The organism is Ruegeria sp. YKSD179, assembly GCF_059612885.1.
This window is the reverse complement of sequence record NZ_JBXWRL010000033.1, coordinates 1-55606: the sequence shown is the minus strand read 5'-3', so window position 1 is coordinate 55606 and position 55606 is coordinate 1. Positions and strand designations below refer to the sequence as shown.

General features: G+C 54.5%; 58 protein-coding genes and 2 pseudogenes (1 of these 60 cut by a window edge). 25 read left to right on the top strand and 35 right to left on the bottom strand.

Going from position 1 to position 55606, the window contains the following annotated elements:
• The 4 genes from AC2FNE_RS15630 to AC2FNE_RS15615 all read right to left on the bottom strand — a co-directional run.
• Positions 1 to 34, bottom strand: the beginning of a protein-coding gene (locus tag AC2FNE_RS15630) for a GMC family oxidoreductase (protein ID WP_496773592.1). It extends 1538 nt beyond the left edge of the window; the window shows 34 of its 1572 coding nt (coding positions 1-34); the start codon lies at positions 32 to 34; its stop codon lies beyond the left edge, outside the window.
• Between the two features lie 27 nt (positions 35 to 61).
• Positions 62 to 586, bottom strand: a complete 525-nt coding sequence (locus AC2FNE_RS15625) for a Twin-arginine translocation pathway signal (RefSeq protein ID WP_496773593.1) — start codon at positions 584 to 586, stop codon at positions 62 to 64.
• Positions 587 to 603: 17 nt separating this feature from the next.
• Entirely contained in the window at positions 604 to 999 is a 396-nt protein-coding gene (locus AC2FNE_RS15620; RefSeq protein WP_496773594.1) for a VOC family protein, read from the bottom strand.
• Positions 1000 to 1110: 111 nt separating this feature from the next.
• The gene (locus AC2FNE_RS15615; RefSeq protein ID WP_496773596.1) at positions 1111 to 1404 is read right to left on the bottom strand and encodes a ribbon-helix-helix domain-containing protein; all 294 of its coding nucleotides are present in this window, start codon (positions 1402 to 1404) and stop codon (positions 1111 to 1113) included.
• 133 nt (positions 1405 to 1537) lie between these two features.
• Between AC2FNE_RS15615 and AC2FNE_RS15610 the strand changes: the two genes are divergently transcribed.
• Positions 1538 to 2188: a GntR family transcriptional regulator gene (locus tag AC2FNE_RS15610; protein ID WP_496805762.1), complete on the top strand. Its 651-nt coding sequence runs from the start codon at positions 1538 to 1540 to the stop codon at positions 2186 to 2188.
• 484 nt (positions 2189 to 2672) lie between these two features.
• On the opposite strand, the gene AC2FNE_RS15605 is transcribed toward AC2FNE_RS15610, so the two are convergent.
• From AC2FNE_RS15605 to AC2FNE_RS15595, 3 genes are read right to left on the bottom strand one after another with little or no spacing between them, the layout of a single operon-like run.
• Entirely contained in the window at positions 2673 to 2876 is a 204-nt protein-coding gene (locus AC2FNE_RS15605; protein ID WP_496805764.1) for a GDCCVxC domain-containing (seleno)protein, read from the bottom strand.
• Between the two features lie 19 nt (positions 2877 to 2895).
• The gene (locus AC2FNE_RS15600) at positions 2896 to 3219 is read right to left on the bottom strand and encodes a hypothetical protein (protein ID WP_496773602.1); all 324 of its coding nucleotides are present in this window, start codon (positions 3217 to 3219) and stop codon (positions 2896 to 2898) included.
• A complete protein-coding gene (locus AC2FNE_RS15595; protein ID WP_496773604.1) occupies positions 3216 to 3605 on the bottom strand; it encodes a hypothetical protein in 390 nt (129 codons plus the stop codon). The genes AC2FNE_RS15600 and AC2FNE_RS15595 overlap by 4 nt, the downstream gene beginning before the upstream one ends.
• A gap of 54 nt (positions 3606 to 3659) precedes the next feature.
• Here AC2FNE_RS15595 and AC2FNE_RS15590 point away from each other — a divergent pair, with 54 nt between their 5' ends.
• From AC2FNE_RS15590 to AC2FNE_RS15580, 3 genes are read left to right on the top strand one after another with little or no spacing between them, the layout of a single operon-like run.
• Complete coding sequence (locus AC2FNE_RS15590) at positions 3660 to 4046, top strand: MerR family transcriptional regulator (protein WP_496773606.1); 387 nt, start codon at positions 3660 to 3662, stop codon at positions 4044 to 4046.
• A complete protein-coding gene (locus AC2FNE_RS15585) occupies positions 4043 to 4219 on the top strand; it encodes a hypothetical protein (protein WP_496773608.1) in 177 nt (58 codons plus the stop codon). Before AC2FNE_RS15590 ends, AC2FNE_RS15585 begins: the two co-directional genes overlap by 4 nt.
• Positions 4216 to 5058 carry a cation efflux transmembrane domain-containing protein gene (locus tag AC2FNE_RS15580; RefSeq protein WP_496773609.1) on the top strand — a complete coding sequence of 281 codons (843 nt, stop codon included), beginning with the start codon at positions 4216 to 4218 and terminating at the stop codon, positions 5056 to 5058. Before AC2FNE_RS15585 ends, AC2FNE_RS15580 begins: the two co-directional genes overlap by 4 nt.
• A gap of 377 nt (positions 5059 to 5435) precedes the next feature.
• On the opposite strand, the gene AC2FNE_RS15575 is transcribed toward AC2FNE_RS15580, so the two are convergent.
• From AC2FNE_RS15575 to AC2FNE_RS15565, 3 genes are read right to left on the bottom strand one after another with little or no spacing between them, the layout of a single operon-like run.
• A complete protein-coding gene (locus tag AC2FNE_RS15575; protein WP_496805761.1) occupies positions 5436 to 7076 on the bottom strand; it encodes a recombinase family protein in 1641 nt (546 codons plus the stop codon).
• Positions 7073 to 7483 carry a DUF2924 domain-containing protein gene (locus AC2FNE_RS15570; RefSeq protein ID WP_496805760.1) on the bottom strand — a complete coding sequence of 137 codons (411 nt, stop codon included), beginning with the start codon at positions 7481 to 7483 and terminating at the stop codon, positions 7073 to 7075. Before AC2FNE_RS15570 ends, AC2FNE_RS15575 begins: the two co-directional genes overlap by 4 nt.
• Positions 7473 to 7739, bottom strand: a complete 267-nt coding sequence (locus AC2FNE_RS15565) for a DUF3489 domain-containing protein (RefSeq protein ID WP_480656001.1) — start codon at positions 7737 to 7739, stop codon at positions 7473 to 7475. The genes AC2FNE_RS15570 and AC2FNE_RS15565 overlap by 11 nt, the downstream gene beginning before the upstream one ends.
• A 306-nt stretch (positions 7740 to 8045) precedes the next feature.
• On the opposite strand from AC2FNE_RS15565, the gene AC2FNE_RS15560 reads away from it, so the two are divergent.
• Complete coding sequence (locus AC2FNE_RS15560; protein ID WP_496805759.1) at positions 8046 to 9638, top strand: GMC family oxidoreductase; 1593 nt, start codon at positions 8046 to 8048, stop codon at positions 9636 to 9638.
• A 356-nt stretch (positions 9639 to 9994) separates the two neighbouring features.
• Here the strand turns inward: AC2FNE_RS15560 and AC2FNE_RS15555 are convergent, their stop codons facing one another.
• From AC2FNE_RS15555 to AC2FNE_RS15500, 12 genes and pseudogenes are all read right to left on the bottom strand, one after another.
• Positions 9995 to 11611 carry a GMC family oxidoreductase gene (locus AC2FNE_RS15555; RefSeq protein ID WP_496805758.1) on the bottom strand — a complete coding sequence of 539 codons (1617 nt, stop codon included), beginning with the start codon at positions 11609 to 11611 and terminating at the stop codon, positions 9995 to 9997.
• A gap of 11 nt (positions 11612 to 11622) precedes the next feature.
• Positions 11623 to 12633: a zinc-binding alcohol dehydrogenase family protein gene (locus tag AC2FNE_RS15550; protein ID WP_496805757.1), complete on the bottom strand. Its 1011-nt coding sequence runs from the start codon at positions 12631 to 12633 to the stop codon at positions 11623 to 11625.
• A 3-nt stretch (positions 12634 to 12636) separates the two neighbouring features.
• Entirely contained in the window at positions 12637 to 14139 is a 1503-nt protein-coding gene (locus tag AC2FNE_RS15545) for an FGGY-family carbohydrate kinase (protein WP_496805756.1), read from the bottom strand.
• Positions 14132 to 14941 carry a class I fructose-bisphosphate aldolase gene (locus AC2FNE_RS15540; RefSeq protein WP_496805755.1) on the bottom strand — a complete coding sequence of 270 codons (810 nt, stop codon included), beginning with the start codon at positions 14939 to 14941 and terminating at the stop codon, positions 14132 to 14134. The genes AC2FNE_RS15545 and AC2FNE_RS15540 overlap by 8 nt, the downstream gene beginning before the upstream one ends.
• Before the next feature lie 23 nt (positions 14942 to 14964).
• Positions 14965 to 16647 (bottom strand): glycerol-3-phosphate dehydrogenase/oxidase, encoded by a 1683-nt coding sequence (locus AC2FNE_RS15535; protein ID WP_496805754.1) that lies wholly within the window; start codon positions 16645 to 16647, stop codon positions 14965 to 14967.
• Positions 16648 to 16708: 61 nt separating this feature from the next.
• A complete protein-coding gene (locus AC2FNE_RS15530; RefSeq protein ID WP_496805753.1) occupies positions 16709 to 17716 on the bottom strand; it encodes an aldo/keto reductase in 1008 nt (335 codons plus the stop codon).
• Complete coding sequence (locus AC2FNE_RS15525; RefSeq protein WP_170608976.1) at positions 17709 to 18680, bottom strand: sugar-binding transcriptional regulator; 972 nt, start codon at positions 18678 to 18680, stop codon at positions 17709 to 17711. The genes AC2FNE_RS15530 and AC2FNE_RS15525 overlap by 8 nt, the downstream gene beginning before the upstream one ends.
• On the bottom strand, positions 18677 to 19678 hold the full coding sequence (locus AC2FNE_RS15520; protein WP_496805752.1) for an ABC transporter permease: 1002 nt from the start codon (positions 19676 to 19678) through the stop codon (positions 18677 to 18679). Before AC2FNE_RS15520 ends, AC2FNE_RS15525 begins: the two co-directional genes overlap by 4 nt.
• A gap of 5 nt (positions 19679 to 19683) precedes the next feature.
• Positions 19684 to 20706: an ABC transporter permease gene (locus AC2FNE_RS15515; RefSeq protein WP_170474616.1), complete on the bottom strand. Its 1023-nt coding sequence runs from the start codon at positions 20704 to 20706 to the stop codon at positions 19684 to 19686.
• On the bottom strand, positions 20703 to 22217 hold the full coding sequence (locus AC2FNE_RS15510) for a sugar ABC transporter ATP-binding protein (protein ID WP_496805751.1): 1515 nt from the start codon (positions 22215 to 22217) through the stop codon (positions 20703 to 20705). Before AC2FNE_RS15510 ends, AC2FNE_RS15515 begins: the two co-directional genes overlap by 4 nt.
• Positions 22218 to 22279: 62 nt before the next feature.
• Positions 22280 to 23296, bottom strand: coding sequence for a sugar ABC transporter substrate-binding protein (locus AC2FNE_RS15505; RefSeq protein WP_170474612.1), 1017 nt, complete (start codon positions 23294 to 23296; stop codon positions 22280 to 22282).
• A gap of 444 nt (positions 23297 to 23740) precedes the next feature.
• A pseudogene (locus AC2FNE_RS15500) lies at positions 23741 to 24385 on the bottom strand (IS6 family transposase).
• Positions 24386 to 24739: 354 nt separating this feature from the next.
• Between AC2FNE_RS15500 and AC2FNE_RS15495 the strand changes: the two are divergent.
• The 3 genes and pseudogenes from AC2FNE_RS15495 (at position 24740) to AC2FNE_RS15485 (ending at position 26619) form a co-directional block, all read left to right on the top strand.
• On the top strand, positions 24740 to 24943 hold the full coding sequence (locus AC2FNE_RS15495) for a DUF2924 domain-containing protein (protein WP_496805750.1): 204 nt from the start codon (positions 24740 to 24742) through the stop codon (positions 24941 to 24943).
• Between the two features lie 2 nt (positions 24944 to 24945).
• Positions 24946 to 25312: pseudogene (locus tag AC2FNE_RS15490) on the top strand (recombinase family protein); the annotation flags it as partial.
• A 221-nt stretch (positions 25313 to 25533) separates the two neighbouring features.
• Entirely contained in the window at positions 25534 to 26619 is a 1086-nt protein-coding gene (locus tag AC2FNE_RS15485; RefSeq protein ID WP_496805749.1) for a DUF2652 domain-containing protein, read from the top strand.
• 251 nt (positions 26620 to 26870) lie between these two features.
• On the opposite strand, the gene AC2FNE_RS15480 is transcribed toward AC2FNE_RS15485, so the two are convergent.
• Together AC2FNE_RS15480 and AC2FNE_RS15475 are read right to left on the bottom strand one after the other, a co-directional pair.
• A complete protein-coding gene (locus AC2FNE_RS15480) occupies positions 26871 to 27839 on the bottom strand; it encodes a D-2-hydroxyacid dehydrogenase (protein WP_496805748.1) in 969 nt (322 codons plus the stop codon).
• Positions 27840 to 28027: 188 nt separating this feature from the next.
• Complete coding sequence (locus tag AC2FNE_RS15475; protein WP_496805747.1) at positions 28028 to 28273, bottom strand: hypothetical protein; 246 nt, start codon at positions 28271 to 28273, stop codon at positions 28028 to 28030.
• Between the two features lie 121 nt (positions 28274 to 28394).
• Here AC2FNE_RS15475 and AC2FNE_RS15470 point away from each other — a divergent pair, with 121 nt between their 5' ends.
• The gene (locus AC2FNE_RS15470) at positions 28395 to 30335 is read left to right on the top strand and encodes a tetratricopeptide repeat protein (protein WP_496805746.1); all 1941 of its coding nucleotides are present in this window, start codon (positions 28395 to 28397) and stop codon (positions 30333 to 30335) included.
• 509 nt (positions 30336 to 30844) lie between these two features.
• On the opposite strand, the gene AC2FNE_RS15465 is transcribed toward AC2FNE_RS15470, so the two are convergent.
• The 4 genes from AC2FNE_RS15465 to AC2FNE_RS15450 are packed head-to-tail and all read right to left on the bottom strand — an operon-like array spanning position 30845 to position 34759.
• Complete coding sequence (locus AC2FNE_RS15465) at positions 30845 to 32368, bottom strand: malonate--CoA ligase (protein ID WP_496773994.1); 1524 nt, start codon at positions 32366 to 32368, stop codon at positions 30845 to 30847.
• Entirely contained in the window at positions 32365 to 33663 is a 1299-nt protein-coding gene (locus AC2FNE_RS15460; protein WP_496805745.1) for a malonyl-CoA decarboxylase domain-containing protein, read from the bottom strand. The genes AC2FNE_RS15465 and AC2FNE_RS15460 overlap by 4 nt, the downstream gene beginning before the upstream one ends.
• A 1-nt stretch (position 33664) precedes the next feature.
• Positions 33665 to 34330, bottom strand: coding sequence for a GntR family transcriptional regulator (locus tag AC2FNE_RS15455; RefSeq protein WP_170477453.1), 666 nt, complete (start codon positions 34328 to 34330; stop codon positions 33665 to 33667).
• Positions 34331 to 34372: 42 nt separating this feature from the next.
• Positions 34373 to 34759: a YciI family protein gene (locus tag AC2FNE_RS15450; protein WP_170477450.1), complete on the bottom strand. Its 387-nt coding sequence runs from the start codon at positions 34757 to 34759 to the stop codon at positions 34373 to 34375.
• Between the two features lie 84 nt (positions 34760 to 34843).
• On the opposite strand from AC2FNE_RS15450, the gene AC2FNE_RS15445 reads away from it, so the two are divergent.
• The 11 genes from AC2FNE_RS15445 (at position 34844) to AC2FNE_RS15395 (ending at position 43610) form a co-directional block, all read left to right on the top strand.
• A complete protein-coding gene (locus AC2FNE_RS15445; protein ID WP_496805744.1) occupies positions 34844 to 35728 on the top strand; it encodes a fumarylacetoacetate hydrolase family protein in 885 nt (294 codons plus the stop codon).
• Positions 35725 to 36390 (top strand): malonic semialdehyde reductase, encoded by a 666-nt coding sequence (locus AC2FNE_RS15440; protein ID WP_170477444.1) that lies wholly within the window; start codon positions 35725 to 35727, stop codon positions 36388 to 36390. Before AC2FNE_RS15445 ends, AC2FNE_RS15440 begins: the two co-directional genes overlap by 4 nt.
• A gap of 18 nt (positions 36391 to 36408) precedes the next feature.
• Positions 36409 to 36861, top strand: a complete 453-nt coding sequence (locus AC2FNE_RS15435) for an OsmC family protein (RefSeq protein ID WP_170477441.1) — start codon at positions 36409 to 36411, stop codon at positions 36859 to 36861.
• A gap of 38 nt (positions 36862 to 36899) precedes the next feature.
• Complete coding sequence (locus AC2FNE_RS15430) at positions 36900 to 37973, top strand: C4-dicarboxylate TRAP transporter substrate-binding protein (protein WP_170477439.1); 1074 nt, start codon at positions 36900 to 36902, stop codon at positions 37971 to 37973.
• A 30-nt stretch (positions 37974 to 38003) separates the two neighbouring features.
• Positions 38004 to 38555 (top strand): TRAP transporter small permease subunit, encoded by a 552-nt coding sequence (locus AC2FNE_RS15425; protein ID WP_170477436.1) that lies wholly within the window; start codon positions 38004 to 38006, stop codon positions 38553 to 38555.
• Positions 38552 to 39856, top strand: a complete 1305-nt coding sequence (locus AC2FNE_RS15420) for a TRAP transporter large permease (protein WP_496805743.1) — start codon at positions 38552 to 38554, stop codon at positions 39854 to 39856. Before AC2FNE_RS15425 ends, AC2FNE_RS15420 begins: the two co-directional genes overlap by 4 nt.
• Positions 39857 to 39866: 10 nt before the next feature.
• Positions 39867 to 40733: a dioxygenase family protein gene (locus AC2FNE_RS15415; protein ID WP_170477431.1), complete on the top strand. Its 867-nt coding sequence runs from the start codon at positions 39867 to 39869 to the stop codon at positions 40731 to 40733.
• Between the two features lie 104 nt (positions 40734 to 40837).
• A complete protein-coding gene (locus AC2FNE_RS15410) occupies positions 40838 to 41515 on the top strand; it encodes an ankyrin repeat domain-containing protein (RefSeq protein WP_170477428.1) in 678 nt (225 codons plus the stop codon).
• Positions 41516 to 41652: 137 nt separating this feature from the next.
• Positions 41653 to 42165 carry a nucleoside deaminase gene (locus tag AC2FNE_RS15405; RefSeq protein ID WP_170477425.1) on the top strand — a complete coding sequence of 171 codons (513 nt, stop codon included), beginning with the start codon at positions 41653 to 41655 and terminating at the stop codon, positions 42163 to 42165.
• Between the two features lie 154 nt (positions 42166 to 42319).
• On the top strand, positions 42320 to 43090 hold the full coding sequence (locus tag AC2FNE_RS15400; protein ID WP_496805742.1) for a hypothetical protein: 771 nt from the start codon (positions 42320 to 42322) through the stop codon (positions 43088 to 43090).
• The gene (locus AC2FNE_RS15395) at positions 43074 to 43610 is read left to right on the top strand and encodes a hypothetical protein (protein ID WP_170477420.1); all 537 of its coding nucleotides are present in this window, start codon (positions 43074 to 43076) and stop codon (positions 43608 to 43610) included. Before AC2FNE_RS15400 ends, AC2FNE_RS15395 begins: the two co-directional genes overlap by 17 nt.
• A 270-nt stretch (positions 43611 to 43880) precedes the next feature.
• Here AC2FNE_RS15395 and AC2FNE_RS15390 read toward each other — a convergent pair whose 3' ends face one another.
• From AC2FNE_RS15390 to AC2FNE_RS15365, 6 genes are all read right to left on the bottom strand, one after another.
• Complete coding sequence (locus AC2FNE_RS15390) at positions 43881 to 44534, bottom strand: hypothetical protein (protein ID WP_170477417.1); 654 nt, start codon at positions 44532 to 44534, stop codon at positions 43881 to 43883.
• Positions 44535 to 44827: 293 nt separating this feature from the next.
• Positions 44828 to 45550 (bottom strand): ABC transporter permease, encoded by a 723-nt coding sequence (locus AC2FNE_RS15385; RefSeq protein ID WP_254447980.1) that lies wholly within the window; start codon positions 45548 to 45550, stop codon positions 44828 to 44830.
• 37 nt (positions 45551 to 45587) lie between these two features.
• Positions 45588 to 46388, bottom strand: a complete 801-nt coding sequence (locus AC2FNE_RS15380) for an ABC transporter ATP-binding protein (protein ID WP_170477411.1) — start codon at positions 46386 to 46388, stop codon at positions 45588 to 45590.
• Positions 46375 to 47136 carry an ABC transporter permease gene (locus tag AC2FNE_RS15375; protein WP_170477408.1) on the bottom strand — a complete coding sequence of 254 codons (762 nt, stop codon included), beginning with the start codon at positions 47134 to 47136 and terminating at the stop codon, positions 46375 to 46377. The genes AC2FNE_RS15380 and AC2FNE_RS15375 overlap by 14 nt, the downstream gene beginning before the upstream one ends.
• 76 nt (positions 47137 to 47212) lie before the next feature.
• A complete protein-coding gene (locus tag AC2FNE_RS15370) occupies positions 47213 to 48190 on the bottom strand; it encodes an ABC transporter substrate-binding protein (RefSeq protein WP_170477406.1) in 978 nt (325 codons plus the stop codon).
• An 80-nt stretch (positions 48191 to 48270) separates the two neighbouring features.
• A complete protein-coding gene (locus AC2FNE_RS15365) occupies positions 48271 to 48954 on the bottom strand; it encodes a FadR/GntR family transcriptional regulator (protein WP_254447979.1) in 684 nt (227 codons plus the stop codon).
• Positions 48955 to 49126: 172 nt separating this feature from the next.
• Here AC2FNE_RS15365 and AC2FNE_RS15360 point away from each other — a divergent pair, with 172 nt between their 5' ends.
• From AC2FNE_RS15360 to AC2FNE_RS15340, 5 genes are all read left to right on the top strand, one after another.
• Positions 49127 to 49813, top strand: a complete 687-nt coding sequence (locus tag AC2FNE_RS15360; protein WP_496805741.1) for a fumarylacetoacetate hydrolase family protein — start codon at positions 49127 to 49129, stop codon at positions 49811 to 49813.
• 60 nt (positions 49814 to 49873) lie between these two features.
• Positions 49874 to 51415: an acyl--CoA ligase gene (locus AC2FNE_RS15355; protein ID WP_496805740.1), complete on the top strand. Its 1542-nt coding sequence runs from the start codon at positions 49874 to 49876 to the stop codon at positions 51413 to 51415.
• Entirely contained in the window at positions 51412 to 52389 is a 978-nt protein-coding gene (locus AC2FNE_RS15350; RefSeq protein ID WP_170477397.1) for a 2-dehydropantoate 2-reductase, read from the top strand. Before AC2FNE_RS15355 ends, AC2FNE_RS15350 begins: the two co-directional genes overlap by 4 nt.
• Before the next feature lie 468 nt (positions 52390 to 52857).
• A complete protein-coding gene (locus AC2FNE_RS15345; protein WP_496805739.1) occupies positions 52858 to 53916 on the top strand; it encodes a DUF1214 domain-containing protein in 1059 nt (352 codons plus the stop codon).
• Between the two features lie 11 nt (positions 53917 to 53927).
• Positions 53928 to 54929, top strand: coding sequence for a DUF1214 domain-containing protein (locus tag AC2FNE_RS15340; protein WP_496805738.1), 1002 nt, complete (start codon positions 53928 to 53930; stop codon positions 54927 to 54929).
• Positions 54930 to 55080: 151 nt separating this feature from the next.
• Here the strand turns inward: AC2FNE_RS15340 and AC2FNE_RS15335 are convergent.
• Positions 55081 to 55606, bottom strand: a 526-nt coding sequence (locus AC2FNE_RS15335; protein ID WP_496805737.1) for a DUF2182 domain-containing protein, incomplete at its 5' end; no start/stop codon positions are given.

Here is a 55606-nt window from a genome sequence, read left to right as displayed (position 1 = left end):
CGCTGTCGTCGTTCTGATCAAAAGGTGCAGCCATAAGTCTGTCTCCTCCCTAACTTACGGCTCAAAGCCAGTTGATGTCGTTGAAACCACGGTCGATGTATCCGCCTTGGCTAAAGCTCTCGCCCTCGTAGCCAAAGATCGGCCAGACCGCCTTCTGGTTGTAAAGGCCGGTCACAAGACCGCCGCGGATTTGCTGGAAGAACGCGCTGTCTTCCATCCCGCGCAGGATATCAACGCGGTCGCGCTCCCAGCCAACGTCCAGATAACTTGCGTGGCCCTTGCCCTGCGCGGCAGCATTCAGCGCCGCGATGCCCGCCTCGATGTTTTCGGCGGCTTCGGCGGCATCATACCCTTTGACGGCGACCACGTAGAATTCGTCCCCCACCTTGTCATGCGGGTAGATATCGCGTGCCATCTGCACGAGCGTTGCGAAGGTTTCAGGCTTGAGTGCTGTCGTCTCCATCGCCCAGGCAGCGTCCTTCGCGGCCATAAACCCAGTGCCCACCACGAACGATGCGCCTGCGGCCGTCGCGCGCGACAGAAGCTGTCGCCTCGTCAGCCCCTTGGGGCCTTCGGTGTTTGTCATTTTTGATCCTCCCTTGATCATTTGAAGCGCCCCCCACGTTCCAGAACTTCGATCTGGTATCCGTCGGGGTCTGCGACGAAGAAAAACCTCGCGACAAGCTCGCCCGCGGGCGCAAATTCGACGAGTTTACGGGGTGAAAGCCCTTCGGCTTCGAAGCGGGCATGTTCCGCGTCAAGATCCTCGACCGAAACGGCAAGGTGGCCATATCCGTCGCCCAGATCGTAAGGCTCGGTACGGTCCTTGTTGATCGTCAGTTCAACCTCGAACTCTTGTCCGGGATTGCTCATGTAGACCAGCGTGAAATCCGGAAAATCCAGACGATCAGCGACAGTCAATCCGAAGGCTTTCGTGTAGAATTCTACCGACCGTGCTTCATCTAGGACACGGATCATCGAATGGATGGTTTTGGCCAAAACGCCGCCTCCCTCTGTGATTCCAGTAGAAATCAGGGTAGCTGCCGATTTGGTGGACCTTGGTAGTATGACTATACTACCTCGACAATTTTAGACCCGACAGAATTGCTCTTATTCCGCCGCGATCGTCGTGGTGGGCTCGGGCCGGGAGATTTCCATGAATTTCAAGCAAGCGCTTCGCAGAAGTGATGTAAAGTTCTCGGGCTCACCGCGCAACTCGAGAACTTCGGAATGAAGCTTGGAGATAAATATCGGCGTGCTCACTCCGTCGCGCTCGGCAATCTGGTCGAGAATGTCCCAGAATGCTTTTTCGAGGCGGATGCTGGTGCTTTGCCCATTCAAGCGCAAACGACGCGTGTGACTGGTGTACCGTTCCGGATCTTGTCCGGCAAAGACATGACACATGACGATTCCTCCCAAGTATCGGCCATTTTGCCTGAAAAGAAGGCAATGCGACTCAATCCATAAAATTTCGTATACGAAATACCTTATGCTGTCTATATACACGCAAAAATAGCACGTGCCTGAAGGAGCTGACATGGACTCGATCGAGCCCAAGAAAACATTGGTAAAGCAGGTGTATGATATCCTTCTGGACGCCATCTGTACCGGCGAGCTCGCTCCTGGGGAACGGCTCAATCAGGACGAGATTGCTACGCGGCTGAACGTGTCACGGCAGCCGGTAAACAGCGCCATTTCCATACTAAAGGCGAACGATTTCGTGTGCGACACCGGACGGCGCGGCGTCGTGGTTGCGGGCGTGGATAATGATCAGTTCCAGTCGATCTACGAGTTTCGCGCCGTTGTTGAACCCTTTGCGACCCGACTTGCCGCGGAACGTATCGGAGACGACGCAGACTATGAGGCGCAAAACATCCTGCGCGAGGGCCGTGCAGCTATCGAAGCGCGAGACATCAAGAGACTCCTGAATGCCGACGTCCACTTTCACGAAATCATCTATCGCTGGAGCGGCAACCACGTCATCGAAGCATCGATGCGCGCGAACTGGCCGCACATGCTGCGCTCGATGGTCGAGGTGCTGCGCGAACCGGACGCCGCACGGCAGTCGTGGAACGATCACGAGCGCATCTTAAAGGCCCTGCTCGCGCGCGACGGCGAGGCCGCAGCGAATGCAATGGGCGAGCATATCGGCCTTGCATTCGAAAAGACGAGAAAGGTGTTTCAATAAATCCAAGTGGCGGCGAAACCGAAGCCGCGGCTGCCGATTGGTGTCTAGGCTGATGGTTGCATTGCCCCATGCTGGCAAGGTGTTTGCCAATCAAGCGCGTCTTCAGCCAGACTGCGTTGGAGCACGCGACCTTGAAAAAGTTTGACGTCCGTGCCTGGAAAGACCGAGCCAGCCGTTTGGTCAATGCTTTGATAGGGCTGTCCGCTGACCGAAGCATTAGTTATCTCAGGGCTTCTTGCGCCGCCAGACCTGGTGCATTGAAAACAATAGTGCGTTCCTGGCTACAGCACTTGAATGGCGGCTTTGTCCCGCATCTCGGACTTAGACGCCCTTGAGGCCATTGTCCGGTTCTGCCGTAAGCCGACATAGAGACGTCAAAGCGGACGTTGCAGCGATGCCGGTTAGTATCGGTTGTCTGGTATCAGGCGCTTTTCAGTCATCTGACAGAAAGGCTCAGGTGACCGCGTTGAGCCCGACACGGACATCACCCGCAACAACTATTACCCTCTTGGATTGGCGGGCAAGCGACGGTGCCATAGGAACAGTAAACGCAGCAATCCCCGGGCAACGGCTTCAAAACGGTATTGCAGGCAGTGCATTCATAGAACCACTGACACGCATCGGTCGGCATCGTTTCCACTGTCGCGTGGCCGCACTCAGGACAAGTAATTTTGCTTTCCAAGGTCATATTCAGATCATTCATTTCGTCACATCAGGGTTATGAGGTAGTCGTTTATTCGGGCTTCGTTGAAAACGATAACCCAAGCGAGGATGGTCAATATGGTGCTTCCAACCAGCCATCCTTTCAGGTGCGCCAGCGTCCCTTTACGGGCTGCGATAACCCAAGCGAATAGCTGCATGATAGATGCCGCCGCGAGCACGTAGTAGCTCGCAGCGGCGATCGTGCCGAACACGGCCAACCAGCTTCCACCAAGCCCCAACAACATCATTGTCATTGGAAGCACACAGCATGTTGCAACGCCTATAGCAGATATTGACCCTGCATAGCTTGCCAAAAGAGATTTTCTCATGCCCGCGATGCCCTCCACAACGCAAACATCGTGCGGGTTGCTTCTGCTTCCCAAAGCGGAGCCGTGGCCGCCACAAGGAATAATGCACTTGTGGCAATCAAAATGGTGAGAGTAGAGCGCCGGTGGGACACACACGCCGGCCTTTTCCAAGCCCGGTACCATGCCCAAAGAAGAACCAAGCCCACGGCGAGCACGATTGGAACGCGATATGCCACAAACGGGCCAAGATATAACAGCCACGTACCGCCAAGGCCGATGATCGAAAACGCAATGGGCAAGACACAGCAAGAGGCAGATACAAGTGCCAGCATGCCTGCCGCGCCGATCAGGATGCGGCTTGGACCTTTGTCGCTTTCTTCCGAAGTGTTTTCGACGCTTGTTTCCATGCGTGACGTTATGCATCCTGTAGCTACTACAGGATCAACAGGGAAAATGTTCACATGATCGCGATTGGTGAAGCGGCAAGGCAGAGCGGCGTATCTATAGAGACAATCCGCTATTACGAACGAGAGGGTGTCGTGCCTTTGCCGCGCCGCGCTTCCAACGGGAGGCGTGTGTACTCCGAAAAGGACGTTGGGCGGCTCCGGTTTATCAGGCGATGCCGTGATCTTGGTTTCACAATTGCTGAGGCCAAAAATCTTTTGTCCTTGTCAGAAGGCGATAACGAAGACTGCGCTGCCGTTCGGCAAATCGGCACCCGTCATCTGGACGAGGTTCGCTCCAAAATTGCCGAGTTGAGAGCATTAGAGGCCGCACTTGAAGAACTGACAGCAAATTGCCGAGCAGGCTCTGTGTCGTGTCAGATGTTGGAAGAGTTGGCACGATGAAAGGAGATATTTTGGCTTTGATCACATTCATTGGCGCGCCTCCACACTACGGATGTTGGCGGAATGCACGGCAAGTGACTGCTTCGAACCCAAGGCAACCGATGCTGCGCCCGCGACCAACGGCCGCCGACGGTTTTGCCGTCGACTGCGCTGAGGTTACTTATCCACCATGACGGAAGCTCAAATCTCTGACGTTATACCAATTCGCTACCGTGTTTCGGGCATGGACTGTGCCAAAGATGCCGCACAGATTGAACGTGCTGCTCAGACCGCAGGAATTCCGCCAGACGCGGTGAAGGTGTCTGCGGCTACGCATATCATGACCCTCAAAGTGCCAGAGGCGCGGCTCCCCGTGATTGAAAGAGCAATCGCAACGACGGGTTACGGATTTGATCGCATCGGGGACGGCGTGGACGCTCAGCTCGGAGCGGTGCACCAAGACCCGGCTTACCGATCCGCTCTATGGATCGTCGTCCTTCTCAATGTCGGCTATGGTGTCGTTGAGATGGTCGTTGGTTTTCTCGCAGGGTCACAGGCTCTCAAGGCGGACGCGCTCGACTTTATAGGCGACGGCCTCATCACATTTCTCGGCCTGCTCGCAATCGGTTGGAGCCTTGCGTGGCGGGCGCGGTCTGCACTGATCCAAGGCGTTTTTCTCGGCTTGCTAGGTTTTGGTGTGCTTGCGACGACGGTTTGGAGAGTTTTCACCCAAACCATGCCAGACGCGACCCTGATGGGCTTATTTGGGATTGTCGCTCTCGTCGTAAACGTTCTCGCTGTACTGCCACTCATGAGGTTTCGCAAAGGGGATGCAAATATGCGGGCCGTTTGGCTGTTCTCCCGAAACGACGCGATCGGCAACGCAGCCGTAGTAGTGGCGGCGATTTTTGTCGCGTGGCTCGGCAGTGGTTGGCCGGACTTGATCGTTGCCTTTGGAATTGCTGGACTGTTCTTGCACTCCGCGTGGTCAATTATCCGCGATGCTCGGGCAGATCTGAAAGCTGCAAGTTAGCCCGAATGAGGGGACATTCAGTTTGTGTTTTTCAAAGCAGGCTTTGTCCGCATGTCGGACGTAGTCTTAATTTTTGCGAGTGGCCGGCTTGCTTCAATGGTGTCTTAGGCTTCTGAAATATATTGCTAATTTATCGGTAACCTTGATGATAACGCGATCAGCATCAAATGATGTACCGCGGGTTCGAATCCGATGCGCCCAGCCAAACACTCCCCCATATCCAGACCGTGCAAGGTGCGCTTCGAATAGCCGCGCGTTATCCGTGAGTTAGCGGCTTGGTGAACTGGCGCAGACCTTTGACCGGACTGGAACAGCACCGCAAATCTCCTAAAGTCTGCGCTCGGCATTTTCGCGGTAGCAGGTGTGGGTATGGCAGATCAGAGTGTCGCGAGAAGCGCGCGCTGGTCCTGCCAGTCTGATGGCAGGGTTCGCGATTTGCACCAGTCGGACGTAAAGCCGAGGGGCTGTTTGCCTTCCAGCACATCACGGACAATATCCGGCGCGAGGAAGGCGAGATCGATCATGTGCTGAACGCGGCGTTTGGAGATATTGCTGGCTTCTGCAATGTCGCCGAAGGTTTTTCCCGCCTTGATCCGCTCCAGCCAGTGATGCGCAAGCGCGATGTTTCGGATTAACGTCTCGTCTCTTGCGGCGGCAGTATCAGCGAGAATGATCTTGGTTTCGACGCCCCGCTTTCGCACCTGGAACGGCGCTTCGATCCGTAGGGTGTTTGCGTCCAAAGCATCGGCGTCGGTATCCAGCATCGCCGACACGCCTTTGATATCTAGCTTGAGCATAATCTTTCCCGGCGCAATCTCGATGCGTTCAACGAGTGAGAGGACGTCTTTGACATTCGGCGCGCCGGTCAGATCCGTCAGCTTGTTTCGGACGCGGGCGATCTCGCTGGCGTCGGACTGCTGGCACAAGTGGCCCGCGAAGGTTGGTTCTGCGAGATGGCGACGGGCAAGAGTGCTGATCTGTGCCTCAAGCTGGTCTGCCGGCAGGCGCCATCCATCAAGGTTCTCCTCCCCACTGCGTGCAATCAGACGATGCGATACGTAGTACCGCAACCGGGTGCCCTTCTTCGTTTTCGAATGCGACGGCGTCAGACGATCTCCGGTTTCATCAAAGATTTTCCCGCAAAACAGCGACACGCGGCGTGGCGTCTTGCGATGGCGAAGACGCGAGGCTGTACCCTGCAGGCGCAGTTGGATGTCATCCCATCGGTCGGGAGCAATGATCGGATCGTGCTGGCCGTCGTGCACTTGATCTTTGTGCCGGATGCGCCCGGCATAGACCGGGTTCGTCAAAACGTGATGGATATGCCCGCGGTCAAAGGCGCCCCCGCCACGGATCTCACCAGAAGAAAGTGTTCTGCGCCGGGTGCGCAGTAACAAAGCGTCAGCCTTTTCCTTCACCTGCCGGATCGTCCCGTGTTGTTCGTACAGCGCGTAGAGCGTCCGGATCGTCTCGGCCTCAGGTTCATTAATCTTCAGCGTTCGGCCATCCGGATCATACCCCATCGGCACCTGCCCGCCCATCCAGAGGCCTCGGCGTTTCGAGGCTGCGATCTTGTCGCGGATCCGTTCCGCCGTCACCTCGCGCTCGAACTGGGCGAAGCTGAGCAGCATATTTAATGTCAGGCGGCCCATGCTGGTCGCCGTGTTGAACGATTGCGTAACCGAGACGAAGGAGGCACCGGTGGCATCGAGGATATCGACGATCTTCGCGAAGTCCGCCAGTGACCGGGTAAGACGGTCGATCTTGTAGACGACGATTTGATCGATCTTTTCATCCTTGATATCCGCCAGTAGCTTCTGCAAGGCCGGGCGGTCCAGCGATCCGCCGGAGAGACCGCCGTCGTCATACTGGTCTCGCACCAACACCCAGCCTTCATGTTTCTGGCTGGCGATATAAGCAGCACAGGCTTCCCGCTGAGCATGCAGCGAATTGAACTCCTGCTCCAGACCATCTTCCGAGCTCTTGCGGGTGTAGATGGCGCAACGGACCTTCTTCATTTGTCGCCCCCTGCGCTGCGGGTCAGGCCGAAGAAGCGCGGGCCTGACCATGTCGTGCCTGTGATGTGCTTTGCGATGGCCGAGAGTGACGGCCAGTCTTTCCCATCCATTCGATAGCCGCCCTCGGTCACCTCGACCTGGTAAGTCCGGCCATTCCATTCTCGCACGAGGTGCGCGCCGGATCGGAGATCACTGCTACTAGCAACAGCGATCGACTTGCCTTCTGCGATCTGCCGCAGCTTGCGCCGTGTCGCCGCCGGCAGACCGCCCGAAGAGCGGCACTGCGCGTCATAAGCCACTGCCTTGCGCAGGAACGCCACCGACAAATACGGCGGTGGAGGAGACCCAAAAGCCTCCTCCCACGCGGCGATCGCCAGCGGGCGATCCGGGTCCGGCTTACCGGGCATCAGTCTTTTCGGCTGTTGAAGTCGCACCAGTTTGGGCGGGCATCGCCAAGATCCGATAGCGCTTGGGCTTGCCCTCATCTGGCTTCGCGCCCAAAACCTCGTAGCCCGCCTTGCGCAGCCCAGTCAGCGCCGCCCGCGTCGTGTGCATCTGCCAGTCGAGTTTTTCGCTGATCGTGGCAACATCTGCCCCGGCCTTGCGGCTGAGCATCTGAATGAGCAGCGCTTTCTTGGTTTTGGGTTTCGGCGATCGTGTCATTTGGCCTTCTCCTTTTGGTTCACGCAGGCTGAAAGTGACCCTGCTACCGAGGAGAGCCCGGAGACCCGGGCGGAAAAGGCGCGGCGCAACATTGGGTACGTCGCAACATGTACAGTACCGCTCTGTTTGGCTCACAAGTCCAGTGGAAGAATGACCGCTTAACGCAGAAAAGCCGTCATCTGATAAAAATAGTCAGATGACCGCACCGAGCCCAAAGAGGACATACCCAACGTCTGCAAAATGTGTTGCTTGAAAAAGGGCAGACTGTCCGTCACTCTTTCCAGATTGGTAGTTTAGGGTTTTGTCATGACGGATAGTTTTGACGTTATTATCGTTGGCGCCGGAAGTGCAGGTTGCGTCCTCGCCGCTCGTTTGACCGAAGATGCGAAGCGTTCTGTTCTGCTGTTAGAGGCCGGTGGATCGATCGACGACCCCCGAGTTTCCACACCTGCTAAATTTGGCGCGCTCACCAATACACGTTTCGATTGGGCATTTCGGACCGCTCCGCAGGGCGAACTTTCGGGACGCCAGATCGCCTATCCGCGCGGTCGATGTATCGGCGGCACTGGTTCGATCAACTACATGATTTACCTGCGCGGGCATCCGGCGGACTACAACACGTGGTCCCAAATGGGTGCGACGGGCTGGGGATGGGACGGTGTGCTGCCCTATTTCAAGAAGGCCGAGAATTGGGAAGTCGATGGAGATCCGTCGATCCATGGAGACGGCGGCCCGCTGACTGTTACTAAACCGGGCGAGCGGTCGCCCTTGACGGAGATATTCATCGAAGCCTGCCAGCAGGCCGGGATTCCGTTCAATGGCGATCTGAACGGCTCGGAATTGGACGGCTGCGGTTATTTCCCAGCGACCTTGCAGGAGAACCGGAGGGGCAGCACCGCGCAGACATACCTCTCCGTGGCGATGGGGCGTCCCAACTTGACCGTTGTAACCGGCGCGACGGTCATGTCGTTGCAACTTGAGGGCAATTCTGTGACCGGCGTGAATTATGTCGCCAAGGGGGAACTGAACCATGCAACTGCACAGGAAACCGTCTTAGCGGCGGGCGCCATAGGCTCACCACAAATCCTGCAACTCGCAGGAGTTGGCCCAGCAGACCTGTTGAACGATGTCGGCGTCCCGGTGAAGCATGACCTGCCCGGCGTGGGCGAAAATCTGCAGGATCACTTTCATTACCGCGCCCGTTGGGAAATCGATCAGCCCTTGACCTTCTTTGGCCGCAGCTCTGAGCAAACGGCGGAGATTGAGCGCCTCTACTCAGAGGAGTCGCGCGGCCCCCTGTCAACGAACCACTTTGAGTCTGGTGCATTTCTGAGATCCGGACCCCATGTCGACATTCCCGACATAGAGCTGCTAATGATCCCATATTTCATAAGCTTGGGAGCTCCGGAGTACCGCCCACCGGATCGCCATGGTTTCACAATCTCTGGTTTTCCGACCCGTCCTTGGAGCCGAGGGCGTGTAAAGATTGCATCAAACGATCCATTCGATCGGCCTATTATCGATCCTGGATATCTGAGCGATCCGGCGGATGTCGATCTGATGCGCTCGATCATCAAAGAAGCGCGGAAGATTGTGTCACAGGAAGCCTTTGCGAAGCTCAATCCGGTTGAGATATCTCCTGGGGTGGACGCCCAGAGCGACGAAGAGCTTCTTGCGGACATTCGCGAGATCTCGTCGACGTCCTTTCATCCCGTTGGCAGTTGCAGGATGGGGCAAAGCGATGATTGCGTCGTAGCTCCCGACTTGAAGGTGCACGGGCTTGAAGGGTTGAGCGTTGCCGATGCTTCTGTGATGCCGCAAATGAACACCGGACATCCCAACGCGCCGGTAATTATGATTGCTGAAAAAGCTGCCGACATGATCGCCCGGCGAGTCTGAGTGAGACACCTGCTAGGCAGCAGATAACCGACTTTTTTGCGCTAGGTTCAGCGGCAGCTTTGTCCGCATTGCGGTCGCTCGCGAAAATTCGGCGAACGTCCGCTGCCGTTCAATGCAGACCTTCAGGCGATATTCCTCGGAATGACCACCAACAATGACCGCTATCCGATCCTAAGCCGTCATCCGACTGAAAGACTCTGATGACTGCCTTGAGCCCAAAGCAGCCGTTGATCCTAGGTTTGCGCGCTGCACTGCAGCTCGTCACGGCCTTTAACCCTCACCAAAAATTCATTCTTGGTTGAAACACGCTTGAAATTGCCGATCACTGTTGGCTAAGGGTTTATTCTTATCAGCGCCTAAGCTTTTGCGGCTGCGCACATCATATCTGCAGCCTTCTCCGCAATCATTATGACGGGTGATGCAGTGTTCCCCGATGTGATGCGTGGCATTATGGAAGCATCCACCACTCTCAGACCAGCAACACCCCTGACGCGCAAGTCCGGCGTCACAACCGACTGTGGATCCGACCCCATTCGACAAGTTCCCACAGGGTGGAATATTGTCGTGGCAATGTCTCCAATGGCGTGCAGCATGTCGGCATCGCTTTCAACCTGCGGCCCTGGAAGCATTTCTTCGGCTGAATAGGGTGCGAGCGCCTTGGCAGTCATGATTTCACGTGCCTGCCGAACCGAAGCCAGCGCGACCTGTTTGTCGCCATGCGTCGAGAGGTAATTCGGCTTGATCTCAGGCTGGGTAGACGGGTCCGGGCTGGTGGCGTGGCACGTGCCCAGACTTTGCGGTCGCAGATTGCAGACCGACATCGTGATAGCTGGGAACGGGTGCAGCGGGTCGCCCAGGCGATCAGTCGAGAGCGGCTGCACGTGATATTCCAGATCTGGCGTTGCGAGCGATGGGTCAGACTTGGTGAACATTCCGAACTGACTGGGTGCCATGGACAGCGGCCCCGAACGTTTCAGCGCGTATTCCAATCCCATCTGCGCCTTGCCCCACAGGGAGTTCGCCTGCGTATTCAAAGTTTTCGCATTCTGTACCTTGTAGACAGTGCGGATTTGCAGGTGATCCTGAAGATTTTCGCCTACGTTTTGCGACTCCACCAAAGGCGTTAGTCCAAGAGCTGAGATGCGATCAGGTTGGCCTATGCCGGAAAGCTCCAGCAGTTTTGGCGTGTTGATCGCACCTGAAGCCATGACAATCTCTCCGTCGCAACGGGCGAGCTGGGTCTGCCCACCTTTGGTAAAGCGAACACCTGAAGCGCGGCCTTCTTCCAGCACCAGCGCGTCAACCTGCGCCCCGGTCAGCACGCGCAGATTGTTGCGACCCATTGCCGGACGCAGAAAACCTTTTGCCGTGGTCCAGCGGACACCGCCGGACTGGTTGACCTCAAAGAAGCCCGAGCCTTCGTTGCTGCCATCGTTGAAATCGGCACAGGGTTCGATCCCGAATTCGCGTGCCCCTTCCTGCACGGCACGCAGGATTTCCCACTCCAAGCGCTGCGGCTGTACCTTCCATTCGCCACCAGATTTATGGATGTCGTTATCGCCGGCGTGGTGATCCTCGGAGCGTTGAAAGTAGGGCAGTACGTCGTCCCAACCCCAGCCGGGATTTCCGAGTTGCCGCCAACCATCGTAATCTGCCGCCTGCCCGCGCATGTAAATCATGCCGTTGACTGCCGTGCAGCCGCCCAGCACCTTGCCGCGCGGGTAGACCAATGCGCGTCCATTCAGGCCGGACTCTTCAGCGGTTTTCATCATCCAGTCCGTGCGCGGATTGCCGATGCAATAGAGGTATCCAATCGGGATATGCACCCAGTGATAGTTGTCCCGCCCGCCGGCCTCCAACAGCAAAACGCGTTTCATGGCGTCGGCGCTGAGTCGGTTCGCCAATACGCAACCCGCGGTGCCAGCTCCGATGATGATATAGTCGTAGCGCCCGTCGAGCGTCGTCTCAGCCATGATCTGCGGCCTCAGAAAGTAATTGTCAGTTTGCCGATCATAGCACCGGTTTCGATTATTCGATGCGCGTTTTTGAGCGTTTCCACCGAGAATCCTTGAAGCGACTTCGTTGCCGTGCACGCGATTATGCCGTCATCCACCATACGCGCCATCCGGGAAAGGATTGCGCCCTGACGGGCCATGTCCTGCGTGCCGAACATGGAACGTGTGAACATCAATTCCCACATAAAGCCGACGGACTTGCCCTGCAGCGCGCAGAGGTCGAGTTTCTCGGGGGTTTCCGCAATCGAGCTGATACGACCTTGCGGAGCGATCAGGTCGCACATCGCATCCCAATGCAGATCGAGGCCGTTGTAATGAGCAATGTAATCGACGAATTCACGCCCGTTTGCGCGTGTGTTGGCGACCAGGTCGCGGTGGTCCACGATCTCATGTGCTCCCATCTTGCGGCACCAGTCGGCGCTGTCATCGCGTGAGGCGGTGGCGATCGCCTCGTGCCCAGTCAGTTTGCGCAAAAGCTGCAACGTGATGGAGCCGACGCCACCTGCTCCACCGATGACAAGCACTGAAGCACGGGTCTCGTCCTGCGGGACTTGCAAGCGGTCAAAGAGTACTTCCCACGCGGTCAGCGTAACCAGCGGCAGCGAGGCCGCGGCTGTCGGGCTGACCGAGGTCGGCGCGAGTGATGCAATGCGATGATCCACGGCCTGCAATTCGGCATTAGACCCATCGCGACCGGCATCACCCGCGTACCAGACGCGGTCACCTCTTTTGAAGCCGGTCACATCCGGGCCCACAGCCTCTACGGTTCCCACGGCGTCATAACCAAGGATCATTGGCGCCTCCAACGCCTCGTCTGGCGCGGTGCGGATGCGGCGCTTTGCGTCAGCGGGGTTGACCGAGATCGCCTCCACTGCGACCAGCAGGTCGGCCGGACGTAACTCAGGGTCGGGCAAGTTAAATTCGATCAGGCTGTCGGCATGATCAACGGGCAAGGAATTGAGGAAGCCAACGGCCTTCATGGGTCATTTCTCCGATTGCAAACGGGACCAGAACCCGCGCAGAGCGGCAGTCAGGTCCAGATAAATGTCATAGCGGCGGTCATAGTGCGATTTCATGGCCGGGTTTGGCGCGAGCTTGGCGAACGGGCGGGTCATCAGGGCGATTGCCGCGTCGTAGTTCGCCACATGGCCCGTAGCGATGGCGGCACCCATCGCCGCGCCCAACGCGCCGGTTTCGCGGGCCTCACCCACTGTGATCGGCACAGCCAAGCTGTCTGCAAACATCTGGGGCCAATGCGGACTGCGGGACCCACCGCCCGACAGGATCGCGCGATCGAAACTGACGCCGGCGTTTCGCAATGCCTCAATGTGTCGGCGATGTTCGAACATGATGCCTTCGAAGAGGGCGCGAAGAACGTGGCCTTCACCGTGCCATCCCGCAAGGCCATAGAAGCCTGCGCGATGGTCTGCTCCCTGTCCCGAGCCATAGAGGAATGGGTGGAAGAAAGGATCATCGCCGGTGGGTACGACCTCGCCCACTTTGGAATTCACATATCTAAACGGGTCGTCGTGGTGTTGACCGCGTTCGACAAACTCTCGCACGTACCATTCCAGATTGGCTGCAGAGGTTGCAGAGGCTTCAATGTTCACGAAACAGCTTGGCCCGAAAGCTGAGACCATGAAGACACCCGGATCGACCACAGGCGCAGCGGAAAAAACCTGATTGATGCTCCAGCTGCCCGCGATGATGGACGCATCGCCAGGGCGTCCCGCGCCTGAGCCCAACGCAGAGGAGACCACGTCAAAGAAGCCTGCAATGACTGGCGTTCCAGCCAGTAGCCCGGTTGCGGCGGCAGCGTCCGCGGTCACATGGCCTGCGATGTCGCACGGCGCCAGCAGGCGCGGCAGCAGAAGTTTCGCGTCGCTGAGGTCGTAAAGTTCGAGGAGTTCGTCGGCATAGGCGGCGTCGGGCATGCGGGTCAGGCCGCAGCCAGACATGTCAGAGATGTCGCTGACCTGCTCACCTGTCAGGTGGTATGTGATGAAATCTTTGCAAAGCAGCAGCGTACCCGCCCTTTTGTAGATTTCGGGTTGGTTTTGTTTGACCCAGGCCAGCAACGTGGGCGTTTGCGACGGCCACGGCTTTTGCAAACACAGCGCATGGAGGTGGCTGCCATGGGCGGCTGTTAAATCGCTGGCCACTCCGGCGGCGCGGCTGTCTAGCGATTGAATGCCCAGCAAGGGAGCACCGGCTTTGTCCAGGAGATAAAGCCCGTTGCCGTGACCGGCACAGCCCACGCCCGCAATAAGGGCGGCATCGATTCCGGCATCTGCAATACAGCCGCGGATCACCTCCTGCGCGTTGCGCCACAGTTCATCAAGGTCACGTTCCACGTGTCCCGGCGCCGGGGTCGAGGATTGCCCGTCAAGTGCTCGCATCGCCACTTGATGACCCGCGCCGTCGAACAACACCGCCTTTATGACGGTATTGCCCGCGTCTAGCCCAAGAAAATAGGTCTTAGACACTGTTATAAATCTCCCACGCTTCCTCACCCCCAGCCCCCTTGTGGATCAACGCCATCAGAGCGGCGACCACCGCACGCGGGTTATCGTGCTGATAGACATTGCGGCCATAGACCATGCCTTGCGCGCCTTGCGCCATGAGTGCCGCGGATTTCATCAAAACGTTTTTCAGATCTTCCTTGCCACCGCCGCGAACAAGGACAGGGACGCGTGCGGCCTCTACCACGCGATGGAAGTCCTCCGCGTTTTCTGTGGGATCGGCCTTGATGATATCGGCGCCCATTTCTGAGGCCAGACGCACCAGTGTCACGATTTTCTCCGCATTACCGTCAACTTGATAACCACCGCGCACATCATTGGATAACATCACCAACGGCTCAATCATCAAAGGCATGCCGTATTTCGAGCAGGCGGCACGGACGCGCGAGATGTTCTCAACGCATTGACGAAAAAGCTCCGGCTCGTCGGGCAGCATGAAAAGGTTCACGACCACAGCCGCAGCATCCATTTCAAGCGCGCCGATAATCGGTTCGTCGGCGTTTTGCAGCATCGACCACATCACCCGGTGGCGCGTGTCATTGTAAGGGTTACCCATGTCGATGCGCATCACCAAAGCGGGTTTGTCTTTCTCGGGGCGCGATTGCAACAGATCCGCCTGTCCGTAGGCACATTGGACCGCGTCGGGTTTGGCATCGATGAGCGTATCCATTACGGCGGCCATGTCTTCGAGCCCCACCATGAAAGAGGGCTCGTTGCAGACACCGTGATCCACCGCCACATCAAGGCAACCGCCATTGGTGAACATCCGGCTCATCCGGGCTTTGGGACTTACGCGCATTCAATACTCCGTTCTTTTTTGTCTTCGGACAGCGTAAGCGCTTGCCCGTGGTAGGTGTTCAGTTCTGTCACCAGCATCGCGCGCTGAGCAGCAATTTCATCGGGGGTAAGATCTTGAGCTTTGGCCAGCACATCTGCCAACGCGTCGATCACCGCATCGGTAAGCGATCCGGTGACCGCCAGAGAAGTGCGGCGCAGGGCAAGGTCAGACAAAGTCTGGACAAATTCGCTGCGCGCCAAACATGCTATTTCGCCACGTGTGTGCGGCAGGCCGGGGAAGAGCGGCGCGTCATCCTCCGGGCAGTTGGCCAGCACCTCTTCTGCCTGTGCTCCGTAGTGGTCCAGCAGATGAGTGGCGCGAGCTTCGCTCACAGGCAGGGAGGCCGTAGGCGAGTACCCGCGCCCACCTCCGATGCTCAGGTCGGAGGTTGTTCCCCTGCGCGTTTGCCCCAGTTCTCTGAGAACCTCATCGGCGGCCTGCTCAGCAAAGGCGCGGAAGGTCGTCCATTTGCCGCCCACCATGCAGAATTGCGGCACCACGCCGTCAAGACGCTGAACGTAATGTCCCCGTGATATACGGCCCGTGAAATCAGCATCACTCTGCGGCAGCGGACGAATGCCAGAATACGAGAATACGATCTGACCTGCATCGATGGTTAAATCCGGGAACACACTGCGCAAGGATCCGAGGATGTAGTCCCGCTCTTCTGGCTCGCACTTGGTGCGAGCGGCGCCATCGACGCGAATATCGGTAGAGCCAACGAGCACGTGGCCCAGATAGGGAAATGCGATACAAACCCTGCCGTCTGCGTTCTCGAAATAAACCATATGCCCGGCAAGCGCCTGCAACAGTGCGTCATTGCGTAGGATCAGGTGCGACCCTTTGGTGCCCGAGATCATTCGCGGGGCATCTGCGCCCAGTGCCTCGCGCGTTTCATCGAGCCATGCGCCGGTGGCATTCACGACCACTTTCGGCGCAACGGGCATCTTCTTCCCACCGCGCAAGTCGGTTAAGTAATAGCATCCATCGACCAACGCCATTTCGGCGTAATTGAGAGCCGCAGCGTCGGGTGCATCGCGCAGGGTGTCGCGGATCATTTCGATGCAAAGCCGCTCGGGGTGACTGATCCAGGCGTCGTGATAGAGCGCGGCGCATCGGGCATCGCGCGTCAGGGCTGGGAAAACGGCACGGGTTTTGGATCTGGACAGGAACCGGTGTTTGGGCGTCTGTCGGCGATGGCGCGTGACAAAATCATAAAGCGTCAGGCCAATCTTGATGGGCAGCGCTCCGCGCCGAGCGGGTTTGCCGGGCCACCCAAAGAAGCTGGCCGCTGCATTGAAGAGGCCCGAGGTCAGGCCCGCAATCGGGATTACGGTCGGCAGCGGCCGCACCAAATGCGGTGCATTGCGCAGCAGCGCATCACGCTCCGCGAGTGACTCGCGCACCAGGTCAAACTCACCGTTTTCCAGATAGCGCAGCCCCCCATGTATCATTCGCGACGGCGCAGCCGAACAACCGGAGGCAAAGTCATTCCGCTCCACCAACAGCACCCGCAAGCCTTGCAGGGCGAGGTCTCGCCAGACCCCGATCCCATTCACGCCGCCTCCGATCACCACCGCGTCAAATCGGGGGTTTTCGAGGTGGGCCAGCATATTTTGGCGTTGATTGGGCATAATCCTCTTGTCACCGGAAGATGCCCTCCGGCGTTGTTTGCGGTTAGGGTGATGGCCGGACTTAGCCGTCCAGCTCGGTGAGATGCGTGGCCGCCGCAGCACTGATCGCAGAGAGTTCTGCGTCAGTCAGGCGAAGGCGACCCGCCTTGGCATTCTCTGCAGCTTGCACTTCGTCGCGCGCGCCACAGAGAGAGAAAGTGATACCCGGTTGCTGCAGCGTCCAGACGATTATGATCTGTGCGCGTGTTGCATTGTGCGTTTCCGCAATCGGATCAATGGCCTTCATCAGCAGCTCGACTTTTTCACGGTTTGCGAGTGAAAAGCGCGGGTTATCTTTGCGCAAATCGTCGCCTTGGAACACGCGATCGGGGCCTACGCGCCCCCCCAGCAGACCCAGAGCCAGTGAGGAATAAGAAAGAACAGATACGCCTGCATCGCGGCAAAGCGGTAGCATCTCTACCTCCAGATCGCGCTTGATCATGGAGTATTCCTCTTGCACTGCGTCCAACTGTCCAGCTGCAAGATAGGCCCGCACATCGTCAGTGCTGGTGTTCGACGCTCCGATGGAGCGGATTTTGCCTTGGACCTTCAAGGCTTCCAGCGTTTCCATCGTTTCGTCGATCGATGTCGTGGGGTCCTGCCAGTGAGTGATGTAGTGGTCGATCACATCCACATTCAGACGTTTGAGGCTCTGTTCTACTTCATAAATGATCGCGTCACGCCCGAGATATCGGTGAACCGGCCCGCTGTCATAGTCAAAGAAGTGGTTGCCCTTCTGTGTGTGCCACACAAGCCCGCATTTGGTGGCGAGCACCACCTTGTCGCGGCGCCCCTTCAAGGCCTTTCCGACGATCTCCTCTGCCAGCCCCTGCCCATAGGCAGGCGCAGTATCGATGAGGGTGATGCCTTCGTCTATTGCTGCATGAATCGCGCGGATAGACCGCGCCTCGTCCGTGCCGCCCCACATCCAGCCGCCAATAGCCCAGGTGCCAAGACCGATCGCTGTGGCTTCGATGCCCGACTGCCCGATCGGGCGCGTCAACTGCGCGGTGTTGGAATTATCAAGCATTGGCTGTCTCCCTTTGCATTATGGCCGCGGCGGTCACATCGTCGGTGACCAGTGAGTTGAAGTAACCGCCGTTCAGCGCGGCGATGATGGGCTCGACCTTCTCCAGTCCCGAGGCAACGCCGATGGTCACAGGAATATTGAGCAGTCGCTCCGGCGGCAGCGAGACAAGGCGCGAATTCAATGCGTTGTCAGACAGGCGGCCGTCCTCCTGCACAAGGTGCCCGAGAAATTCACTGCGTACGCCCGAAGCATAGAGCGCCTTGCGGTCTTCTTCGGATACGGGGTGAGCCTCATAATAGGTGGCGTTTTCGCCGATCACCGCACCAACGCCGACCAGAGCGACAGAAGCCTTGGCGGCTTTTTCCATCACGTGGGAAACGGATTTCATCGCCATGACCATATCCCGTTCTTCTTCGTTGTCTGCATGGAGTGGCGCATGTATCAACGTGGCTCGGCCGCTCAAGCGGTCCGCGAGCGACGTGGCGATGTGGTTGACATCTGTGTAGTGTTGCCCCTGAACACCGCCCGTCATGGGCACGACCGTAACGTCATGGGCCTGTGCTGTGGTTAGGTTTTCGACAATTGCGGAAAGGGTCTTGCCGCCGGAAATCGCAATGGTGTCCCCGTCCCGAACGGTATCCACGAGCAGGTTCGCCGCTGCCCGACCGACCTCATTCAGGGTCGCCTCGGGAGAACCGGTGACCGACGGAACGACAAGGCAGTTGCGCAGACCCCAATGGTCAGAGATTTCGCATTCAAGATCAAAGAGACGTAAGAGCGGACTTTTTATCGTTATGTGAACCATCCCCAACTCGCGGCCCTGTTTGATTAGCCGGTTCACCTTGGCAGTAGACAAGCCCATTTCTTTGGCGATATCTGCCTGCAACTTCCCGCTCTCAAAATGCTGAGTCAGCACTTGCGCGATAAGGCGCATCTGGTCCGGTTTGATGTTGTCGGCGTTCATTTCCGACCCCCTTTTCGGCTGACGAGGTGATTGGTGGCGGCGGCCAATAGTAGCGCAGCGCCGATAACCAGTGTTTGTGTGTAGGCGGGCACAATGGTCAGCATACCGATGGTCAGGCACATGATGATCAGCGCTCCGATGAAAGAACGTTGTACCTTTCCCTCACCTCCTGAAAACGCTGTACCACCAAGCAACACAACGAGGATCGCCGTCAGTTCCATCCCGTCGCCGGAAAGAGGATCGCCCAACGACATGAAAGACGACCGCGCAATTCCTGCCAGCGCTGCGGATATGCCAACCAGAACATAGAGCCCAAAAACCACACGTCCGGTTTTGATACCTGAGAGCTTGGCCGCCGTCGGGTTGCCGCCGGTGGCGGCGGCGTATTTGCCCAACACGCCGCGTTTCTGGATCACGATCAGCGCCAATGTCACAGCAATCGCTACCCAGACCGAAGCTGGCAGATCCAAAAGTGCCCCAGAGCGGCCATAGGAATTAAACCAGCCCGGCATCTTCAAACCGCCTCCAGATTTGATGGCAGAGGTACCATCTTCAACAAGCAGCAGCGCAATGCCTTTGTAAAGACTAAGCGTGATGAGCGTCGCAATGACTGGCGTGATCCGCATGCGCACAACTAGAAAGCCGTTGATCGCGCCCAGTAGCACGCCAACCAGAATTGTCAGGGCAAAAGCGGGCAGAAAGGGCACGCCATTCAGCGCCAGCATCGCGTAAACCACCGCCGAGAGACTCATCGCCGATCCGACCGAAAGATCGATGTATCCCGAGACCATTAGCAGCGTAAAGGCGCCGCAGATGACGAGGATCGGGGCCGAGACGCGAAGAATGTTGATGATGTTGCGTTTGTAGAGGAAGTTACCCCGCTCAAAAAGAGGGAACTGATCCAGATTAGCCGATGCCAGCAACGCCACCAATACGATCAGCACAAGGTAGATGTAATAGTCCTTAAGGAACCCGGTCACCGCAAAACTCTTAGTCATATCCCTCACCGGTTCCTGCGGGCCAGCGCCCAGGTTTGTGCTGTGATGGCAAGAAAGACCGCCACTGCCTTGAGTATGAATTGCCAGTCGGGCGAGAGCACCAAACCCGTCGCGGCAGAAGTGACCACCGCGAGGATGATTGCGCCAAAAAACATCCCGATAACCGAACCAAAACCGCCTGCAATCGCCACCCCGCCCAGAAGTGCAATGACAAGTGCATCGAACTCCATCAGCATGCCTCTGTTCGAGAACCCGGATTTGAACTCGGATGCGAGCAAAATGCCGACCATGCCTGCGATCGCGGCCGAAAAGAGATAGAGCCTCGTCACGTGGCGGCCCCTGTCGATGCCCGAAAGAGTCGCCGCCACCGGGTTCGCACCGACCCAATAGGTGACGCGGCCGATCAGCATGCGGCGCTCGATAAACACGGCGACCAACAACAGCATCCCCATCAGCACCACCGGCAATTTCACCGTACCGAAAAGCGTCAGGTTGCCCAGCGTGCCAAAACCGTCCGGCAGGTTTGTGTTGCGCTGGGAGCCGTGAGTGATGACCTGCGCGAGTCCGCGCGCCACCATCATCGTGCCCAGTGTTACAATGATCGACGGCACACCGAGGCGTACTACGAAAAACGCGTTCAATGCCCCGATCGCCAGCGCCCCAGCCATTGCGCCCGCCAAAGCCAGCGGTAGCGGGAAGCCGAGCCCTGTAGAAAGCGTATTTGCGCCACCGGTTGACTGCGCCAGCCAGACCGACAGTACGCCCGCAAGTGCCACATTGCCGCCGACTGACAGATCGAAATTACCCGAGACCAGCAGGAAAGTGACACCTACTCCCAGTGAGATCACCGCCCAGTTATTGGTCACCAAATTGATCATGTTCTGAAGCTGAAAGAAGTTCGGAACCAAGACAGAGGCCAGCAGAAAGAGCAACACGGCAACCACTGCGACCATCACGGTAATAAAACCTTGGTCGCTTAAGCGACGATGCTTGCGCGCGGTAATCGGGGAGACAGCCAGCGTGGTCATGCCGCGTCCTCCTGCATGCTGCCCCCTGTCACCAGGTCGAGGATTTGGGCCGTGTCTACATTGTCTCCGTTTCGGATTCCTGCGCGCAATTGGCCGTCATAGAGCAGGAAAATGCGATCACATATGCCCAAAACTTCTTCGAGTTCCGACGAGAAGATGGCGACCGTGTTATCTTGATCGGCCAGCGACTTGATGATGTCGTAAATCTCTGTCTTTGCACCGACGTCGATGCCCCGCGTCGGTTCATCCAGCAACAGCAGTTCTGCCTGCGAGAACAGGCATTTAGCAAGAACAACCTTTTGCTGATTGCCGCCGGAGAGTTTCTCGGTCTGTTTTTCGATGCTGTCCGTGGCGATGCGCAAGCGAGAAACAAATTCATGAGCCGCGCGCTCCTCCTTGTCGGCGCGGAACACCCCCCCCTTGGACATGCGCGGCAAGTTCATAACAGGGATGTTTTCCCGGATCGACATCGCGGTGAACAAACCCTGCGTTCGCCGCTCTTCTGGCACCAGGGCAATACCTGCGGCCAGTGCATCTTTAGGGGTATGACCCACAGGTTGGGATTTGAATATGATCTCACCGTCATAGCTGTCAGCGGCAAAAATCGCGCGGGCGATTTCGGTTTTGCCTGCACCCACGAGGCCGTAAAAGCCGACGATCTCGCCTTTGCGAATGTCAAAGCTGACATTTTTCAGCAGGTGGTTGGTCAGGCCTCGCGCTGTCAACACGACGTCACCGGGCGGGTTGGGACGCGGCTCATAATTATGAGCCACCGTGCGTCCGATCATCATTTCGATCAGTTCTGGGCGGCCCTCGACCTTTACTAGAGGTTTGGTAGCAATGTGTTTTCCATCCCGAAAAACGGTCACATTGTCACCCAGCGTGAAAATCTCTTCGAGCTTGTGAGATATGTATATGACGGTCACGCCGTTGTCTTTCAGGCGCCGGATCACTTCAAAAAGGCGTTCAACCTCGCGCTCCGATAGCGCGGCGGTGGGTTCATCCATAATGATCACGCTTGCACCCGAAGAGGCGGCGCGGGCGATTTCCACGATCTGTTTCTGCGCGACCGAGAGGCTTGATACGCGGACCGCTGGGTCAATAGAAGGCTCGATCGCCGCCAGCGTTTTGACAGCACGGTCGTCGAGATCTGATCGAATGAGAAAGCCGAAGCGCTTAGCCTCCAACCCCAGAGTCAGGTTTTCTCGCACGGTCAATTCGTCGACCACATGCAATTCCTGAAACAGGGTGGCGATACCGTTGTCGCGGGCCTCTTGCGGATTGGTCGGATTGTGCGTCTTACCGTTCACGCGCATCGATCCTGCCGAGGGGGCCAGCGCGCCGGTGATCATCTTGACCAGCGTGGACTTGCCTGCACCGTTTTCCCCGACCAGGCAATGCACAGTGCCCGGTTCGATTGCGAAGCTGACCGCATCCACCGCGCGTACGCCTGGGTAGTCGCGGGTCAGTTCATAAATTTCGAGCGCTGGGATTTGCGTTGAGCTAGCCATTGTTGTTCCGCCTGTCCGCTGACGCGGGTCCCCAAACCTTTGCCCGGAGACCCAGCATTAGATTAGCTGCCTCCGAATTGAGCCGCGAGCCATTTTTCTGCAGCTGCTTCTTCCATGCCCCAGTAGGAGATCGTGTAAGCCTTGTAGAAAAACTCCTCCGCGGTTTCGGAGGTCTTCGCCACTTTGCCGTCGAGCACATCCATGATCAGATCGATGCGCCCCTGCGCTGTTTCGACCGGGGGCAACCCCATGGAAAGCTTCAGGGATGAATTTGGGTCATAGACCATTTCATGTTCCACTGAGTCGAAGTCGACGGAGGCAACAATTTCAGTTACGGGTTTGCCGTCTTCGAATTTACCCCGACCCAGTTGAGCTAGGCCTGCCATAGTGCCGACGGTCAGGTTCGACGCTTCTGAATAGATCAGGTTTACTTCCGGACGCTGGGTCAGCAGGTCGACGATGATTTGCTTGGCAGCTTCCTGACCGGCAGAGCTGTCCAGAGCTCCGAGGTTTTCAGCATTGGGATCAACCGAAAGCACACCTTCGACAAAGGGGCGGGTCCGGCCGGAGTTCACCTCGGTGTGGTTTGGCCAGCCCAACTGCACCATGACAATAGGCTTGTCAGGGTGGGCGTCCTTCCACGCTTTGGCCATCTGTGCACCCATTTCAAAGGATACTGCTGCCTCGTCGCTGCGGGCGGTTGGGATACCTGTGTCTGTGATCGGGCTAAAGAAAGAGGTCATCACAATGCCCTCGTCCAGCGCGTCACGCACGCCCGGCGTGGCAGCTTCGGCGTCCCAGATATGCAGCGTGGCGGCGTCAAAACCTCCTGCAACCACCTGGTCTACGTTCTGGGTCATCACAGCAGAATCTGCCTGGCCATCAAAGACCACCACCTCGGCACCGTATTTTTCACTAGCGTAGCGCTGTGCTTCTGCCGCTTGGCTTTGGTGAAAGACGTTCGACAGGTCCGAGACGAAAAACGCGATGCGCTCGCCATCGGCCATTGCCGCACCCGTCCAGATTGCTGTTGAGGCGACCAGCCCCGCCACGCGGGATGTAAAAGTCAGGGTTCGCATATGTTGCACTCCTCCGTTGCTTAGGGACCGACCAGGGTTCACTTCCCCGATCCAGTTCACCCCGCAAGCATTCCGATTATAAGATCGTGAATTTTCTTGCAAAGTGTGGAATAAATCTCACATCAGATGCAAAAGCGGTCAACAACTTTTATTTCAGTAAACTGAAATTTATTTCAAAAAAGAGTCTCACTGGGAAATTCAAGAGGTAAGTACTCAGTTTTTATGACACTTATTCGACTGCTAGTCGTTCAGAGAGTGATGAGTAGATCTGCGCCGAGCCCATTCTGGATAGTCAAATCGACCAATGGCAACAAAATCTTTGGGTCGAAAGTTTCGAATTCTTCAAGGTTGACGAACGTTCAGCGCAAATTGACATTCGGGCATGAATGTTGATTCTTCCCTAGGTGCTGTCAGACGAATTCGAACTCGTCTCTGGTAGGCCAGTTAGGCTGTCCTTTGTCCCGCACCAAGTTCGCGCCACTCGGCAAGAGCGGTGGATCGAGGCAGCTTTAAGGTGTCTCGGCTGGTGAGAGATCTTTCCTGGTTGAAGTGGTTATAGACAGAGGAATGGACGGAGGCGAATTTCTGCAGACTTCGCATACGCCTGAAGCGTTGCATGGCGCGTTCTCTTCGACGGAACGGCAGGTGCGAGTTTTCAATTCGATTGTTGAGCCACCTGCCCGTCAGTTCACCCAAATCTCTGAGCGCCGCCTTGTAGGATGCGAAACGATCTGTAACTACTTCTTCAGCGCAACAGTGCCGCTTCTTCAATTTCCTGAGGAACTTCAATGCTGCAGCTTTGTTTCGGCGTTTCGTGACAACGACCTACAGCACTGCACCTTCGTGATCGACTGCACGCCAAAGATAATGTCGCCGGCCATTCGCCTTCACGAATACTTCGTCTACGTGCCACTTCCATTTTGAGAAGGCTCGAAGTTGCTGGACCCGTTTGCGTCTAATCTCAGAGGCAAACATTGGGCCGAACCTGTTCCACCAGTAGCGGACGGTTTCGTGGCTGACATCGATCCCGCGTTCGTGCAGTAGGTCTTCAACATTGCGGAGTGACAGCGGAAATCGGATGTACAGCATCACCGCCAGGCGGATGATCTATGGGCTAGTTTTGAAGTACTTGAAGGAGGCAGGGCTGGTCATTCCTAAACGCTATGCAATCGACCTGCTCTGCTCAAGCAATGTTCTACTGACAAGACCATATACCGTATCAGCAGCAGTCCGGAGGATGCGCGTTGAGGCATACCGTGGCAGAGATCGAGACCATGGACCATGGGGCGCTGATCGCTGGCTGAGATTAAGTCTTCGGCACACCCGTCCCGAAACGACTCAGCACCGCGTTCCTGCGCCGGTTCCTGGCCTTCGAAATGCAGGCACGCGAGCGAGGCGGCCTGCCCAAAGGGTTTGTCGCCAGGCTTGCCAAGGCGGCACTAGATGACCTGCCCCCCGAGCCCCGCACTCAAGCCCGGCTGTCGGATGATCCGGGAATGGAATGGCCTGACCCATGTGGTCGATGTTGTCGACGGCGGCTTTCTCTGGAACGGAAAGTGCTACACCTCACTGTCACCTATTACCCGGACCATCACCGGCGCTCGGTGGTCGGGGCTGCGGTTCTTAGGCCTAAAGAGGTCAGCCTGACCATGGGCAAACCTCGGATCCGCTGCGCCATCTACACCAGGAAGTCTTCCGACGAAGGGCTCGATCAGGACTTCAACTCTCTCGACGCCCAACACCAGGCCTGCGCCGCCTGTATCGCCAGCCAGCGGCACGAAGGGTGGGTTGCTTGTAGGGCCAGATACGACGATGGCGGTATATCTGGGGGGGTGCGATTGAGAAGTCCGCTCCGTAGCAGCTCTTGGCCTATTTCAACACAGGTCTCGTGCAGATGGTGGTTGTTTAAAAAATCGGCCGCCTGACCCAATCCCTTGCCGTCTTCGTCAGGCTGGTTGTTCCTTTGTCTCCCTCACACAAGCCTTCAACACGGCCTCGTCCATGGGCCGGTTCAGCTGAACCCAATTCGCCAAGTGCCGCCAAACGCATAGAGTTCCATGACGTGGGGAGCGACGGAAACGCGCCGGTGTCACTTGCTTAGCTGCATCCGGTAATAAACAGCAGGTTTTGCAGCCTCAGACGTGTCTATTTGATATGCCGGACAGAGGCAGACTCGCTTTTTTGGTGATCTGGCGGTAGCTACAGTGAAGGGATGGAACGCAAATGGGAATGTTCGGATGTCTTTACAGACAGGTTACCTGCTCATCGCCGATATTACTGGTTATACAGGATACCTAACCCGGTCAGAGTTAGAACACGCCAACCCAATCATCCGCTCTTTGCTTGAGGCGATTGTTAGTGAACTGAAAGACCCAATGAAGTTGCGGGGGCTAGAAGGTGACGCTGTTCTCGCTTATTCAAGTGGGCCGTTTCCTTCAGGTGAAACCTTTCTCAACATATGTGAAAGCCTTTACCGGGCGTTCGCCGAACGCCGTCGGAACATTGTGCAGAACACGACCTGCCCCTGCAATGCTTGTCGCAACGTAGCCGATCTCGATCTGAAGATCCTTGCGCATTACGGAAAATTTGAAGAACTGTCGATCGGACCGATGAAGGATATCTCCGGTGCTGACGTCATACTTGTGCATCGCATGGCGAAGACCGATGTGAAGGAGGATACCGGTATCCGTAGCTACGCTCTGTTCTCGGAAGATGCATTTCAGGCAATGGGTATTAACTCTGAACTAATGCAGTACAGCGCTCAGTTCGAGCACTTTGGTGACGTACCCATGCGGGTCTATGACCTTGCGGCTGCTTGGCAAAGATACCGGGAGATCGTCGGCCCCGTCCGCGTTACCGACGAGGATGCCGTGTTCACAACTAGGCACTTACTGAAGGCCCCGCCGGTTGTGGCCTGGGAAATGCTTACAGATCCCCGGCTCAAAATGCGCTGGATGATGTTGAAGGATGCCTATCGGGAAGGGGATGCGTCGCGAACGTCTGCCGGCGTCCGCCTGCACTGCGTTCATGAAGCAGCTCACTTCCAGATGCTGATTGTTGACTGGCATCCATTTGAATACGTGACTGATATCCTCCACAATTCGTCCATCGAAGGCCTTACAAACCTTGAGACTTATGAGTTGGTCCCTGTAGAAGAAGGCACAGAGATCGTGTTTCGGATGGGGCAGCTGACTGACGCTGAAGGCAAACATCATCCTGCAGAGGAATCTGCAGTAATCGATCTGTTCGAAAATTTTTATCCGGTGGCTTTCGGTATTCTGGACGATATGGCGTTGGAGTTTCATAAAAAGAAACATGAGTAATGAAAATGACTCTTGAGCGGCATTTAGTGGGCGCCATCATTGTGAGTCATCCGATCGCTTTGAAAACTCTTTGCGCTGAGTTGTTAGCCGCCCGGTTAATCGGGATCGAGTTGCTGTAAGAATTTTCAAAAACCGGCCATGAGTGAGCGAGGTTTTGTCTCAGCCAACGTTAGCGAAAGCGGTATTTCGTGCAAAGCGTAGCGAAATTTGGTAGATTTATGTCTGAGTTGAGGACCAAGCGGACTTGAGCGTCACGTGCCAGACCTCACAAAGCCCAGCGATTTATCGACGACGTTCTTCAGAGTTTTGCCGTGCGTAAAGCGATCAAAGTTTTCTAGAAATTGCCTAGCCATATCCTCTTCATACTCAGCATAGTAGCTGCTTGAATGCGGGGAAATAACGATGTTCGCAGCGTGCCAGACCGCTCGCTCGTGGGTCAACGGTTCATTCCAGAAAACGTCAAGCATGGCTCCGGCAATTTGCCGTTGGCCCAAGGCAGCAATCAGGGATTCTTCATGAACCTCTTCTCCACGCCCCAAGTTCAGAAAGCGGGCGTTAGGTTTCATCTTCGCAAAGAAAGCGGCATTGAAATAATTTACGGTATCAGGCGTCAGTGGCATCAAAGCGATTACCCAATCGGCACTGCTCAGAATGGGGTCTTCTTTCCTTGATGCGAAAATCTCATCGAAATCCGGGTCACTATTCCGCGCAGTCCGACCCACACCGAACACTTTGACCCCTACTGAACGCAGCAGCCGCGCAGTAGTTCTACCAATTGATCCGACACCGAAAATAACCGCCGTTGTCCCGGAAACTTTCGACATTATCCGTGGATTCCAAACCCTTTGTTCCTGAAGTTTGAATGTCTCGCGCAAACGCATGGATTCCGCGAGCATATAGGCCAAGATATATTCGGCCATAACGTCATCAAAGATGCCGCGCGCATTGGTTAGCAGAATGTCCGAAGCCGTCAGCTCCGGCGCTGCAATCCGGTCAACCGCCGCCCCACACCAGTGGATCCACTTTAAGCTGTCCGCCCGCTCCCACAGACCTTGCATATCGCGGCTCTGAAAATCCCACCCAAGTAGAATGTCCGCGCCTGGCAAGGCCTCCGCCAGTCTACGTCTGTCTGAAGCAACAACGACATCAACCTGATCCGCAATTTGAAACAGGCCGGGCACATCCTCAATTGCCTTTGCACCGTTCACTACGATTTTCATTCGACCTTCCTCTAACGTTTCAATGTCCCTAATAGCAGTGTCAACCCGCTCAAATTCAGGCAAGAATGTAGCGGTTGACCCGACGACTATGAAAATAGCCCATTCGCGAACACTGTTTTGAAATATGTATGTGTGGACACTCCAACGAGGACAACTTTGATCGCTTCTTCAATGGATTGGTCGTCACATTATTCTGTCGAGAGGAGACTGAAGCGTGACCAAACGCTTGTCGTACTGATTAGGCGTGAAAGCAGGCTAGGTTTCGTCAGGTTTTCAGATAGATTTGCTTCGTTTTGCTGGATCTTTGCCTCCACCAATTCGCGGCGCCAACCGGTGAGACTGTTGTCGCTGTGGTCGTATCCCGAAAGTTCGAAACGCTGTTCGAGTTCCTGCATCTGCTTGGCGATATCACGGGGTCTTTCGTAGAAGAGCATTTGGATTTTCCTCACTTTGGGTATTCTGTCCCCGAACAATCAGTGCCAAGCGTAAAACTGCGCGGCAAACAAACGTCAAAGAAGCGTAAAATCGGCGATGGTTACCAAGAAGATTTTAAGCATGCGATCCATTGGTGCGTTTTCAGTGACAGACGGCCAAGGAACGGTCATTTCGCTTTCTGGGCGAAAGGACAGGGCCGTGCTCGCATTTCTTGGGTCGCATCTTGACCGCCCCATCGCGCGAGAACGCTTGGTGGAGTTGATTTGGCCCGGTGCAGTCGATGGTGCTGGACGCGCGAGCCTTCGCCAATCGGTCAGCATGATCAGGAAAGCGCTTTCCGGTTTCGATGTCCTGTCAGTAAATCGTGATACGATCACGTTGAATTCAAAGCACGTTGAAACAGATCTGCAAAGATTAGAAAGCACCTCTACTGACGAAAGTTTGCTCCGACAGGTGCCTTTCGCGAACGGTGAAATGTTCCTTGATGATTTAACCGGAATCTCAAGCGACTATGACGTCTGGCGTACAACCGAACAATCTAGGTTTGAAGCTCTTGTTGGCGCGTATGTCGAGGACATCGCCACGCAAGCGGAACATGCAAAGGACATGAAAAAAGCAGCTGCCGCCTTGTCACAGCTGGTCGCACTCAACGCGTTAGATGAAGTTTCCCAGCGTCGTTACATGGTCGCCTTACTTGCTATTGGCCAAGCAAACTCAGTGCTGCGTCACTACAACAAGTTAGATGCTTTGCTTCAACAAGAGCTTGGCGTTCGGCCCGAACCCGAAACACGAGCGATTTTTGATGAAGCCAGGAAAAAAGCCGTACCAGACAAGGATTATTCCGAACAGCCAGTGGCTGAAAAGGCTTTGCCTGAAGGATCCCGATCCAAGGTCCGTGTGTACCAGTTCAGAGATTTGTCCCCTGAAGCAAACAATAGGTATTTCGCAGAAGGGCTTTGCGAACACATCACGACGGCGCTGTCTCAGATCCGAGATCTGGAAGTAGTCGTGCTTCCACAGGGCTTGTCGGAGGGCGCCGTTCGATATGACGAAACCGCAAGAACCGCCTATCAAGAAGAGGTTTATGCGCTGGTCGGTTCTGTAAGCAAAATAGAGAATCGTATTCGCGTAAGCGCACGCCTCATCGGCGAGCTGACCGGCCGAGTATACTGGTCTGAAAACTATGACCGAAATGCCGAAGATGTCTTTTCAGTTCAGGACGACATAACCCTGCAGATCACTGTCGAGATGAGAATAAAACTGAGCGAAGGCGAAAAAATCCGCGTTCTGGCGAAATTTACCGACAGCTACGAGGTCTGGGACAAGCTGATGAGGGCAGATGTTCTGGTTAACACACTGATCGAAGAAGATAACTTGGAGGCGAGACGTTTGCTTCGCGAGGCGCTCGAGATTGATCCTGATTGCGCGGCCGCATGGGGTGAGTTGGCTGATTCATATATTGGGGACTATATGATGGGCCGCCGTACGCTCCCCAAATCAGAGATCCTGGAAAATGCAATGAATGCGGCACAGAAGGCATTGGATATCAACCCCGCATTTACTCACTCGCTAAACGTGATCAGTCTTGCACAGGCGTTTGCCGGGGAATTCAAGAAAGCAACAATGACTGCGCGTGACGCCCTTGCAGCCGATCCGCGAAACCCTGAAATTGCAGCAAATAGCGCGTATGCGCTGGTTCTTTCCGGTCATCCGGATGAAGCAGAAGAAATTGTTCAACGGGCGATTGCAAGTACGCCCATTCCGCCGATGTGGTACGTGACGGTTTTGGGATTGTGCCAGTACTTGCAAGGTAGATATCCGACAGCAATCAATACTTTTAGAGAGGCAGTAGATCTCGTACCGAACTCAGCTTTCGCCAGGCCGTATCTGCTTGGCGCTCTCATGGAATCTGGTGAAAAGGCAGCGGCCAAAGCGCAAGTCGAGGAGATCAGGAGGGTACATCCGGAATTCGATATAGCCACCTGGCCTGGCGCCGATTTTGCAAACGATACTCAAAGCAAAAAACTTGTTCAAAACCTCAAGACCGCGGGTTTGAGTTAAAGTCAGCTTCGTCCGCAAGCCGGTCGTAGCCAAGATTCGGAAGAGCGACCGCTTTTGGTGAGAGCCGTCGTTCCTGGGCGAAACTCCGAGTTTTCGGGGGTGAACGTCCGCTCAAAACCGCTAACCGGTTATCTGAGTAAATCCGTCAGGTGACTGCGTTGAGCCCAATGCGGTCAATAATTTGAACAAAAATCTCACAACTCAAAAGCGACGACGGAGCCGCCAGTGCCCTTCAAACTGAAAGGGCCAGCCGGACGCAGGTCAAAATCAATCTGGTGGGCAGTCCCCTAAGAAATCAATATCTGATCATCTTTTGCTTCTTCACATAGGCGCGTAGCTAAATTCGACGCAGGTCCAATCGTCGAATAATCGCGACGAACCTGAAAACCGATTTGGCCTAATGTTGCTGTTCCCGTACCAATTGCGAATCTCTTAACGAGTTTGGCAGTCCGAAGGGTGGTATTGCCGTATAAAACATCTTGGTTTGTTAGAGTTTCTAGGCAGGTCTATTAGGATGCAGCCGGCAACGGTTCCTTCTTAGCGTGCTGTTCGCGTAGCACGTTCTTTTGAACCTTCCCCATAGTGTTTCGTGGTAATTCCGTGACGAGTTCGTAGCGACGCGGATGTTTGAAGCGCGAGAGCCTTTCCCTGATGGTTGCCGCAATCTGATCCGTGTCAAGTTTTACGCCTGGCTCAGCAACCAGAGTGGCGATGATCTTTTCCCCTAAGTCGTTGTCGGGGATCCCGAAAACCGCCGATTCCAGAACGCCATCGATGTCGTTTAAGACGTCTTCGATTTCTTTGGGGTAGACGTTGTAACCACCGGTAATGATAAGGTCCTTTGACCGGCCCACAATCGACAGGTAGCCATCCTCGCTGTATTGACCCAAATCACCGGTCATGAAAAAGCCGTTTTCACGTAGTTCCGCCGCCGTTTTCTCGGGCATCTGCCAATAGCCTTTGAATACATTGGGCCCACGTACTTCGATCATTCCTACGTCGCCCAGTGGCAATGGGTCCCCGGTTTCAGGGTTGGTCACAATCACTTCGGTGCCAGGCAGAGCCATGCCGACGGTTCCCGCGCGGCGTTCACCTCCATAGGGGTTCGAGGTGTTCATATTCGTTTCGGTCATGCCGTAGCGCTCTAGGATGCGGTGGCCTGTACGCATTTCAAACGCCAGATGGGTTTCTGCCAGCAATGGGGCTGAACCAGAAATGAACAGGCGCATGCCTCGTGTGATCTGTTTGGTGAAACCGTCATCTGCCAGTAATCTGGTGTAGAAAGTTGGGACCCCCATCAGAAGGGTCGACTTGGGCAATTCCTCCACGATAGCGCTTGCGTCGAACTTTTCCATCAGCCGAACTTTGGCACCGGCGAGCAGCGACGTATTCATCGCTACGAAAAGTCCGTGCGTGTGAAAGATCGGCAGCGCGTGAATCAAACGGTCGGTGTTGGTGATACCCCACAATTCCACGAGAGTTTGGGCATTAGACAAAAGATTCTGATGGCTCAGCATTGCGCCCTTGGAGCGACCCGTGGTTCCCGACGTATAAAGCAAAGCTGCAAGGTCATCCGGGGCGCGACCCACGGTTTCAAACTCACAGGGCTGTGCGTCAGCCTCGCGGCTCAGGCTCGAAGTATCGCGGCCGAGGGTCAGCAGCTTTGCGCCAAAGCGAGTCGCCAGTTTACCGATCTCAATTTCGTTGGTGCTGTCGCAAACGATCATGGAAGGTTGAGCATCGGCGATGAAATATTTCAATTCTGCCAACGTGTAGGCATTATTAAGCGGCAGGTAGACAGCGCCTGCCTGAACCGCAGCAGCGTATAGCGCGATTGTATCAGCCAGCTTTGGGGCCTGCACAAGGATGCGGTCTCCTGGAGAAACTCCGCTGTTCTTCAAAACATGCGCGATCTGCGCGGCACGGTTCAGAAACGCGTCATATGACACCAACTGACCGTCATCGAGTTGAAGAAACGGAGCCTTGTTTCCCGCGTGGTTGGCAAACAAGCTGTCGTAGAGAGTGTTAGTCACGCTGTATTTTCCTTTGGTCTGACCGCAAGTGCTGCGGTTGAAGCCGCGCGCACGGAACGCGAGGTTTCGATGGTGGCGTGAGTCGCAAATTCTTCGTGGTGACGTTCTGTCTTGTTCAAATCGTAGAGGTAATTGACCATTGCGCCGCCGGATTGGGATCGTCCGTTCTGCGACGGATCGGCCTCGGCGTGCAGTTCATGAAGCTCGGCCCCATTACCCAGGTGGAAGCGAGCCACGGGATCCAGCGGCATCCCATCTTCGCGCTTGGCGAATAACAGGTATCGGGCGGCCATCGCCCGAACGTCCTGCGGAGGGGCTGTTCCCGCAAGTACGGCTTCAGCGGCATGGCCATGCTCGGGGTGCCCTGTTTCGCCAGCCAACCACCGGATCATCCCCGGTATCGGAGACAAGGTCACAAATGTGTCGAGGCCCGGAAGCTCGCGCGAGAGTTCCGTCACAACCTGTTTGATCAACAGGTTTCCAAAGCTGATACCCAATAGACCTCGTTGGCAGTTTGAAATTGAGTAGAACGCTGCGACTTTTGCCTGTTCGGGTTCGATCGGTTCTCGAACTTCGGACAAAAGTATATCAATCGCGTTCGGAATCTCAGCCGTCAAAGCAACTTCGACAAAAATCAGCGGCTCATCCGGCATTGCTGGATGAAAAAACGCGAAACAGCGACGGTCGGGCGGGTAAAGCCTGCGCCGCAAGTCGTCTAGATCGTTAATCTGATGAACCGCCTCATACGCAACGATCTTGTCCAGAACGCGGGCTGGTGTATCCCAACTGATTTGTTTGAGGACAAGAAAACCCCGGTTGAACCAACTTCGCAGCAAATGCACGAAATCTACATCTGTGCGTTTGAGTTCGGGGTTGGATCTGAGAAAACTCAACAGGGCGACGCGCATTGCCACAAGCTCATGCGTCGCGCCAGAAGGTTGATTCAGCCGGCGCAGCAGTTCTTGCCGTCGGGGTTCGGCGGCCTCGCTAAGCCTTTTATAAAGATCGACACTTCTATCTTTGGCGTAGCGGCGCGCCATTTCAGAAAGCTGATCCGCGTCTAACTCAAGCTGGTCATTCAAATAGGTGAAGAAGTCCAGTTTTTCCGGGTCGTCTAAGGTTTGGTATCGATCTAGGATCGTGGATGCGAGTACGAAGCCCGATACTTCACCCTCTGCTGACAAGAGTGCTTCACACAGCTCTGATATGGATCGCTTGTCATCTTTTCCCCGCTTCTTGCCGGGGCGGTCGAACAATTGATCAAGCAGATCGCCCAGAAACCAGTTCCGCTGCATTTCATGACTCCATCTGACTGCTCAGATACTCACCGGTTCGACGGTAGTGATCGAGCAAATGCCGCTTAGCGCCTTCTGCGTCGCGATCCAGTGCCGCGTCTAGAATTTCCTGATGCTCTGCGTTGATATCGCGCTTTTTGTAACTCGACACACCAGCCGCCAGATAACGATAGCGGATGTTCAGGTCGTAGAGCTGCGAGCAATACCGTAACAATAAAGGAAGCCTCGCATTGTCCAACAAGGCCATATGAAAAGCCTTGTGTGCGTCTTCAAAGTCGTGCGCCCCTTTTTGGCCCGCCTTTTTCATGTGGTAGTGCCGCAAAACTAGCCTATCTTCCCAGGCTGAGTCTGCATTGGCGATGGACGCGCGCAACGCGGTTTCTTCAAGATTGCATCGCAACAGAAGGATTTCCTCGAAGTTGCATTTGCTTACCGGTGCCGCCCTGAAACCGCGCTGGTCAATTCTTTCCACCAACATGTCCGATGTCAAAAGGCTTAGTGCTTCGCGAACCGGGCTTGCGCCGGTGTCCAGCAGCCCGCGGAGCTGCTCGATCTTAAGCTTTTGACCGGGCGGCAGCTCGCCAGTCAGGATCATTGCTCTCAGCCTTCGATACGCACCATGAGTGGCGGATGTCTCTTTGCCCTCGGTATCAAGCATGGCGTCCATGTCTGACTTTCCCTTCTTCGTGGCGCAATCTCATGGGAGCTCTTAGCTAAGAGCGCTCATTCCAGTCGATAGTCCGACTGAGATGTTCAGTGAGCCTTCGTTTATCATCCATCGCCGAAGCACAAAGCTGCGCGCCCCGCTTTTGTGCATCGGGTCATCTTCTGCCAGCTTTCGGGCGGCTTCGAGACAGTCTGCCCTATAGATGATGAGACCCATCCCCTGCATATGCTCACCGGATTCATCTGACATTGGCCCAGCAAAAGCCAACTGCCCGGAACGCTCAAGCTGTGCCTGATATGCCAGATGATCTGGAAGAGATGTCTTTACGTCTTCCGGCGCTTTGGCAGGTGTGCTGTGCGCAACGTAAAGCTCCAAAGCAAGTGCGCCCCGGCCTTTCGCTTCTGATTTGTAGTCTGCCCAAGCAACCATTGGCGTCTCCTCAAAATATCGATATTATTTGACATATGACAAAATAGTCGGCAAAAATCAAGCGAACTGACATGGATGGTGAAAATGAAATACCTAGTGGGAGAGACTTCGGAAGGCACAGCGGTTTTTGTCGTGAGCGGTGAAAACGCTGTGAATTTAACGGCTTTGGATCCCGCCGTCGGTTTCGATTTGATGGGTTTGATAGCCAATCCGGAACTGGCCGACTCACTGGCCGAAAAAATCGCCGAAGCAGACAGAGTGGCCGTGTCTTCTATTGTGCCAGCCTTGCCCGTGGCGGCACCTGGCACGATTATTTGCATGGGGTTGAACTACACCGACCACATCAAGGAGGGCGGCTACGATATACCGGAGTACCCGACACTTTTCATGCGAGGGAAAAACTCAATCATGGCGGCAGGGCAGCCTATGGTGAGGCCAGCCTGTTCCGAGAAACTCGACTACGAAGCCGAGCTTATGTTGATCGTTGGAAAACGTGGCCGCCATATCTCGGAAGCGGACGCGCTGGATTATGTTTTTGGCTACACCGTGTTTAACGATGGGTCGCTGCGGGATTATCAGCGTAAAACAGTTCAATGGACGCCCGGCAAAAACTTCGATGACACGGGTGCGATCGGCCCTTTCACCGTAACGCCTAAAGACTTGCCCGAAGGAGCATCCGGCCTGAAAATCGAAAGCCGTGTGGGGGACGAAATCCTGCAAAGCTCGAACACCGCCAACATGATCTGGGGGGTTCCTCAGGTCATCGCGACAATCTCGGAATATACCACTCTCGAGCCCGGTGATCTGATTGCGTTGGGTACGCCACCAGGTGTTGGTCACGCCAAAAAGCCTAATCCACGTTGGTTGAAGCCGGGTGAAACCGTCGAGGTCGAGATTGAGGGCATCGGCATATGCGCCAGCCCCGTCATCGACGAAAAGGACGCCAAGTCTAAAGTGGCCGCAGCATGAGCGCACCAACCGGGGCAGAATTGGATGCACTTCGCGCCAAAGCGCAGCAAGATCATCGCGATCTGCGCGAACGTATTCCCCGTTTGTCGGATGATGCGATCGCCCTGATCTTACGCGAGTCAAGGTCCCACTATGCATGGACTGACAAGCCAGTTTCTGACGAATTGCTTGAAGAGATATACGACATCGCGATCAACGGCGCGACCAGCATGAACACATTGCCTGCCCGCTTTGTTTTCGTGAAAAGTGCCAAGGGTAAAGAGCGGCTTGCCAAGTCGTTGAAACAGAAGAACGTGCCTAAAATGATGGACGCTCCGGTTACTGCCATCATTGCGTATGACATGGAGTTCTGGAAGGAACTGCCCTTTCTTTTCCCGCACGAAGATCGTCGGCCCCTGTTTGTGGACAATCCGGAATACGTGGCCGACACTGCGTTTCGCAACGGTACTCTGCAAGGTGCCTATTTCATGATCGCAGCCCGGGCCGTCGGGCTGGACGTTGGTGCCATGTCGGGTTTTTCAAACAAGATCGTCGACGAGGAATTCTTCGCGGGCACGACGCTCAGGTCGAACTTTCTTTGCAATCTGGGCTACGCCGATGAAACAGGTTTGTTCCACAAACTTCCACGATTTCCGTTTGAAAAGGTTTGTTCTTATGCATGAGGAAGCGCTGCCGTGGGTATGAAAGTGAAACCCGTCGTGACTTACCGCACGACAGCGCGGTGCCCGACACATGCGCGCACTGAGATACCAATACGCGATCTGGATATGGTTATCGACGAACCAGTCGAGCGGGGCGGGACAAATCTTGGTCCGTCTCCGACTGAAACCGCGATGGTAGCGCTGATCGCCTGCACCAACGTCATCGGGCATAAAAACGCGCGCCGTTTGGGAATTGATCTTGGCACTGTGACAATCGACGCGAAATGCAGGCTGGATCGGCGCGGTGTCCTGATGGAAGAAGAGATTGATGTTCCGTTTCCCGAAATTGAACTCACCGTGAATTGTGAGACGCCGAGCAGTCAGGATGAGCTGACACGTGTGGGCAACGAAACAACCAAGTATTGCGCCATCGCAAAACTGTTCGAAGCGGCAGGCACCGACCTGACCGTCAACTGGGTCAAAGCAAACTAGTGGAAATTGAAAGACCCATCTTTCTGGGAGGAGAGACAATGAAAAACTGGACCAAGCGCAATCTGCTGGGTGTTGCCGTGGCAAGCACTATGGCATTGTCAGTTGCGGCAGAAGAGACCATTTCAGCCGTCGTAATTGATGGTTACCCGGATCGGGCCTTGTGGGTGAAAGAATTCACAAACTTTTTTATTCCCGAAGTGGATAAGCGGTTGGCCGAGTCCGGCAACTACAAGATGAACTGGCAGGAGAACTATGGCGGTTCAATCGTGAAACCCAAAGGTGTTCTGGAAGGCATACAGCTGGGTTTGGGGGACATTGGCATCGTCACAACCATCTTCCATTCATCCAAGCTGCCTAGCCAGGGGATCTCGGGCTCGACACCATTCGTTGCGTCGGATGCCCGCGCAGTGGCCAAGGCAGTTGACGAGATCGCGCGAGAATACCCGGCTATGCAGAATGAGTTCGCTGCGCAAAATCAGGTCTATCTGGCGACGGGCGTTGTGCTCGACACATATCAGATGTTCTGCTCAGAGCCGGTCGAGAAAGTTGCAGACCTTGAAGGACGCAAGATCGCGGGTGCCGGCCTGAACCTGCGATATCTCGAGGGTATCAAGGACGCGGCTGGTGTTCGCGGAGGCCTCACTGATTTCTACAACATGGTTCAAACCGGCCTTGTCGATTGCGTGATGATTTGGCCGGAAGCTTCCAAGACGTTCAAAATCGTAGAAGTAGCCCCTTACATGTTGAAGGCAGACCTTGGCGCGGTGAATACAAAAACAGTCACCGTCAACGCCGATTACTGGGCAAATCTGCCCGACGAGGTCAAAGACGTACTCCAGGCCGTGGCTATCGATTACCGTGACCACGTGGCAGGCATTGCAATGGATCGAGCCGCAGCGTCACGAGATGCCTTTGTAGAAGCTGGCGGATCGATCATTGAAATCTCGGACGAAGACCGCGCTGCGTGGGCAAATTCGATGCCCAATGTTGCGCAGGAATGGGCAGCAACGCTGAATGAGAACGGCGAGCAGGGTACAGATATGCTGGCCGCTTATCTCGGCAAGCTTCAGGATGCCGGTTTCACTGGTGTGCGCGACTGGACGGCCGAATAATCGTTCGGCGACCCGAGAAAGGGACCAGACATGCTGAAGACCGCAGTTGCCGTCCTGTCGCGGGTCGCCAATTCGCTTGCAATCACTGCCAACGCCTTGGGCACGCTCGTCGTCCTTGCATTGGTGGTCATTCTGAATGTCGACGTCGTTGCGCGCGGGCTGTTTTCGGCTCCGCTTCGAGGCACTTACGAAATGGTGCAGTTTTCGGTCGTGATGATTGTTTTTCTGCAATTGGCCGACGTGGTCAGAGTGGACCGGCTGACACGTTCGGACGGTTTCCTGAACCTGATGCACCACCGCCGCCCCGGCCTGACAGCAAACCTGAGGCGCATCATAAACGCCATCTCAGCGATCTTCATGGCATTGATTGCCTATGTGACCTTCCCTGAATTTCTTCATATGTGGGAGACGCAGGACTACTTCGGAGTTCCGGGTCTTTTCACACTCCCATGGTGGCCGGTCAAATTGGTCATCGCGTGCGGCACTGCGCTTGCCTGCATGATTTTCCTGCTCAAGGTCGTCACGGCGCAGGACCGCCCGCAACTTGTCCGCACCCCTGAACATGATGAGGCTGCAGAATGACGCCGATTGAGATTGGCCTGATCTCGGTCGTCGCCATTGTCTTTCTGATTTACGCAGGCGTATACATTCCGATTGCTCTGGGCGTGGTTTCGTTCGTGTCGATCTGGCTGATGCGGGACAACTTCACGCTTGCGCTCAACCTGCTGAAAGTTGCGGTCGGCGACAGTGCGATGGAATACAGTTTCGCGACCATTCCCCTGTTTACCTTCATGGGGCTCATCGTCTCAAAGGCCGGGTTGGGCAGGGACATCTATGAAGTCATGACAATGCGGTTTCGCAAGGTCAAAGGCGGTATTGGAATGGCAACCGTTGGAGCCAACGCCGTCTTTGCCGCAGTTACAGGGTCGTCAATTGCGTCGGCATCCGTATTCACCAAAGTCTCGGTCCCTCAAATGATGGCGCAGTCTTACAATCCGCGCTTCGCCGTCGGCGTGGTGGCTGGGTCCTCAGTTTTAGGCATGATTATCCCGCCTTCTGCTATGCTGATTATCTATTCCTTCGTCGCTGAACAGTCCGTAGGGGATATGTTCCTGGCGGGGGTTATTCCAGGGATTATGCTGGCAATCGCTTATGTCGGCGCGATTTGGGTCATGGGGCGATTCACGCCGGCGTTCGTTGGAGGGCGGGTCGTCGACGACACCGAATGGATGTCCGGGCGCGAGGTCGCGTCCAAGACCCTGCCGACAGTGTTCATCATCACCATCGTGCTTGGCGGGATCTACACAGGATGGCTAACGGCGGTTGAGGCAGGTGCAGCCGGGGCGCTGGTTGCGCTGATCATCGCAGTATTGCGCAAGTCCATGTCTCCGAAGGCATTCTGGAACGCGCTCTTAGAGACCGGTCATATCACGGCTGCGATCCTGTTCCTAATCACGGCCGCGTCGATCTATAGCCGGATGCTGGGGCTGGCGGGGCTGCCCAATCAGTTGCAGGACTTGCTTGCGGGGAATTCGGCGTCCTTCTGGGCGATCATGCTGCTTTACGTACTGCTGATGTTGTTTCTGGGAACTTTGCTGGACACGGCATCAATCATTCTGATCGTTGTCCCGCTGTTCCTGCCCATGGCTGAAGCCATTGATATGTCATTGATCTGGTTTGGCATCGTCACCGTTGTCGGCGCTGAAATTGGGCTTTTGACTCCACCTTTGGGCATATCGTGTTTTGTCATTAAATCCACGATCAACGACGACCGGATATCACTCAAGGACGTGTTCATGGGCGCACTTCCCTTTGCGTTTGTGATGCTGATCGTTCTGTTCATTCTGATCGAATTCCCCATCCTCAGCCTTGCCCTGATTTAAGGAGGCCAAGATGCGCTCTGTTACCAAAGACAATATCACCGACGTGTTCATGGGATACCTGTCCAAAGACACCGATCCGAGGATGCGTGAAATCATGGGATCTCTGGTCAAACACCTCCATGATTTTGCGCGAGAAACCAACCTGACGCATGAAGAATGGCGCGCCGGAATCGCGTTTCTGGAAGGATGTGCCGCAGTGGAAACAGAGGACCGGCATGAATTTGTGCTGGCCTCGGACGTTCTGGGCCTGTCGTCGCTGGTGGATATGCTGCACTCCAGCCCTGATGCGACCAGCTCATCCGTATTGGGGCCGTTTCACGTCTCTGGCGCGCCTGCTTTGCCTATCGGTGGCGACATGAAACGCGACTACGGTGGGACGGTGCTGCTTGCAGAAGGCGTCGTACGTGATACAGAGGGCAATCCGATTGCCGGAGCTGAGCTCGACATCTGGCAAACGGCACCGAATGGCCTTTACGCCAGTCAGGATGAAGAACAGGACACATATTCTTTTCATGGTCTGATGACCACTGGTGAAGATGGTCGGTACGCGTTCACCACTGTGAAACCAGTCGAGTATACCGTACCGTCAGATGGGCCCGTCGGGGATATTCTGCGGGCATGTGGCCGCCATCCGTGGCGACCCTCGCACCTGCATTATATCGTCAAGGCACCCGGCCACCGATCTTTGGTGACCGAGATTTTCCCCGACAACGATCCCTATCTGGATCAGGATACGGTGTTTGGCGTTCGGGACGATCTGGTGATGACCTATGTGGAACGACCAGCTTCAGAATTTCCCGATGGAATGGAACTTTCCGGAAAGATTGCCGAACCCTTCTTGCACGTGTCTTTCGACGTGAGGCTTGCCAAAATCTGACCGTTATTGTGGATGTTTGATGCGCTGAGACATACCTTCATCATAGGTGCAGCGCTGTTCTGCGGCGCAGCGATCGCTGACGAGCGAAAGTACAAGGATTGGCCATGTTTCTTCTTTTGCTAGTTACGTTCGTGACAGGACTCGTCGCTAACACGAGCGCTGCGCAGACGCCGCCTTCGGTTGATGAGGTCGCGAATTACGAAGGTCTCTTCTCAGCCGCTCACACCGGCAATGAAGAAGTGATCCGGCAGCTCGTAGCGGCGGGAGCAAACGTCAACGCGCGGGACTCGCGAGGACGCACGCCAGCTCATGTGGCAGCCTTTGCTTCAGAGGACGAAGCGTTACGTGCACTTGCTGAGGCCGGTGCCGACATGAATGCGCTTGAGGGTCAGGCCTACGACGTGGTCACTATTGCTGCCGTTGCAAACGATCCAGAATTGATGACGCTCGCAATCGAGTCAGGCAACGATCCCGGCCTAACAACCAGCCCCTATGACGGAACGGCTCTCATAGCGGCCGCACATCTCGGTCATGTAGAGATTGTCCGACGGCTAATCGCCGCTGGCGCGCCTTTGGACCATGTGAACAATCTGCACTGGACAGCAGTTATGGAAGCCGTTGTGCTTGGTGACGGCGGCTCGGATCATCTTGCAGTTCTGGATGCGTTGTTGGCAGCGGGTGCTGACCGATCGATTGCTGATCGAAACGGAACTACGCCACTCGAACATGCCGAACTGCGCGGATTTTCTGAGATGGCAGATCGGCTAAGAAAAAAGGACTGAAATCAACCAAGCAGGCTGAAGTAGCGAGTTTCACCTGAAACGCGCCAATGGCAGCTTGGATAGAACAGGCATGATTTCAATGTCTTCTCGTGGTAGGGTGGTGACAAAGATGAATACATCCCACGGATATTGGCAAGATGGACACGATTGGTGAAATTGCGCAGGACAGCCATAGTACATTCGTTTTCGCGAGGCGTGGTTTTCTTGCTGCGTCAGGCTTTGGCGCAGTGACAGTCGGACTGTGTGGCTCCTTCGTGGGTCAAACTTCTGCGAGTGAGGACGACTCGATACCACAACCTAGTGATCCCAACCATGCCAAATTCATGGAGCGCGCTTTCGAGATGCGTCAGTATGCAATTGACCACGGAGATCAGAAGTACGGTGCAGTTGTGGTGCGTGACAACGTTATTATTGGCCAATCATCGAGCAGGGTCGTCTTGGATCAAGACCCCACCGGCCATGCTGAAATGGCGGCGATCAGGGACGCGGCGCGCCGTCTCAACGACCGGGATTTGAGCCAAGCGGTCATGTACTCATCTTCCAGGCCATGCCCCATGTGTGAAGCAGCGGCCTTTTGGGCTGGGGTTCGTCACATGTTTTATGGCCGGGAAATAAGGAGCGCAGGTACTCCAACGCTCTGCAGTTTGTAAGGTTATAAGCAACCAGCGAAGTTTCTTGTCGCGTTCGCATACTGCGGCGGGAAGTCTTGGACCCAATGCGGGCCTTTGTGCAATCTGCAATGAATGACCCGACCGAGAAAAAAGCGGACTAAAAACGCGCAACTTTTAAAGCTGAGGAGAACACATGAATAGCAAGTCAATTGCCACAACAACGTTATTGCTGGCTGTGGCATCTTCCGCCTCGGCGGAGTGGTCGTTCAGTTCCGGGTCCAACCCCAATGCATTTATTCAGACCGGAAACATGACACTGGAACTTCAGTGTGACCGTATCCGGTTTGCTCCGGCTGGATATGAGAACAGCCAGGACATTGTGGACAAACAAGGGCTTTCCATTCGTTTTTTGAAGAACGGCGCAACCGAAGTTGGTGCATTTCAGGTTGGCGCTGATAACGCTGCGTTACAGATCGTGGACAATTATCCTGTCGAGATCAATTTCAATAGTCAGCAGGACTATGATTTCTTACTGGACCAGCTCGCGGCCAATGCGTCGGTCAATCTGTCGATGATTGACCAAGACGTCAGCTATGGAATCATTGATTTACAAGGTTCTAGCGCGGCAATTCGGTCGCTTCGTTCTGCGTGTGATACGGATGCCAGCGACGGAGCTTCCTACGAGGTACCCGAAGGCATCGTCTATTGTGGTGGTGGAGCGATAAAACGCCAGATCGAATATGTAATTCTGGACAATCCGGATGGGGAGTGGGACGCGCGAGTGACGGTCAACGGCGATTCAATAAGAGCCATGACCGCCTACAGTTACTTCGGAAACTCTAAGCCGCCGGCCGGATTTGTCGTGGCGCTGCTTGGAGAGGACAGGTCCGAGTTTCTGATATTTAGCGAAGGCTCGGCAAATTGGCTGGAATATGGGGACTACAGATATGATAAGTGCAATTGATGCCGCCTTCCAACTGGCTTCCCAAAAAATGCGTCAACTGAAAGGCTTGTTTGCCAGCATTTTTCTGGTTTCGAGTCTTGTTTGGATTTCACCAGCTTTCGCGGCTGATATCTCGCGACTTCCCTCCGGTTTGCGGGCAAAGGTTGATCTGGCGGTAAAAGCCTGCACGAAGTTCAACGACGGTCAGTTTGACTTAGATTGGGGCGCGGTCGAAAGGGTCGACCTCGATGGAGATCTACATCACGACTGGGTTCTGAATGAGTCCGGTTTTGCATGTTCGAGCGCTGCATCTCTTTACTGCGGAACCGGCGGATGCATGTCGCACTTTTGGGTTAGTGAAGAGGTGCACTCCCTGCTCAATCAAGGCTGGAAGGTTGTTGACTTCGGAGACCAACGCGTTGTCGTTGCGGACATCCATGGATCCAATTGCGGCGGAATAAATCCGACGCCATGCGTCACGGCCAGCGTTTGGGATGCCGAAGCCAATACTTGGCGTTCGTCAGCTGGCAATTGGGAGTAGGCTTCAATTGGTGTGAGCCTAAGTCCCGTTTTCCGACCACAAGCCCCCACATTCAACCACACGGGCGTCTTTCACCGCTACGCCACCCAGCCTCGAAAGCGGACGTTCATGCACCCCGCAGCGAATGATTGCAACGAACCCCAGGCGGACGGGTACAAAAAGAGAATACCCCCGTCAGTGGTTTTAAAGCTTTGTCAGTGGAGTCGGTTATACAGAAATCGCACGTAAACAAATCAGGTGTTTGATGCAGCTATTTGATCTGTCTAAAGGTTAATCCGCCGCAAAACAGTAGAAATAGCCATTTCCACCGGTGGCCCGAAGCGCGTCAGGAGAACAACCGCGACTACCATGAGCTGCGTTCCAAGACGTATTTCCCCCGCCATGGCGATCGTGATGTCCTACGGTTGCCGAACCCTCGCCATTCGATGTCCAATTTGCGCATGTCTTGTCTCCTTCATGCCAGGGGAAGTAGGCGGTGCCATCTGCCTGAGTACCGGTCAGAATGTCGTGTTCGTTAGGACTATCGCCGCGACCTTTGATTGTGTTTCCATTCTCGTCAACCGCAGTCCGGTAGTAGATGTTTGGCAAGATGTGTAGCTGATCAAGGTCAGAAGCTATCAATTCACCATTTGCATTGTACCAAGGGCCTTGACCGATGCGACTTCTGGCGGAAATTCCGCGTTCTCCTTCTTCCTGTGTTGACAAATATGCACGCCATTGACGGTCACCGGCCCCGGCAGCCGCGGCGAGGCTCTGGCAATGGGTGTCTGCGCCTTCAAGGCCTCCAAGATTTCCACCGTCGCCAAGGCCAGTAGACGTAACAAAGAAACCCATCGGATGGGAAACATTTGTACCTTGGGCAAAGGCTGCTCCAATTGTGAGGCCAACGGCTGACGCCACCGTAGACAATACGCGTAAATTCATTGTTTTTACTCCTTGATTTAATCTATTGCGAATAATGGAGTCGGCATTGATCATACAGCCGAGTTTGTCACCACTAGTGGAAGCCAGCAAACCTCCTCGACAATTGACGAAGCGCTACTAGCGGAGTTTCAAGCTTCAGATTCGAAATAAACCTAGACCTGTTTGTCCATAAAACGGTCATCGTCGAAAATTTGGCAAACGGTCTCACGGAGTCGCTGTCGGAGATAGTAAGACAAACATTTCTACTTCCGTTCCTTTAGTGTAGTTGAGATTTGGTCAAAAAAGTTAGGGCATTACCTCTTGGCAGCGTAGTATGAAACTTTGCGTTCTAGGTAGGCGAGGAATTCTGAGATAGTAAAGGCCAGCGCGAAAAGCACGATAAGTACTGCCCAGAAATGTCCCATAAGGAAGTTGGCCGAATACAATTCGAAAAGGGCGCCGAAACCGACAATTGAAATTAGCAATTGTCCTATAATTACACCTTTCACGGCTCGGATTACTCCAATACGAACTCCTCCTAATATCTCAGGAAGTGCGGCCCAAAAATAAATTTTGAAGAACGCATCAAACGGCGAGGCTCCAAAACTTTGCGCCATTTCTACCAATGAGCGGTTTATCTGTTTTACCCCCGCGCGAGAGTTCAAGATAATGATCCAAACTGCAAAAAGTGCCGTTGTAATGATGATCGATTTCATTCCGAAACCGAAAAGTACCATAAGAACAGGCACAAGAGCTGTTAATGGAGCGCTAAGAAAAACGTTGACCCACGGGAGCAAGAGTTCATCCAACAATCGGCTTTTACCCATAAGTATTCCAACTGGTATGCCGATTAGAATGGCTGCACCTACCCCTACCAAAAACGCGTAGGCTGTTTGAGCCAAAGCGGTCTGAAATGCCGTAGTACCAATCATCGAAAACAGTGTCGTGACGACTTCGCTGAGCGGTGGGATAAAAAAGGTTAATCCAGATTGTCCGACAATTTCCCAAAGCAAGCCCCAGATTATAAGGGATGACATCCCTGGAAGCCGGTATCCTAAAACTATCATACTTGCCTCATTCCACGTAACTGCGCAGGGATGCCCAAATATTGTCTACAATATCAAGGTATTCTGGGTCCCTGCGGATGTTGTCGACGCCCTTGTCCCGGAAGTTCGATGGTCTGATCACCTCCGAAACGCGGCTTGGCCGGGGCAACAGAATTGCAATCTGATCCGACACATAAACTGCTTCTTCAATTGAGTGGGTCACGAAAATGAATGTCTTGTTTTCGTTTTGCACCAGACCCAAGAGGTCTTCTTGAAATTTACGACGGGTCTGTTCGTCAACTGCTGAAAATGGCTCGTCCATCAAAAGAACGTCGGCGTCAACGGCAAGTGCCCTTGCCAAACCCACACGTTGACGCATGCCCCCCGACAGTTCGTGAGGATAGCTGTGTTCAAAGCCCGCGAGTCCAACATCCTTGATGTACTTTTCTGCGATAGCCTCTCTTTCGGATGTCCCGACACCACGCATCTCCAGCCCGAATGTGACGTTTTTTAGAACCGATGCCCAAGGCAACAGGGCAAAGTCCTGAAACACAAAGGCACGGTCTGGACCAGGTGACGCAACGGGTTGGCCGTTTACAAACACTTCGCCTGAGGTTGGTTCCAATAATCCTGCGATTATTTTCAGCAATGTGGTTTTGCCACATCCTGATGGCCCCAAGAGGGATGTTAATTGTCCCTTTGGAAACTCAAGAGACAAATCTCGCAGCGCTTCTACGGCACCGTAGTTCTTTGAGATATTTCGAACTGAAACAGCGCTTTCGATGGATTCCGCCACCGGAAGAGGGGTTACTTCTTTAATCTGAGACATAGCCACGTTGGTTTCCTTTGAAGAGAACCGTTTCTGTTTTTTCCAACAAATTCAAAAACAGAACCGCAAGTAGGATGATCGAGAATATTGCCGCATACATGCTGGGGTAATCGGCAATGGAACGGCTATAAGTGATGATATCGCCAACGCCAGTTGGCGTGATTTTCAATTCAGCGAGTATGGCACCGATGAAGCCTGCTGAGACCCCCAAACGCAAACCAGCGAAGATGACTGGCGATGCAGCGGGTATAACAATACGCAGCAAAATCGAATGTTTCGGGGCAAGAAAGGAACGTCCCATCTCTTTGAATGACTCGGGTGTGTTTCGTACGGCGCTGCTGGTGTTCAAAACGATGACTGGCATTGCCATAATGCAGACGACAAGGACTTTTGAGGTCAGCCCGATTCCATAGGCAAGGACCAAAAGAGGTATCAATGCGGCAAGTGGCGCTGCCTGCATTACGATGAAGATTGGAGAAAACAACCAGTCAAAGAAATTGCTCAACCCAACCCAGAGGCCGACTGCTATTCCGATGAAAGCCGAAATTACAACGCCGACAACTAATGGCTGAAGGGTTTCAGCGTAGGCTTCAAAAAGTACACCGCTACGCGCCATATCGAACAATGCGCCCATAGTTTCTGTGAACGTCGGAAATGCGTAACTTACCGGGATTAGGCCTGCTATTTGCCAAGCGCCGCACAAGATCAGTGCAGAGAGAATTTTTAACTGCAGAGCACGATTTGGCATTTACTGATGCCTCTCAATAGTCAGAAACTTGTATGCACCACGCCCTGACTTGGGCGTGGTGCTATGTGACTGAATGTCAGTTCGTCGCCGCGTCCAGCGGGGCAAGGTACCAAAAGTCCTCGATGTTCAACTCGTCTGGCGTTCCCTCGAGCTGCCCAGCAGCGGAATACCACTCCATATCTGCCGTGGCAGCGGTTCGACCCCCGCCATCAGGATCGTAAAGACCGCCTTCGACTGCATCAGTGTAAAAGCCATCCAGTTCCGCAAGAATTTCCTCAGGCAGCTGACCAATTGGTCCATCTGGATTGGTTTCACGTCTGATAACCGTTGGATCTTCGTGCATATCGCGCCATGTGCTAACCAATGCGTTCACGAAAATCGCAACGTCTTCTTCGTTCTCTTTTATCCAGTCCAGATTGGCAAACAGGGCTTCGTCGCTGGCTTCAACTTCAAACATTTCGAGCACGTTGAAGTTTTCTGCGGCGTCGCTGCGCATGAGTTTGTTTTTATTGGACAGGTCGATAATCGTGGCATCTGCCCGACCACCAAGCAGTGCTGCAACTCGATTGGACGAACCCGGGACATAGGAACGTTCACCGAATTTGATGTTCATCCGATCCTCAATCACATTGGCAATTGAATCCGTGCCACCGCCTCGCGAGTGCAACAAAATCGGTTCGCCGTTTAAGTCCTCAAGCGATGAGTACTTTGTGGTTGTGACGGGGAAAAACTTTAGTTTGGACAACTGAAAGATTATGCGAAGCGGCGCCTTGGAGCGTTGCATCGCAGAATAAGGCGTGCCGAAACCAATATCCATCTGACCGCTTAGAACCGCTTGAATCGCAAGTTCCTCATCTGAGAACGCGGTCCATTCGTAGTCCAAGCCATTGGCTTTTGCTCGGTCAAGAGCAACAAAAAATGCAGCGAGCTCATCCGATGGAGTTTCGGCCAACGCGATCCTGATTTTGTCGGCATATGCAGTGCCGGACGAAATGCTCACCGCTAGCGGCAACGCCAATGCGGCTGAGGCTAACCTTTTCAGAAAACGTTTCATTTGTCTCCTCCCTGAGAATTAGTCGTAAATTCTGAACCGGCGTTTGATGTTATGCTCTTTTGCCGGCAGTTGTTTTTCGCTCACTCCTCTCCAAAAAGTCGGGTTGATACGGAGTTCAAATGCTCGCGCATGGCTGCATGAGCGGCAGAAGCGTTCCGTTCTTGAATGGCCGTCAATATCTGATTGTGTTCTTCGAAACTCGAATGGTTGTCAGGCGGGCGAACTGAAGTTCGAACAACCGTGTTCCATGCAACTGCCCTTCGGACACCATTCAAATGATCAAACAAGGACAACAGCAGACCATTCCCCGTTGCCTCAGCAATGGCGCGGTGAAAGGCATCATCCTCGGCTTCATATTCATCCCAAGTTGCAGCGGCTGCAGCCCGATCGCGCGCTGCCTTGAGGCCAGTCACCGATTTCTCGGACGCATTGACCGCCGCTTCTCTCGCAAGCGCGGGTTCCAATGAAAGGCGCGCCCTCATCAATTGCACAGGCGTTACTGCTTCGCTTAAATGCTTTAGTTGGCTATTGCCGGTCTGAAGGCCACGGGCAGCAATAAACGTGCCTTTTCCGACATGACGCCAGATGGACCCTTCGTTTTCCAGCGTTCCGAGCGCCTTCCGGAGCGCCGACCTGCTTATGCCCAAGCGACCGATTAGATCTCTCTCAGATGGCAAACGATCACCTGGAGAATAATTGCCTTCTTCGATGAACTTGCGCAGGGCCGCGACCGTATCATTGATCTCGATCAATTCGAATTTCATGACTGGCGCATCTTCCATATTGGGTAACCAATTTTCCTAAATTGGTCTGAATTAACCAAACTTTTGACGATATAGCAATGAAAAATCGATATTTTTAGCAATGGTTGGAATTGATTTCAAGATTGGTCTACGTTAGATGCATACTTAAACCTGCTGCTATTCGGAGATATTTATGGCTAATTTTGTGATCGATGCACCCGAGAGTGTTGCCCTTCCAGTTGCTGGCACCGATGCACTCTTCCCGGTTCGGCGGGTTTACTGCATTGGAAGAAACTACGCGGCACACGCTATCGAAATGGGGCATGATCCAGACCGAGAACCGCCTTTTTTCTTCCAAAAAAATCCGAATAACCTCGATCCTTCGGGTAAATTCCCTTATCCACCGCACAGCTCGGACGTACACCATGAGGCTGAAATGTATGTCGCGCTAAGATCAGGCGGTACAAACATCTCTGTTGATCGGGCGTTGGACCATGTTTTTGGCTATGGGCTTTCCCTCGACATGACACGTCGTGATCTTCAGGGTCAGATGAAAAAAATGGGTCGTCCCTGGGAAATTGGTAAGGCCTTTGAGCGCTCCGCGCCATGTGGACCAGTTCACAGGGCATCAGAAGTTGGTCACCTCGACAAAGGTGCATTGAAACTCACCGTAAACGGAGAAACCCGGCAAGAAGGAGACCTCAACCAAATGATATGGAAGGTCCCTGAAATGATTGCCTACCTGAGTGAATACTTCGAACTTGCGGCGGGCGACGTGATCCTTTCAGGAACGCCTTCCGGCGTTGGTCCAGTTACGCGCGGCGACGTAATGGTATTGACCATTGAAGAGCTCGACAGCCTGAAAGTGACCGTAACTTAGCGAAGTACCTGCCGGACTTGTGCCAAAAACGAACTGAAAGTCTAGTACAACGGATCCAGGATGCCGCAACTAATTGCTGATTTGATCACGCCGCACGAAGATACTGCCAATTCCATTGGCGCTCCCGGTAGATCTTGGTTGAGCTATCGAGGATTAAGGGAACTAAGCAGCCGGATCGCCGAAGCTTTGCACCAAATTGGAGTGGGTCGAGGAGACCGCGTGGCAATCGTATTGCCAAACGGCCCGGAGATGGCCACCGCTTTCATAACCATCTCACAAGTGACTACGACGGCGCCACTTAACCCAGCCTACACTCAAGAAGAGTATGCCTTTTACCTTAAAGACCTGAATGCCAAGGTGCTCCTTGTAGACGAAAAGGAAGACGGTCCCGCTGTCTACGCCGCACAGGAACTTGGAATTGGTATCCTGCGGATCGCACATGACGTATCCGAGCCGGCCGGAGAGTTTTCCATATTGCCGAGCGATCCTATTGGAATCGCGGACACATCTTCGCCAAATGAAAACGATGTCGCGCTTATCCTTCACACTTCTGGAACAACCTCACGCCCGAAAATAGTGCCGCTGACACAGGCCAACATTTACGCTTCGGCGCGAAACGTAGCTTCATCCTTGGAGCTGAATTCTGACGATTGTTGCCTCAGTATTATGCCACTTTTTCATATACATGGGCTAATTGCAGCTGTCGCCGCTTCTGTTGGTTCTGGGGCTCAAATAAGTTGCACTAATGGCTTCAACGCGCTCACTTTTTTTTCACATGTAGCAGAGGTCAAACCGACTTGGTACACGGCAGTACCGACAATGCATCAAGCGATACTTGCTCGATCCAAACGCAACCAAAGTATCATTGAAAATTCGAGATTGCGCTTTTTGCGCTCTTCATCCGCTTCGTTACCGGCACCAGTGATGGAAGAGCTTGTTGAAACTTTTGGTGCGCCAGTAATCGAAGCTTATGGAATGACTGAGGCCGCGCATCAAATGTGCTGCAATCCGCTTCCCCCCCGGCTTCAAAAACCCGGATCAGTTGGAATACCAGCTGGCCCCGACGTCAAAATCGCGGATGAGGTCGAAGACATCCTGATTGCTTCAAACGAAATCGGAGAAATAGTAATAAGTGGCACGAACGTGACACTTGGTTACGAAAGCAACCCTAAGGCAAATTCAGAAAACTTCTTCGAAGCGGATGGAAAACAGTGGTTCCGTACTGGCGACCAAGGTTCATTTGATCAAGAAAACTACCTTTGGCTAACTGGTCGACTGAAGGAGATAATCAATCGAGGTGGCGAAAAAATCAGTCCACTTGAAGTTGATGCAGTACTACTAAGTCACCCCGATATTGTTCAGGCCGTTTGCTTTGTCGTTCCCCACGAAAAATTGGGTGAAGACATTGCTGCGGCAGTGGTTCTTGCCGAGGGTGCGATGGTAAAGGAAAAAGATATTCAAGATTTTGTTGGGTTTCACGTTGCTAAATTCAAAGTACCGGCAATCGTAATAGTGCTCGATGAAATTCCAAAAGGCGCAACCGGAAAAGTCCAAAGGATTGGTTTGGCTGAAAAACTTGGAATTGCAAAGGTTCAGATATGAAGATTTGTATCTTTGGTGCCGGTGCCATAGGAGGTTATGTAGCTGCAAAACTCGCTCAGACCGACGTTGATGTGAGCGTCGTAGCTCGCGGTGCACACTTGGCTGCGATACAAGAAAATGGGCTGACCCTTCTTGAGGAAGAGCACAATCCGATAAATGTAAAAGTGAACGCTTCCGAAAACGCAGAGGACTTCGGGCCACAAGACTATGTTTTTGTAACTTTGAAAGCGCATTCGGTTCCATCAGTTGTAGGGGCCATGCAGCCGCTGATATCAAACACCACGACCATTGTAAGCGGTGTAAACGGAATACCCTGGTGGTATTTCCACAAACTGGATGGCCCGTACGAAGGTACCAGGCTTAAGTCTGTCGATCCAAAAAATACCCAATGGGATGGTCTCGGGCCCGACCGGGTTTTGGGGTGCGTGGTGTATCCTGCGGCAGAGGTCATCTCTCCTGGCTTAATCAAGCATGTAGAAGGCAATCGCTTCTCTTTGGGCGAGCCCGATGGCTCCAAGTCCGAACGCTCCACTAGACTTTCGGCTGCGTTAGCTAGCGCAAAACTTCGCGCGCCAGTGCGCCCCCGCATAAGGGATGAAATTTGGTTAAAACTCTGGGGGAACTTATCGTTCAATCCCATTTCCGCGCTGACGAAAGCAACACTTGATGTTTTGTGTGCTGACCAAGGAACTCGAACAGTAGCGCGTCAGATGATGCTAGAGGCGCAGGAAATTGCGGAAACCCTAGGAGTTAAATTTCCGATTAGTGTGGAAAAACGTATTGATGGTGGCGCTGCCGTCGGTGCCCACAAGACATCAATGTGGCAGGATTTAGATTTGGGTCGGCCAATGGAAATCGACGCTTTGATCACCTCAGTGCAAGAACTAGGGCAGCTCACTGGCACACAAACTCCCACAATTGACACTGTTGCATCCCTTATAAAGCTAAGAGCACGAGTTGCTGATCTTTATTAATCCCCATTTCGGACGGTCTTGTCAGAAGAACTTCGCTTGAGCGGGTCAGGCCGGTTTGCGCCCAGTCGTCAACAAATAAAAGTACTCGGTAAAAGTTACACTGCCCATCAATTCGTGTGCTAGGTCATGGTTTCGTACCGTGATGGTGTCGTGAGTTGCTGTCGAAATGGATGTTATTGCCTTCCCGGCTTTAGGAGATGGAACGGCACCTCGCCAATCGAATGGCTTAAGAAATCAAGACACAAGTAAATCGAACAGCCCAAGTACAGTTATCCGAAGTGAAGGTTCTGGAAATCCAGTCGCTGAAAACGGAAATGACCGGCAACTTTGTCCGCATAGCAGTCGTTCACGCTGAATAAAGCGAATGACCGCACGGGGCCCAAAGCCAACGCTCATCTTGACCAAGATCAATGCACGCATACGACGCCCACCTTATGGAGAACCGGTGATGAGTTAGGGAGGGTTTCATTGAAACACTTGTTGTTTTGCGTGGCCGCGGCTTCTTGTCTGGTATCGCCGTCCTTTGCACAGTCAAGTTTTGGCACTGACGCGCCTGGAGCACTCCTGGAGAGTGCGGAAGTGCCGGTTACAGTGGACAACTTCGTCCGCGCTGCAAACGATTTCGAGCTGAGGAATTACGTGGAGCTTGCCGGCGGTATTAACCGTTTCTTTCACTTCCGCGCGCCGACGCCGGTTGAAAATCAACCGACAATCCGTATGAACCGCGATACACTCTACAGCACCGCCGTGGTCGACATCAGCGAGGGGGCGACATTAACGCTTCCAGATGTTGGGGAACGCTACATGACGGCGATGGTGGTCAATCAGGATCACTTTATCAACGAAGTGTTTTTTGGCGGCGGCACATATGCGCTTGATGTTGCAACCTTCGACACGCCTTACGTCATCGTCTATGTCCGCACGCTGGTCGACGCTTCCGATGCGGAAGACGTGGCCGCTGTAAATGCCATTCAAGGCCAAATGGAGGTACAAGCGGCCTCCGCAATCCCCTTCGTTCCGCCAAACTACGACGAAGACGCGTTCGAGGCGATTGTGAACCAACTACTGCCACTTGCCGCACTTGGCTTTGTTCGGGACAGCTTCCGAATGTTTGGAGCAAAGGAGGATGTCGATCCCATCCGGCATATGCTCGGCACGATTGGTGGTTGGGGTGGGCTGCCCGAGACGGAAGCGTTTTATCTTGGGGTTGAACCGCGTCTGCCGGTTGGCGGATACATGATCGAAGTTCCTGCAGAGGTTCCCGTGGGCGCCTTTTGGTCAATTAGCGTATACAATGCGTATGGATTTTATGAGCCGAACGCGCTTGATGCCTACAGTGTCAACTCAGTGACTGGCATACGTAACGCGGACGGCGACATGACGGTCCATCTCGGAGAATGCGACGACGGGCGATCCAACTGCCTCCCGATAACCGAGGGTTGGAACTACACCGTGCGGATGTATCGACCCGAAGCCGCTGTTCTGGATGGCAGCTGGACCTTCCCAACCATAAAACCCGTCAAGTGAGAGGGCGTACAATGACATTGAAACGCTTGCTTCCGATTGTGCTGGCCGTTCCAAATCTCGCTTTGGCAGAGCCGGTTACAATCGACACCTTTGCCCGTGCCGAAACCGACACATATATGCGCGCGAACATGGCTGCCGTAGGCGCAGGAGTGGGTGAGTTGAGCCACCTGCGGGGCACGATAACGCCCGAAAACCAGACGGTCATTCGGCAAAACCAGGATACGCTTTATTCCGGTATCGTGCTGGATCTAACCGAGCCTGCTGCGATCACATTGCCTGAGCTCGGCGGGCGATACCAATCGATGCATGTGATCAGTCAGGATCATTATATGTACGTGGTGTCAGAGCCAGGTGCCTATGAATTGACGCAGGAAGAGGTTGGCACACGGTTCGCCATTGTGAACTTCCGTACTTTCGTTGACCCCGCCGACCCGGAGGATGTGGCTGCAGCGCAAGCTGCGCAGGACGGGATCGCGGTATCCGGTGGCGGCGATGGTCCATTTGAAGCCCCGTACTGGAACCAGGACGACCTAACCACAGCCCGTCAAGCTCTGAGCACACTGTCCGAACTGGGGTTCAATTCGCTCTATGCCTTTGGACGAAAGGATGAGGTGAAGCCTGTCGATTTCCTTGTGGGAACCGCCGCTGGCTGGGGTGGATTGCCGGCCTATGGGGCGATGTATGTCATTGACAGCGTCGACGCGAACGACGGAACAACTCCGCACAGGCTCAACGTTAAAGATGTTCCTGTGGGCGCGTTCTGGTCCCTAACAGTCTATACGGACGAGGGGTATCTGGGCGCGAACGACTTCAATGTGAACAGCTTCAACAGCGTCACTGCGGATACGGACCCGGATGGGTCGATTACGCTCCATTTTGGTGGATGCGACGATGGACGCGCGAACTGCATCCCCATCACCCCCGGTTGGAACTATACAGTGCGCCTCTATGAGCCTGACGAAGCAATCATAGACGGTTCATGGAGTTTTCCGAAACCGGAGCCAATGCCCTGATTGCCAAACTGCGATGGGGTAAATCAGCGTCTGCTTCGTCCGCAACTCGGTCCTTCGCAGCAACCGTGCGAACGTCTGCACCGAGCCCGAAGCCGTCATCCTGCTCAACTAGATTGCACGGTACGCTTCCGTTGTCGGAGGGCTCAAAACGTCATGCCAAGGCAAGCGCCAGTCCCCCGAGGATCAGCGCGACTGCAGAAAGCATGGACAACCACGGAAGCCCGGTGGCGAGTTTTTCTATTCCGACGAAAATTGCGAGCGCGGCGATCCAAAGCAGGTTCATCACTCCACCGACGAAAAGAAGCGCCATTAGAACCCAGCAGCACCCAAGGCAGAACCACCCGTTCTGCATTCCCATGCGAAGAGCCCCCCAGCCCCCTGATTTCCAATTGTGCATGAAGAAAATCACCGGATGCTGACAATGCCGCAGACACGCCTGCTTGAGAGGGGACACTTGGTAAAGTCCAGCCAGCACAAGCAGCGCTCCTGCAAGCGGCGCTTGAGTGATTTCCATCATCCCGCTCATCTGCCCAATTGAAACAAGGGACCACTGCACAACAGTTGATACGAGACTGAAGAAACCCCAAACCAACAGGTACCCGGCAAGGAAAATGGAGACAGCAGCGTATGGCTTATTCGCGTTTTTGTTTTTCCTTGCAAGTGCAGCATAGAACAAC

Excerpts from the sequence above, each read along its gene's own strand:
- AC2FNE_RS15580 (WP_496773609.1), top strand. The coding sequence starts at position 4,216 with ATGACGGAAGCTCAAATCTCTGACGTTATACCAATTCGCTACCGTGTT.
- AC2FNE_RS15340 (WP_496805738.1), top strand. The coding sequence starts at position 53,928 with ATGACATTGAAACGCTTGCTTCCGATTGTGCTGGCCGTTCCAAATCTC.
- AC2FNE_RS15530 (WP_496805753.1), bottom strand. The coding sequence starts at position 17,716 with ATGCTTGATAATTCCAACACCGCGCAGTTGACGCGCCCGATCGGGCAG.
- AC2FNE_RS15475 (WP_496805747.1), bottom strand. The coding sequence starts at position 28,273 with ATGCTCTTCTACGAAAGACCCCGTGATATCGCCAAGCAGATGCAGGAA.
- AC2FNE_RS15570 (WP_496805760.1), bottom strand. The coding sequence starts at position 7,483 with ATGCCCGGTAAGCCGGACCCGGATCGCCCGCTGGCGATCGCCGCGTGG.
- AC2FNE_RS15495 (WP_496805750.1), top strand. The coding sequence starts at position 24,740 with ATGACCTGCCCCCCGAGCCCCGCACTCAAGCCCGGCTGTCGGATGATC.
- AC2FNE_RS15600 (WP_496773602.1), bottom strand. The coding sequence starts at position 3,219 with ATGAGAAAATCTCTTTTGGCAAGCTATGCAGGGTCAATATCTGCTATA.
- AC2FNE_RS15480 (WP_496805748.1), bottom strand. The coding sequence starts at position 27,839 with ATGAAAATCGTAGTGAACGGTGCAAAGGCAATTGAGGATGTGCCCGGC.
- AC2FNE_RS15425 (WP_170477436.1), top strand. The coding sequence starts at position 38,004 with ATGCTGAAGACCGCAGTTGCCGTCCTGTCGCGGGTCGCCAATTCGCTT.
- AC2FNE_RS15365 (WP_254447979.1), bottom strand. The coding sequence starts at position 48,954 with ATGAAATTCGAATTGATCGAGATCAATGATACGGTCGCGGCCCTGCGC.
- AC2FNE_RS15390 (WP_170477417.1), bottom strand. The coding sequence starts at position 44,534 with ATGAATTTACGCGTATTGTCTACGGTGGCGTCAGCCGTTGGCCTCACA.
- AC2FNE_RS15610 (WP_496805762.1), top strand. The coding sequence starts at position 1,538 with ATGGACTCGATCGAGCCCAAGAAAACATTGGTAAAGCAGGTGTATGAT.
- AC2FNE_RS15375 (WP_170477408.1), bottom strand. The coding sequence starts at position 47,136 with ATGCCAAATCGTGCTCTGCAGTTAAAAATTCTCTCTGCACTGATCTTG.
- AC2FNE_RS15520 (WP_496805752.1), bottom strand. The coding sequence starts at position 19,678 with ATGACTAAGAGTTTTGCGGTGACCGGGTTCCTTAAGGACTATTACATC.
- AC2FNE_RS15380 (WP_170477411.1), bottom strand. The coding sequence starts at position 46,388 with ATGTCTCAGATTAAAGAAGTAACCCCTCTTCCGGTGGCGGAATCCATC.
- AC2FNE_RS15550 (WP_496805757.1), bottom strand. The coding sequence starts at position 12,633 with ATGAAGGCCGTTGGCTTCCTCAATTCCTTGCCCGTTGATCATGCCGAC.
- AC2FNE_RS15605 (WP_496805764.1), bottom strand. The coding sequence starts at position 2,876 with ATGACCTTGGAAAGCAAAATTACTTGTCCTGAGTGCGGCCACGCGACA.
- AC2FNE_RS15350 (WP_170477397.1), top strand. The coding sequence starts at position 51,412 with ATGAAGATTTGTATCTTTGGTGCCGGTGCCATAGGAGGTTATGTAGCT.
- AC2FNE_RS15455 (WP_170477453.1), bottom strand. The coding sequence starts at position 34,330 with ATGGACGCCATGCTTGATACCGAGGGCAAAGAGACATCCGCCACTCAT.
- AC2FNE_RS15395 (WP_170477420.1), top strand. The coding sequence starts at position 43,074 with ATGATAAGTGCAATTGATGCCGCCTTCCAACTGGCTTCCCAAAAAATG.
- AC2FNE_RS15410 (WP_170477428.1), top strand. The coding sequence starts at position 40,838 with ATGTTTCTTCTTTTGCTAGTTACGTTCGTGACAGGACTCGTCGCTAAC.
- AC2FNE_RS15355 (WP_496805740.1), top strand. The coding sequence starts at position 49,874 with ATGCCGCAACTAATTGCTGATTTGATCACGCCGCACGAAGATACTGCC.
- AC2FNE_RS15485 (WP_496805749.1), top strand. The coding sequence starts at position 25,534 with ATGTCTTTACAGACAGGTTACCTGCTCATCGCCGATATTACTGGTTAT.
- AC2FNE_RS15400 (WP_496805742.1), top strand. The coding sequence starts at position 42,320 with ATGAATAGCAAGTCAATTGCCACAACAACGTTATTGCTGGCTGTGGCA.
- AC2FNE_RS15625 (WP_496773593.1), bottom strand. The coding sequence starts at position 586 with ATGACAAACACCGAAGGCCCCAAGGGGCTGACGAGGCGACAGCTTCTG.
- AC2FNE_RS15585 (WP_496773608.1), top strand. The coding sequence starts at position 4,043 with ATGAAAGGAGATATTTTGGCTTTGATCACATTCATTGGCGCGCCTCCA.
- AC2FNE_RS15385 (WP_254447980.1), bottom strand. The coding sequence starts at position 45,550 with ATGTCATCCCTTATAATCTGGGGCTTGCTTTGGGAAATTGTCGGACAA.
- AC2FNE_RS15360 (WP_496805741.1), top strand. The coding sequence starts at position 49,127 with ATGGCTAATTTTGTGATCGATGCACCCGAGAGTGTTGCCCTTCCAGTT.
- AC2FNE_RS15510 (WP_496805751.1), bottom strand. The coding sequence starts at position 22,217 with ATGGCTAGCTCAACGCAAATCCCAGCGCTCGAAATTTATGAACTGACC.
- AC2FNE_RS15505 (WP_170474612.1), bottom strand. The coding sequence starts at position 23,296 with ATGCGAACCCTGACTTTTACATCCCGCGTGGCGGGGCTGGTCGCCTCA.
- AC2FNE_RS15435 (WP_170477441.1), top strand. The coding sequence starts at position 36,409 with ATGAAAGTGAAACCCGTCGTGACTTACCGCACGACAGCGCGGTGCCCG.
- AC2FNE_RS15420 (WP_496805743.1), top strand. The coding sequence starts at position 38,552 with ATGACGCCGATTGAGATTGGCCTGATCTCGGTCGTCGCCATTGTCTTT.
- AC2FNE_RS15415 (WP_170477431.1), top strand. The coding sequence starts at position 39,867 with ATGCGCTCTGTTACCAAAGACAATATCACCGACGTGTTCATGGGATAC.
- AC2FNE_RS15615 (WP_496773596.1), bottom strand. The coding sequence starts at position 1,404 with ATGTGTCATGTCTTTGCCGGACAAGATCCGGAACGGTACACCAGTCAC.
- AC2FNE_RS15450 (WP_170477450.1), bottom strand. The coding sequence starts at position 34,759 with ATGGTTGCTTGGGCAGACTACAAATCAGAAGCGAAAGGCCGGGGCGCA.
- AC2FNE_RS15445 (WP_496805744.1), top strand. The coding sequence starts at position 34,844 with ATGAAATACCTAGTGGGAGAGACTTCGGAAGGCACAGCGGTTTTTGTC.
- AC2FNE_RS15560 (WP_496805759.1), top strand. The coding sequence starts at position 8,046 with ATGACGGATAGTTTTGACGTTATTATCGTTGGCGCCGGAAGTGCAGGT.
- AC2FNE_RS15540 (WP_496805755.1), bottom strand. The coding sequence starts at position 14,941 with ATGTTCACCAATGGCGGTTGCCTTGATGTGGCGGTGGATCACGGTGTC.
- AC2FNE_RS15460 (WP_496805745.1), bottom strand. The coding sequence starts at position 33,663 with ATGCAGCGGAACTGGTTTCTGGGCGATCTGCTTGATCAATTGTTCGAC.
- AC2FNE_RS15595 (WP_496773604.1), bottom strand. The coding sequence starts at position 3,605 with ATGGAAACAAGCGTCGAAAACACTTCGGAAGAAAGCGACAAAGGTCCA.
- AC2FNE_RS15430 (WP_170477439.1), top strand. The coding sequence starts at position 36,900 with ATGAAAAACTGGACCAAGCGCAATCTGCTGGGTGTTGCCGTGGCAAGC.
- AC2FNE_RS15515 (WP_170474616.1), bottom strand. The coding sequence starts at position 20,706 with ATGACCACGCTGGCTGTCTCCCCGATTACCGCGCGCAAGCATCGTCGC.
- AC2FNE_RS15590 (WP_496773606.1), top strand. The coding sequence starts at position 3,660 with ATGATCGCGATTGGTGAAGCGGCAAGGCAGAGCGGCGTATCTATAGAG.
- AC2FNE_RS15575 (WP_496805761.1), bottom strand. The coding sequence starts at position 7,076 with ATGAAGAAGGTCCGTTGCGCCATCTACACCCGCAAGAGCTCGGAAGAT.
- AC2FNE_RS15470 (WP_496805746.1), top strand. The coding sequence starts at position 28,395 with ATGCGATCCATTGGTGCGTTTTCAGTGACAGACGGCCAAGGAACGGTC.
- AC2FNE_RS15440 (WP_170477444.1), top strand. The coding sequence starts at position 35,725 with ATGAGCGCACCAACCGGGGCAGAATTGGATGCACTTCGCGCCAAAGCG.
- AC2FNE_RS15555 (WP_496805758.1), bottom strand. The coding sequence starts at position 11,611 with ATGGCTGAGACGACGCTCGACGGGCGCTACGACTATATCATCATCGGA.
- AC2FNE_RS15370 (WP_170477406.1), bottom strand. The coding sequence starts at position 48,190 with ATGAAACGTTTTCTGAAAAGGTTAGCCTCAGCCGCATTGGCGTTGCCG.
- AC2FNE_RS15405 (WP_170477425.1), top strand. The coding sequence starts at position 41,653 with ATGGACACGATTGGTGAAATTGCGCAGGACAGCCATAGTACATTCGTT.
- AC2FNE_RS15525 (WP_170608976.1), bottom strand. The coding sequence starts at position 18,680 with ATGAACGCCGACAACATCAAACCGGACCAGATGCGCCTTATCGCGCAA.
- AC2FNE_RS15565 (WP_480656001.1), bottom strand. The coding sequence starts at position 7,739 with ATGACACGATCGCCGAAACCCAAAACCAAGAAAGCGCTGCTCATTCAG.
- AC2FNE_RS15535 (WP_496805754.1), bottom strand. The coding sequence starts at position 16,647 with ATGCCCAATCAACGCCAAAATATGCTGGCCCACCTCGAAAACCCCCGA.